At 69.2% G+C, this 57,214-nt stretch carries 50 protein-coding genes, 1 tRNA gene, 2 pseudogenes and 1 riboswitch (1 of these 54 cut by a window edge); of the genes and pseudogenes, 29 read left to right on the top strand and 24 right to left on the bottom strand.

Translation table 11 applies throughout. The features are described from left to right. Positions 1-951: the final stretch of an FG-GAP repeat domain-containing protein gene (locus GFD30_RS08950; protein WP_153024848.1), read on the top strand. Its footprint begins 2,619 nt before the window's first position; 951 of the gene's 3,570 nt are visible here — the last part of the coding sequence; the start codon falls outside the window, past its left edge; the stop codon is at positions 949-951. 55 nt (positions 952-1,006) lie between these two features. Here GFD30_RS08950 and GFD30_RS08945 read toward each other — a convergent pair whose 3' ends face one another. From GFD30_RS08945 to GFD30_RS08925, 5 genes are all read right to left on the bottom strand, one after another. Continuing rightward, positions 1,007-2,086, bottom strand: a complete 1,080-nt coding sequence (locus GFD30_RS08945) for a LacI family DNA-binding transcriptional regulator (RefSeq protein WP_153024847.1) — start codon at positions 2,084-2,086, stop codon at positions 1,007-1,009. A 31-nt stretch (positions 2,087-2,117) separates the two neighbouring features. After that, positions 2,118-3,542 (bottom strand): GH1 family beta-glucosidase, encoded by a 1,425-nt coding sequence (locus tag GFD30_RS08940; protein ID WP_153024846.1) that lies wholly within the window; start codon positions 3,540-3,542, stop codon positions 2,118-2,120. After that, positions 3,542-4,474 (bottom strand): carbohydrate ABC transporter permease, encoded by a 933-nt coding sequence (locus tag GFD30_RS08935; RefSeq protein ID WP_153024845.1) that lies wholly within the window; start codon positions 4,472-4,474, stop codon positions 3,542-3,544. The genes GFD30_RS08940 and GFD30_RS08935 overlap by 1 nt, the downstream gene beginning before the upstream one ends. Next, a complete protein-coding gene (locus tag GFD30_RS08930; RefSeq protein WP_153024844.1) occupies positions 4,471-5,406 on the bottom strand; it encodes a carbohydrate ABC transporter permease in 936 nt (311 codons plus the stop codon). Before GFD30_RS08930 ends, GFD30_RS08935 begins: the two co-directional genes overlap by 4 nt. Before the next feature lie 308 nt (positions 5,407-5,714). Then, positions 5,715-7,058: an extracellular solute-binding protein gene (locus GFD30_RS08925; protein WP_153024843.1), complete on the bottom strand. Its 1,344-nt coding sequence runs from the start codon at positions 7,056-7,058 to the stop codon at positions 5,715-5,717. Positions 7,059-7,580: 522 nt separating this feature from the next. On the opposite strand from GFD30_RS08925, the gene GFD30_RS08920 reads away from it, so the two are divergent. Then, a complete protein-coding gene (locus GFD30_RS08920) occupies positions 7,581-10,193 on the top strand; it encodes a glycoside hydrolase family 48 protein (protein ID WP_153024842.1) in 2,613 nt (870 codons plus the stop codon). Positions 10,194-10,379: 186 nt separating this feature from the next. Here the strand turns inward: GFD30_RS08920 and GFD30_RS08915 are convergent, their stop codons facing one another. Further along, complete coding sequence (locus tag GFD30_RS08915) at positions 10,380-10,871, bottom strand: DUF1349 domain-containing protein (RefSeq protein ID WP_194201900.1); 492 nt, start codon at positions 10,869-10,871, stop codon at positions 10,380-10,382. Between the two features lie 529 nt (positions 10,872-11,400). Here GFD30_RS08915 and GFD30_RS08910 point away from each other — a divergent pair. The 10 genes from GFD30_RS08910 to GFD30_RS08865 all read left to right on the top strand — a co-directional run bounded on the left by GFD30_RS08910 (position 11,401) and on the right by GFD30_RS08865 (position 23,191). Further along, positions 11,401-11,835 (top strand): hypothetical protein, encoded by a 435-nt coding sequence (locus GFD30_RS08910; RefSeq protein WP_153024840.1) that lies wholly within the window; start codon positions 11,401-11,403, stop codon positions 11,833-11,835. 189 nt (positions 11,836-12,024) lie between these two features. Next, positions 12,025-13,869 (top strand): molecular chaperone DnaK, encoded by a 1,845-nt coding sequence (dnaK, locus tag GFD30_RS08905; RefSeq protein WP_153024839.1) that lies wholly within the window; start codon positions 12,025-12,027, stop codon positions 13,867-13,869. Next, entirely contained in the window at positions 13,869-14,681 is an 813-nt protein-coding gene (locus GFD30_RS08900; RefSeq protein ID WP_322633086.1) for a nucleotide exchange factor GrpE, read from the top strand. Before dnaK ends, GFD30_RS08900 begins: the two co-directional genes overlap by 1 nt. A gap of 102 nt (positions 14,682-14,783) precedes the next feature. After that, positions 14,784-15,908: a molecular chaperone DnaJ gene (gene dnaJ / locus GFD30_RS08895; protein WP_322633085.1), complete on the top strand. Its 1,125-nt coding sequence runs from the start codon at positions 14,784-14,786 to the stop codon at positions 15,906-15,908. A gap of 122 nt (positions 15,909-16,030) precedes the next feature. Beyond that, complete coding sequence (locus GFD30_RS08890; RefSeq protein WP_153024838.1) at positions 16,031-16,705, top strand: hypothetical protein; 675 nt, start codon at positions 16,031-16,033, stop codon at positions 16,703-16,705. Positions 16,706-16,776: 71 nt separating this feature from the next. After that, positions 16,777-17,184: a heat shock protein transcriptional repressor HspR gene (locus GFD30_RS27850; protein WP_407649004.1), complete on the top strand. Its 408-nt coding sequence runs from the start codon at positions 16,777-16,779 to the stop codon at positions 17,182-17,184. A 127-nt stretch (positions 17,185-17,311) separates the two neighbouring features. After that, complete coding sequence (locus GFD30_RS08880; protein ID WP_322633083.1) at positions 17,312-18,715, top strand: hemolysin family protein; 1,404 nt, start codon at positions 17,312-17,314, stop codon at positions 18,713-18,715. Further along, positions 18,712-19,746: a hemolysin family protein gene (locus GFD30_RS08875; protein WP_322633082.1), complete on the top strand. Its 1,035-nt coding sequence runs from the start codon at positions 18,712-18,714 to the stop codon at positions 19,744-19,746. The genes GFD30_RS08880 and GFD30_RS08875 overlap by 4 nt, the downstream gene beginning before the upstream one ends. Before the next feature lie 160 nt (positions 19,747-19,906). Next, positions 19,907-21,322 (top strand): coiled-coil domain-containing protein, encoded by a 1,416-nt coding sequence (locus GFD30_RS08870; protein WP_153024837.1) that lies wholly within the window; start codon positions 19,907-19,909, stop codon positions 21,320-21,322. A 222-nt stretch (positions 21,323-21,544) separates the two neighbouring features. Beyond that, entirely contained in the window at positions 21,545-23,191 is a 1,647-nt protein-coding gene (locus GFD30_RS08865) for a beta-N-acetylhexosaminidase (RefSeq protein WP_153024836.1), read from the top strand. Positions 23,192-23,378: 187 nt separating this feature from the next. Here the strand turns inward: GFD30_RS08865 and GFD30_RS27845 are convergent, their stop codons facing one another. Then, positions 23,379-24,314 carry a C40 family peptidase gene (locus GFD30_RS27845; RefSeq protein WP_153024835.1) on the bottom strand — a complete coding sequence of 312 codons (936 nt, stop codon included), beginning with the start codon at positions 24,312-24,314 and terminating at the stop codon, positions 23,379-23,381. A 9-nt stretch (positions 24,315-24,323) separates the two neighbouring features. Further along, a riboswitch (cyclic di-AMP (ydaO/yuaA leader) is annotated at positions 24,324-24,494 on the bottom strand. Between the two features lie 189 nt (positions 24,495-24,683). On the opposite strand from GFD30_RS27845, the gene GFD30_RS27840 reads away from it, so the two are divergent. The 4 genes and pseudogenes from GFD30_RS27840 to GFD30_RS08840 all read left to right on the top strand — a co-directional run bounded on the left by GFD30_RS27840 (position 24,684) and on the right by GFD30_RS08840 (position 25,979). Then, on the top strand, positions 24,684-25,037 hold the full coding sequence (locus GFD30_RS27840) for a metal-sensitive transcriptional regulator (protein ID WP_153024834.1): 354 nt from the start codon (positions 24,684-24,686) through the stop codon (positions 25,035-25,037). A 17-nt stretch (positions 25,038-25,054) separates the two neighbouring features. After that, positions 25,055-25,276: pseudogene (locus GFD30_RS08850) on the top strand (heavy-metal-associated domain-containing protein); the annotation flags it as partial. Positions 25,277-25,384: 108 nt separating this feature from the next. Continuing rightward, on the top strand, positions 25,385-25,567 hold the full coding sequence (locus tag GFD30_RS08845) for a hypothetical protein (protein WP_153024832.1): 183 nt from the start codon (positions 25,385-25,387) through the stop codon (positions 25,565-25,567). A gap of 13 nt (positions 25,568-25,580) precedes the next feature. Then, complete coding sequence (locus GFD30_RS08840) at positions 25,581-25,979, top strand: hypothetical protein (RefSeq protein ID WP_153024831.1); 399 nt, start codon at positions 25,581-25,583, stop codon at positions 25,977-25,979. Between the two features lie 41 nt (positions 25,980-26,020). Here GFD30_RS08840 and GFD30_RS08835 read toward each other — a convergent pair whose 3' ends face one another. From GFD30_RS08835 to GFD30_RS08815, 5 genes are all read right to left on the bottom strand, one after another. Next, positions 26,021-28,324: a hypothetical protein gene (locus GFD30_RS08835; RefSeq protein WP_153024830.1), complete on the bottom strand. Its 2,304-nt coding sequence runs from the start codon at positions 28,322-28,324 to the stop codon at positions 26,021-26,023. Between the two features lie 5 nt (positions 28,325-28,329). Further along, a complete protein-coding gene (locus tag GFD30_RS08830) occupies positions 28,330-28,668 on the bottom strand; it encodes a hypothetical protein (RefSeq protein WP_153024829.1) in 339 nt (112 codons plus the stop codon). A gap of 186 nt (positions 28,669-28,854) precedes the next feature. Further along, positions 28,855-29,751 carry a sugar ABC transporter permease gene (locus GFD30_RS08825; RefSeq protein ID WP_153024828.1) on the bottom strand — a complete coding sequence of 299 codons (897 nt, stop codon included), beginning with the start codon at positions 29,749-29,751 and terminating at the stop codon, positions 28,855-28,857. Further along, positions 29,748-31,289 carry an ABC transporter permease subunit gene (locus tag GFD30_RS08820; RefSeq protein ID WP_322633081.1) on the bottom strand — a complete coding sequence of 514 codons (1,542 nt, stop codon included), beginning with the start codon at positions 31,287-31,289 and terminating at the stop codon, positions 29,748-29,750. Before GFD30_RS08820 ends, GFD30_RS08825 begins: the two co-directional genes overlap by 4 nt. Positions 31,290-31,342: 53 nt before the next feature. Then, on the bottom strand, positions 31,343-32,578 hold the full coding sequence (locus tag GFD30_RS08815; RefSeq protein WP_153024827.1) for a sugar ABC transporter substrate-binding protein: 1,236 nt from the start codon (positions 32,576-32,578) through the stop codon (positions 31,343-31,345). A gap of 152 nt (positions 32,579-32,730) precedes the next feature. Between GFD30_RS08815 and GFD30_RS08810 the strand changes: the two genes are divergently transcribed. Both GFD30_RS08810 and GFD30_RS08805 read left to right on the top strand, forming a co-directional pair. Beyond that, a complete protein-coding gene (locus GFD30_RS08810; RefSeq protein ID WP_153024826.1) occupies positions 32,731-33,732 on the top strand; it encodes a LacI family DNA-binding transcriptional regulator in 1,002 nt (333 codons plus the stop codon). Between the two features lie 13 nt (positions 33,733-33,745). After that, positions 33,746-35,308, top strand: coding sequence for a glycoside hydrolase family 13 protein (locus tag GFD30_RS08805; RefSeq protein WP_153024825.1), 1,563 nt, complete (start codon positions 33,746-33,748; stop codon positions 35,306-35,308). Positions 35,309-35,568: 260 nt separating this feature from the next. On the opposite strand, the gene fbaA is transcribed toward GFD30_RS08805, so the two are convergent. Further along, the gene (gene fbaA, locus GFD30_RS08800) at positions 35,569-36,591 is read right to left on the bottom strand and encodes a class II fructose-bisphosphate aldolase (protein ID WP_153024824.1); all 1,023 of its coding nucleotides are present in this window, start codon (positions 36,589-36,591) and stop codon (positions 35,569-35,571) included. Positions 36,592-36,777: 186 nt separating this feature from the next. Here fbaA and GFD30_RS08795 point away from each other — a divergent pair, with 186 nt between their 5' ends. Beyond that, positions 36,778-36,978: a hypothetical protein gene (locus tag GFD30_RS08795; RefSeq protein ID WP_153024823.1), complete on the top strand. Its 201-nt coding sequence runs from the start codon at positions 36,778-36,780 to the stop codon at positions 36,976-36,978. 62 nt (positions 36,979-37,040) lie between these two features. On the opposite strand, the gene GFD30_RS08790 is transcribed toward GFD30_RS08795, so the two are convergent. Continuing rightward, positions 37,041-39,125: a S9 family peptidase gene (locus GFD30_RS08790; RefSeq protein ID WP_153024822.1), complete on the bottom strand. Its 2,085-nt coding sequence runs from the start codon at positions 39,123-39,125 to the stop codon at positions 37,041-37,043. A 150-nt stretch (positions 39,126-39,275) separates the two neighbouring features. Between GFD30_RS08790 and GFD30_RS27520 the strand changes: the two genes are divergently transcribed. Both GFD30_RS27520 and GFD30_RS08780 read left to right on the top strand, forming a co-directional pair. Further along, positions 39,276-40,301 carry an ATP-binding cassette domain-containing protein gene (locus GFD30_RS27520; protein WP_153024821.1) on the top strand — a complete coding sequence of 342 codons (1,026 nt, stop codon included), beginning with the start codon at positions 39,276-39,278 and terminating at the stop codon, positions 40,299-40,301. Then, positions 40,298-42,172 (top strand): YhgE/Pip family protein, encoded by a 1,875-nt coding sequence (locus GFD30_RS08780; RefSeq protein WP_153024820.1) that lies wholly within the window; start codon positions 40,298-40,300, stop codon positions 42,170-42,172. The genes GFD30_RS27520 and GFD30_RS08780 overlap by 4 nt, the downstream gene beginning before the upstream one ends. Before the next feature lie 64 nt (positions 42,173-42,236). Here the strand turns inward: GFD30_RS08780 and GFD30_RS08775 are convergent, their stop codons facing one another. After that, complete coding sequence (locus tag GFD30_RS08775; protein ID WP_322633080.1) at positions 42,237-42,986, bottom strand: TetR/AcrR family transcriptional regulator C-terminal domain-containing protein; 750 nt, start codon at positions 42,984-42,986, stop codon at positions 42,237-42,239. 90 nt (positions 42,987-43,076) lie between these two features. On the opposite strand from GFD30_RS08775, the pseudogene GFD30_RS08770 reads away from it, so the two are divergent. After that, positions 43,077-43,448 (top strand): annotated as a pseudogene (locus GFD30_RS08770) (VOC family protein); the annotation flags it as partial. A 463-nt stretch (positions 43,449-43,911) separates the two neighbouring features. Here GFD30_RS08770 and GFD30_RS08765 read toward each other — a convergent pair. After that, a complete protein-coding gene (locus GFD30_RS08765) occupies positions 43,912-45,159 on the bottom strand; it encodes a glycoside hydrolase family 27 protein (RefSeq protein WP_322633079.1) in 1,248 nt (415 codons plus the stop codon). A gap of 271 nt (positions 45,160-45,430) precedes the next feature. Here GFD30_RS08765 and GFD30_RS08760 point away from each other — a divergent pair. Further along, positions 45,431-45,504, top strand: a tRNA-Phe gene (locus tag GFD30_RS08760). 168 nt (positions 45,505-45,672) lie between these two features. Here the strand turns inward: GFD30_RS08760 and GFD30_RS08755 are convergent. The 3 genes from GFD30_RS08755 to GFD30_RS08745 form a co-directional block, all read right to left on the bottom strand. Continuing rightward, positions 45,673-47,181: a hypothetical protein gene (locus GFD30_RS08755; protein WP_153024818.1), complete on the bottom strand. Its 1,509-nt coding sequence runs from the start codon at positions 47,179-47,181 to the stop codon at positions 45,673-45,675. A 129-nt stretch (positions 47,182-47,310) separates the two neighbouring features. Next, positions 47,311-48,564, bottom strand: coding sequence for a hypothetical protein (locus tag GFD30_RS08750; RefSeq protein ID WP_153024817.1), 1,254 nt, complete (start codon positions 48,562-48,564; stop codon positions 47,311-47,313). Positions 48,565-48,884: 320 nt separating this feature from the next. Further along, positions 48,885-49,097: a hypothetical protein gene (locus GFD30_RS08745; RefSeq protein ID WP_153024816.1), complete on the bottom strand. Its 213-nt coding sequence runs from the start codon at positions 49,095-49,097 to the stop codon at positions 48,885-48,887. A gap of 106 nt (positions 49,098-49,203) precedes the next feature. Between GFD30_RS08745 and GFD30_RS08740 the strand changes: the two genes are divergently transcribed. The 3 genes from GFD30_RS08740 to GFD30_RS08730 are packed head-to-tail and all read left to right on the top strand — an operon-like array spanning position 49,204 to position 52,429. Beyond that, complete coding sequence (locus GFD30_RS08740) at positions 49,204-50,421, top strand: AlbA family DNA-binding domain-containing protein (RefSeq protein WP_153024815.1); 1,218 nt, start codon at positions 49,204-49,206, stop codon at positions 50,419-50,421. Positions 50,422-50,471: 50 nt separating this feature from the next. Continuing rightward, positions 50,472-51,467 (top strand): hypothetical protein, encoded by a 996-nt coding sequence (locus GFD30_RS08735; RefSeq protein ID WP_153024814.1) that lies wholly within the window; start codon positions 50,472-50,474, stop codon positions 51,465-51,467. After that, the gene (locus GFD30_RS08730) at positions 51,467-52,429 is read left to right on the top strand and encodes a fatty acid desaturase family protein (protein ID WP_153024813.1); all 963 of its coding nucleotides are present in this window, start codon (positions 51,467-51,469) and stop codon (positions 52,427-52,429) included. The genes GFD30_RS08735 and GFD30_RS08730 overlap by 1 nt, the downstream gene beginning before the upstream one ends. Positions 52,430-52,453: 24 nt before the next feature. On the opposite strand, the gene GFD30_RS08725 is transcribed toward GFD30_RS08730, so the two are convergent. The 4 genes from GFD30_RS08725 to GFD30_RS26220 form a co-directional block, all read right to left on the bottom strand. Next, entirely contained in the window at positions 52,454-53,260 is an 807-nt protein-coding gene (locus GFD30_RS08725) for a SigB/SigF/SigG family RNA polymerase sigma factor (RefSeq protein ID WP_153024812.1), read from the bottom strand. Positions 53,261-53,503: 243 nt separating this feature from the next. Continuing rightward, on the bottom strand, positions 53,504-53,923 hold the full coding sequence (locus GFD30_RS08720; RefSeq protein WP_153024811.1) for a hypothetical protein: 420 nt from the start codon (positions 53,921-53,923) through the stop codon (positions 53,504-53,506). Further along, complete coding sequence (locus GFD30_RS08715; RefSeq protein WP_153024810.1) at positions 53,865-54,188, bottom strand: hypothetical protein; 324 nt, start codon at positions 54,186-54,188, stop codon at positions 53,865-53,867. Before GFD30_RS08715 ends, GFD30_RS08720 begins: the two co-directional genes overlap by 59 nt. Positions 54,189-54,272: 84 nt before the next feature. Continuing rightward, the gene (locus GFD30_RS26220; protein WP_181245995.1) at positions 54,273-54,437 is read right to left on the bottom strand and encodes a hypothetical protein; all 165 of its coding nucleotides are present in this window, start codon (positions 54,435-54,437) and stop codon (positions 54,273-54,275) included. Between the two features lie 214 nt (positions 54,438-54,651). Here GFD30_RS26220 and GFD30_RS08710 point away from each other — a divergent pair, with 214 nt between their 5' ends. Next, positions 54,652-55,365 carry a transposase family protein gene (locus GFD30_RS08710; protein ID WP_153024809.1) on the top strand — a complete coding sequence of 238 codons (714 nt, stop codon included), beginning with the start codon at positions 54,652-54,654 and terminating at the stop codon, positions 55,363-55,365. Here the strand turns inward: GFD30_RS08710 and GFD30_RS08705 are convergent. Next, a complete protein-coding gene (locus tag GFD30_RS08705) occupies positions 55,345-56,178 on the bottom strand; it encodes a transposase family protein (protein ID WP_153024808.1) in 834 nt (277 codons plus the stop codon). The two genes, GFD30_RS08710 and GFD30_RS08705, sit on opposite strands and share 21 nt — an antisense overlap. 193 nt (positions 56,179-56,371) lie before the next feature. Between GFD30_RS08705 and GFD30_RS08700 the strand changes: the two genes are divergently transcribed. Together GFD30_RS08700 and GFD30_RS08695 are read left to right on the top strand one after the other, a co-directional pair. Continuing rightward, positions 56,372-57,016: a tetratricopeptide repeat protein gene (locus tag GFD30_RS08700; protein WP_153024807.1), complete on the top strand. Its 645-nt coding sequence runs from the start codon at positions 56,372-56,374 to the stop codon at positions 57,014-57,016. A gap of 18 nt (positions 57,017-57,034) precedes the next feature. Then, the coding region (locus GFD30_RS08695; RefSeq protein ID WP_153024806.1) for a transposase at positions 57,035-57,214 on the top strand (180 nt) is incomplete at its 3' end.

The raw sequence follows: 57,214 nt of genomic DNA, 5'->3' as shown, positions 1-57,214 counted from the left end.
TACAACGAGCTCACCGCCGCGGACGACTACGACGGGGACGGCACCGGCGAGGTCGTCGGGATCGACGCGTTCACCGGCGAACTCGTCATGCACTCCTTCAACGACTTCGGCGACCATGTCGGCAGGCGTGTCGTCGACGACGGGTGGGAGGGCCTGCGCCTCCCCGGCACCGCGGTCGACCGCGCCTACGACTTCGACGCCAGCGGCTTCACCGACGTGCTCGCCCGGCACACGACCGGGACCGTGTACTTCTACCCCGGCAACGGCTCCAGCGGTTTCGGCCAGAGCTCGCAGTGGGGCACCGGCATGGGCGGCATGAACTTGCTCGAGACCGCGGGCGACCTCACCGGCGACGGCATCCCCGACCTGCTGGCGAGGGTCGCGTCGAACGGCGCGCTCTACGTCATCCCGGGAACCGCGTACGGCGACTTCTCGTACGAGCACCGGATCCAGGTCGGGACCGGCTGGAACGCCATGAGCGCCATCGTCTCCGGCCAGGATTTCAACGGCGACGGCAAGGTCGACATCGTCGCCCGCGAGCGGTCCACCGGGTACCTGTGGTTCTATCCGGGCAGAGGCGACGGGAAAGTCGGCACCCGCGTGAACATCGGGACCGGCTGGAACGCGCTCGGCGGCCCCACCGCCGTGGGCGACCTCGACCACGACGGCCACGCCGATCTGGTCGCCGTCCGCGGATCGGACGGCTGCCTCTACCGCTACAGCGGCCGCGGCGACGGGACGCTCAAGGCAGCGGTGAAGCTCGGCTGCGGCTGGAGCGGCATGAACGGCCTCGCCTCGGTCGGCGACTTCAACCTCGACGGCCATGCCGACTGGGTCGCCCGGAGCACCGCCAACGGAAACCTCTACCTGTACCGGGGCACCAGCGCCGGCTCGTACTCGCCGCCGCTCCTGGTCGGCGCCGGCTGGAACACGATGAACATCGTCATCTGATGTGAGGACGTCGAGGGCCCGGCTCCATTGCTGGAGCCGGGCCCGTTCGGTCGTCTCAGGCGGACTGGCGGACCACGATCCTCGTGCCGAGGATCGTCACCAGGGGGCCGGCCTCCTCGCCGCGGATGCGGCCGCACAGGAGGCGGGCCATCTCGCGGCCCATCGTCTCGGTCGGCTGGTGGACCGTGGTCAGGGGCGGGTCGGCGACCTCGGCGAGCGGGGAGTCGTCGAAGCCGACGAGCGCGAGGTCGTCGGGGACGCGGATGCCGCGCTCGCGGGCGACGCGGAGCGTCGCGATGGCGAGCGGGTCGGAGTTCGCGAAGACCGCGTCGAGGTGCCCGGCGGTGTCGAACAGGCGGCGGGCCGCCTTGATGCCGCTGGCCTCGTCGAAGCCCTCGGCGACCGCGACCAGGCCCTCCTCGACCGGGAGGCGGTGGCCGCGGAGGCCGTCGCGGTAGCCGTTGAGGCGGTCGACGCCGACGGCCATGTCCTGGGGGCCGGCGATGATGCCGATGCGCTTGTGGCCGCGCTCGGCGAGGTACTCGACGGCCTGGCGGGCGCCGGAGCGGTTGTCGCAGTCGACGTACGCCACCGGCCGGAAGCCGACGGGCGTACCGCAGAGGACGATCGGGATGCCGGCGTCCTCGAGGCGCTCGGGGAGCGGGTCGCCCGAGTGGCTCGAGACCATCATGACCCCGTCGACGTGCTGCCCCATCAGGTAGGACTCGAGGTCGGTGCGGTTGCCGTCGCGCGGGGCGAACGTGAGCATGAGCCGCATGTTCTCCTCGGCGAGCTGCTCGGTGATCCCGCGCAGCACCCCCGCGAAGAACGGCTCCGACCACAGCCACTCCTGGGACTCGGTGACCACGAGCGCGACGGTGTCCGTCCGCTGGGTCACGAGGGTCCTGGCCGCCTGGTTGGGGACGTACCCCAGCTCCTTGATCGCGGCCAGGACCGCCGCACGCGTGTCCTCGGCGACTTTGGGGGAGCCGTTGATGACACGGGAGACCGTGCCCCGGCCGACGCCCGCATGGCGCGCAACCGTGTCGAGCGTCGGCCGGCCGCCGCTGCGCCTGCGGCCGGTGCGCTCGGCAGGCAGTGGTTCGCCTGGAGCCTCAAGTCGGGTCTCGGTCATCGTGCATCACCTCGGGCTATGTCGCGTGGAACTATTCTGCCTCACGGTTCGAACGAGCGCGTCGCACCAGGTCGCCGTACCAGCGCCCGGAGTCCTTGACGGTGCGCTCGCCGGTCTCGAAATCGACGTACACGAGACCGAACCGCTTGGTGTAGCCCCAGGCCCACTCGAAGTTGTCGGCGAGCGACCAGGCGAAATACCCGACGAGCGGGACTCCCGCGTCGAGCGCGTCCGCGCAGGCCGACAGGTGCTGCTGCACGTAGTCGAGCCGCTCGGGGTCGCGGACGCGGCCTTCGTCGAGCTTGTCGGGGAACGCCGCGCCGTTCTCGGTCACCGCGAGGGCGACCTCCGGGTAGGCGGCGTGCAGGCGCGTGAGCATCTCGGTGAGCCCGGCCGGCTCGATCTCCCAGCCCATGTCGGTGACGGGGAGCCCGGCGGGCACGAACCCGATGTGTTCGTTGGCCGGCCACGCGGAGCCCGCGCCGGTCGGGGCGGCGGAGGCGGAGGCCGAGCCGCCGTTGCCGGTGACGGTGAAGCGGCTGTAGTAGTTCACCGACAGCACGTCGATCGGCGCGTTGATGGTCTCCAGGTCGCCGTCGCGGTTGAAGTCGAAGTCGGTGATCGCCTTGAAGTCCTCGACGACGTCCTCGGGGTAGGTCCCGCGCAGGGCCGCGTCGGTGAACCAGCGGTTCTGGACGCCGTCGACGCGGCGGGCCGCGTCCACGTCGCCGGGGGCGTCGCTGGCGGCGTGCACCGGGTAGAAGTTGATCCCGATGCTGACGGTGGCCTCGGGGTCGGCGCTCTTGATGGCGCGCGCGGCGAGGCCGTGCCCGAGCATCAGGTGGTGCGCCGCGGCGATCGACTCCGCGGGCTCGCGCCGGCCCGGCGCGTGCTCGCCGGAGGCGTAGCCGAGGAACGCCGCGCACCACGGCTCGTTGACCGTGATCCAGTGCTTGACCCGGTCGCCGAGCGCCGTGTGCGCGATGAGCGCGAAGTCGCCGAAGCGCAGCGCGGTGTCCCGCACCGGCCAGCCGCCCTTGTCCTCCAGGGCCTGCGGCAGGTCCCAGTGGTAGAGCGTCACCCAGGGGGTGATGCCCTCGGCGAGGAGGGCGTCCACCAGGTCGGAGTAGTAGCGCAGCCCGGCCGGGTTGATCCGCCCGTCCCCGTCGGGGCAGATCCGGGGCCACGACAGGGAGAACCGGTAGCTGTTGAGCCCGAGGGACTTGACGGTGGCGACGTCGCCGGCGATGTTGCGGTAGGAGTCGATCGCGGTGTCGCCGTTCGAGCCGTCGACCACCCGTCCCGGCTCGTTCACGAACGAGTCCCAGATGGACCTGCCTCGCCCGTCCGCGTCGGTCGCGCCCTCCACCTGGTACGAGGACGTCGCCGCTCCCCAGGTGAAGCCGGTTGGAAATCGGGCGGCGAGGGCCGCCGCCCCTTCGAATTCGTTGGTCATTATTTGCCGGAGCCTTCCATGATGCCGTGGACGATCTGCCGCCCGAAGACGACGAACAGGATCGCGATGGGAATGATCGAGATCAAGGTGCCCGTGAAGATCATCGAGAGGTCCGCCGCCCAGGTGGCGGTGGAGATCTGACGGATCGCGAGCTGGATCGTGGGGTTCTGCTCGCTCAGGACCATGAACGGCCACAGGAACTCGTTCCAGTTGAGCATGAACGTGAGCAGTCCGAGGACGACCATGGCCGGGCGCAGGGCCGGGAGCACGATCCGCCACCAGATGCCGAAGGTGGTCGCGCCGTCGATGCGGGCGGCTTCGATGATCTCGTCGGGGATCGCCTGGTCGACGTACTGGCGCATCATGAAGATCCCGAACCCGTTGATGAGGAACGGCAGGATCACGGCTTGGAGGGTGTCGAGCCATTCGAGCTCGACCATGACCATGTACAGCGGGACGACGCCGAGCTGCTGGAGCGGGACCATCATGGAGAACAGGACGGTGGCCATGAGGATCTTGGATCCGCGGAACCGGAGCTTGGCGAACGCGAATCCGGCGAGGGTCGAGAGCAGGACCACCGAGAAGGTCACGGTGCCGGTGATGATGAGCGAGTTCCGCAGGCCGAGGAGGAGGTTGGCCTCCGGGTTGGTCAGCGCCTCCTGGATGTGCTCGCCGAGGTTGCCGCCGGGCAGGAGCGCCGGCGGGAAGCCCGAGGCGTCGGAGCTCACCCGGGAGGCGATGACGATCATCCAGTACAGCGGGAAGATCGACAGGACCGCCACGAACGCGAGGCCGATGCGGGTCATGACCGTGGGCGCGAAGACCCCGTCGGACTCGATCGGGCGCTTCGCGCGCTTGCGGCGCGGGGGCTTCGGCGGCTTGGGCGGTTCGGCGACCGGGGCCGCGGGGCGCGGGGCGGTGGCGGTGCTCATTTGTTCCCCTGGATGCGGTTGACGACGAGGAAGTTGATCGCGGCGACGATCCCGATGACGGCGAACAGGAGCCAGCCGGCCGCGGCCGAGATGCCGTAGTTGCCGTGGGTGCGGAGGATGTCGACCAGGACCATCGCGGTGGTCTGGAACTGGCCATCGGCGCCGCCGTTGAGCCGTCCGGAGCCGAACATCATCGGCTCGACGAACAGGGTCATGCCGCCCACGGAGGAGACGAACACGGTGAAGATCAGGACCGGCTTGAGCTGCGGGATGGTGATCTTCCAGAACTGCTGCCGGGGGGTGGCGCCGTCGACCGTCGCGGCCTCGTACAGGTTCCTGGGGATGGTCTGCATGGCGGCGAGGAAGATCAGCGAGTTGTAGCCCATCCAGCGCCAGTCGACCATGGACGAGATCGCGAGCCAGGAGGAGAGCCGGCCGGTCTGCCAGTCGATGCCGTCGATGCCGATGAGCTCGAGCGCGCCGTTGACCATGCCGTACTCGGCGCCCCAGATGCGGGCGAAGATGACGCCGACGGCGACGACCGAGGTGACGATGGGCGCGAGGATGAGCATGCGCCACATCATGGGGCGGCGCAGCCGCTTGTTCAGGGCGTTGGCGACCATCATGGCGCAGACGATCTGCGGGACGGTGGCCATGATGAACATGCCGAGGGTGTTGACCACGGACCAGTTGAAGCGGTCGTACGTGGTGAGCAGGAACTCGTAGTTGTCGAGGCCCACGAAGGTGCGTTCGGCGTTGCCGAGCTTCCACTCGTGGAGCGACGCGTAGAGCGTGTACGCCATCGGGAAGACGCCGAAGAGGGCGAAGAGGATGAAGTACGGGGACACCAGCGCGTACGGCGTGATCTTCACGTCTGCTCGGTTGAGCCGCTCGCGCAAGGTCAGGCGCGGTGCGGCGTTGCGGGTGGTCATGTGGGCCTTCCTTGGGACGGTCGCGGTGACGCCTGCCGCGCCGCCCGCCTGCGGATCTCCTGCGTGCCGTGGTGCCGCACGGCCGTATCGGGCGGGCGGCGCCTCCGCTGGGGGCGGTGTGCAGTGGGGGGGCGCCGCCCCGCGGGGGGTGGGGGGGGGGGGGGCCGACACGGTGCCGCCGGGGTGCGGGCCGGTCCTGGGGGTCGCGGCGAACGGATGCTGGGAACCGTTCGCCGCCGGCCCGATGGGGCGGCGGCACGTGGTCCGGCCCGGCGGAGGCAGGTTCCGCCGGGCCGGACCCGGCGGGGCTAGAGCCCCGAGCCGGCCAGTTCGACCGCTTCCTCAGCGGCCGCCTGGATCTCTTCATGCGCCTGGTCGATGGTGAACGTGCCGTCGGCGACGCCGTTCAGCACGCCTTCGACCGCGCCCTTGACCGGCGGGTGGTAGTACGAGTACTCGAGCGGCTCGAACGACTGGATCGAGGCGCCGATGATCTCGCCGACCGGGGCGCCCGAGAAGTAGTCGCTGGTGTAGCCGGCGACCTTCGGGTCGGCCTGCGCCGCAGGCGAGGACGGGAAGTTGCCGACGGCCTCGAAGACCTTGATCTGCTGCTCGGGGGCGGTCAGCCAGGAGGCCAGTGCAGCGGCCTCCTCCGGGTGCTCGGACTGCGCGGGGACCGCGAGGAACGAGCCGCCCCAGTTGCCGGCGACACCGGGCGCGGGGGCCATGTCCCACTTGCCGGCGTTCTCCTCGCCGGAGGTCGGCTGGATCACGCCGCCGGCCATCCAGGCCGGGCAGGGCATGACGGCGAAGCCGCCTTCGGCCATGCCGGCGTTCCACTCCTCGGACCACGAGGCGAAGTTGCCGATCGCGCCCATCTCGTGCAGCTCCAGGACGGTGTTGACCGACTCGGTCGCCGCGGCGGAGTCGAGGGTCAGGTTGCCGTCGTTGTCGACGTACATCTTGCCGTCGCCCTGGCCGGCGAGCTGGCCCAGCAGCAGGTTCTGGAGCTGGGTCGGGCTGTCGAGGAAGGCGGCGTCGACGCCGGAGTCGACGAAGGTCTGGGCGACGGACTTGAAGCCGTCCCAGGTCGACCACAGCGCGGCGACCTCGTTGCGGTCGGTCGGCAGGCCGGCCTCGGCGAACAGGTCGTTCCGGTAGCACATGGCCATGCCGCCGATGTCGGTGGCGAGGCCGACGAGGCCGCCGTCCGGGGTGTGCCCGAGGTTCCAGGTGCGCGCGGTGTAGTCGCCCTCGCGGTCCTCGTAGTCGGAGAGCTCGTACCACAGGTCCGGGTTGTTGAACAGCTGCGGCGAGGCCTGCTCGTCGATGCCCACGACGTCGCCGGCGCCGGAGCCGGTCTCGAGGGCGGTCTCGAGGTTGGGGCGGTACTCGGCGTCGAAGTTGACGCCGTCGCCCTCGAAGACCACGTCGATGTCGGGGTTGGCGGCTTCGTACTCGGCTTCGAGGGCGGCCTCGGTGTAGCCGAAGGTGCCGAAGAGCGAGACGGTGAGGACGATCTGGCCGTCGGCGTTGGTGCCGGCTTCCTCGGCGTCGTCGCCGTCGCCGCTGCATGCGGAGGTGAGCGCCAGCGCGCCCGCGGCGGCGGCCGCCAGGGCGACCTTGCCGTTCCTGCGATTGAGGAGATGCATCTTTGCGGTTTCCTTCCGGGCGCCTCGGCGGCGCCTTTGTGTTCAAGAGGGGTTTGAGGGACTCTTCGCGTTGGCGCACAAGGCGGGGGTGGTGCGGGCCGCCGCGCGTGGACGGCGGCCCGCGGACTGAAACCGCCGAGGCGATCGCCCTTGGGAGCGATACCAGGATCGTACGGGAGCGTGTTCCATGGCGCAAGCCCGGGTGTGAGGGTCGTTACGACATCGTTGCCCTCGTGATCACGACGTGCGAATCGAAGGTCGCGAATCCATAACTATGAACCAGGAATACCAGCTTAATTAGCAGGGAAAATACCTGGCAAATGGCAACGGTTTGCCTCGCCCGAGGAGAAATTTAGAGATGTCAATGTATTGACATCAAGGGTGCGCGCTTGGGAGCATGGCCTGGGAGCGCTTCCGCATCTCGGTCCGATTCGTTCCACTCGTGCGATTCAAGGACCACGAACCCGGCATGAGCGCTCCCATGAAAACGGACATACCACCCACGCTCAGGGAGTAGCCACAATGGATTCCGACAACCTGGCCCCGCCGCGCCGGCGGGGCCGCCGATGGCGTCGGACGGCGGCGGTCACGCTGCCGATCGCGCTCGTCGGCACCTTCGCCGCGGTGGCCGCGCCGTCGGCCTTCGCCGCCCAGTACTGCGGCGGCGTCCAGTACAACGTCGTCTCGAGCTGGGGCTCGGGCTTCCAGGCCAACGTGGTCCTCACCGCGGGGACCGCCGGGCTCAACGGCTGGGACATCGAATGGGAGTTCCCGGCCGGCACCAGGGTCTCCAATGCGTGGAACGTGGACTGGAGCCAGAGCGGCACCACCTTCTCCGGTTCGGACGTCGGCTGGAACGGCTCGATCGCGTCCGGCCAGAGCCGCGAGGTCTTCGGCTTCATCGGCTCGGGCGCCTCGACCGCGCCGACGGGCATCACCGTCAACGGCGAGTCCTGCGACGGCGAGGAGCCGGTCGAGCCCGAGCTCGAGGTCGACCGGGCCAACGTGGTCGTCGACGCCGGCTCCACCTCCTCGATCGAGGTCGGCTTCTCGGCCGCGACCGAGGCGGCCGCGACCGTGACCACCACCCGCACCTCCGGCTCGACCGACATCTCGGTGTCCTCGGGTGCCTCGCTGTCCTTCGCGGCCGGCGACACCAACCCCAAGCCGGTCGTCTTCAGCGCCGCCGCCGGCGCCGAGGCGGGCGAGTCGGCCACGTTCACCGTGGCGTCCCCCGGGTACGACTCGCTCCAGGTCACCGTCACCGTCGCCGACCTGGGCGAGGTGACGGAGAACGAGCAGCGCTTCCTCGAGATGTACGACCAGCTCACCGGTGCCGACTCGCCGTACCTGCACGAGACGGGCGTCCCCTACCACTCGGTGGAGGAGCTCATCGTCGAGGCGCCGGACTACGGCCACGAGACGACCTCCGAGGCCCTGAGCTACCTCCAGTGGCTGGAGGCGGCCTACGGCCAGGTCACCGGCGACTGGTCGGGCTACAACGAGTCGTGGGAGATCACCGAGCAGTACGCGATCCCGGACCTGAACCCGACCTCGTACAACCCGGCCTCGCCGGCGTCGTACGCGCCGGAGTCGGGCGACGTCACGGACTACCCGACGCAGCTCGACTTCAACGCTTCGGTCGGGTCGGACCCGCTGGGCCAGGAGCTGCGGAACACCTACGGCTCCAACCAGATCTACGGCATGCACTGGATCCTGGACGTGGACAACGCCTACGGCTTCGGCGAGTGCGGCGACGGGACCACCGAGCCCGCGTACATGAACACGTTCCAGCGCGGCTCCTCGGAGTCGACGTGGGAGACCGTCGCGCACCCCTCGTGCGAGACGTTCGACTTCGGCGGCCCCAACGGCTTCCTGGACCTGTTCGTGGGCGACTCGCAGTACTCGCGCCAGGAGCGGTACACGGCCGCTCCCGACGCCGACGCGCGCGCCATCCAGGTCGCGTGGATGGCCCAGCAGTGGGCCGAGGCGCAGGGCCAGGAGACGGCGATCTCCGGTTCGCTCGACAACGCCTCCAAGATGGGCGACTTCCTGCGGTACGCGTTCGCGGACAAGTACTTCAAGCAGATCGCCGGCGACTGCATCGGGATCAACAACTGCCCCGACGGCAGCGGCAAGAACTCGTTCCACTACCTGCTCTCCTGGTACTACTCCTGGGGCGCGGGCATGAACGGCGACTGGTCGTTCCGCATCGGCGGTTCCGGTGTCCACCAGGGCTACCAGAACGTCATGGCCGCGTACGCGCTCTCCGAGGGCGGCCTCGCCCCGGCCTCGCCGACCGCGGACGACGACTGGGCGGCCAGCCTGGACCAGCAGCTCGAGTTCCTCGAGTGGCTCCAGGTGCCGCAGGGCTCCCCGGGCGCCGGCGCGATCGCGGGCGGTGCGACCAACAACTGGGGTGGCAACTACGGCACGCCGACCACGAACGCCGAGTTCGAGGGCCTGTACTACGACGAGCAGCCCGTGTGGCACGACCCGCCGTCGAACCGCTGGTTCGGCTTCCAGGTCTGGGGCATGGACCGCGTCGCGCAGTACTGCCACGCCACCGGCGACGCCCGCGCCTGCGACCTGCTCGACGAGTGGGTGGCCTGGGCGCTGTCGGAGAGCGAGATCAGCGCGACCGACTACAGCCTGCCGGGCGACCTGGAATGGAACGGCGAGCCGGGAGCGGGCCTGTCCGCCTCGGTGATCAACATGTCGAAGGACCCGGGTGTGGCCGGGGCGTTCGCGAAGATCCTGTCGTACCACGCCGCCGCCAGCGGTGACACGGCCTCGCAGACCGCGGCCGCGAACCTGCTGGACTCCCTGTGGGCCGCGAACGACGGCATCGGCGTGACCCAGACCGAGGCCCGGGCGGACTACTGCCGCTTCGGCGACGAGGTCTACATCCCGCCGGGCTGGACCGGCACCATGCCGAACGGCGACGTGCTCGAGAACGGCGTCACCTTCATCGAGACCCGGTCGTTCATGACCGAGTTCGAGGGCTGGGACCAGGTCCAGGCGTACATCGACGGTGGTTGCACCGGCCCCGCGCCGGAGTTCAACTACCACCGCTACTGGCACCAGGTGGAGGTCGCGACGGCCTTCCAGACCTACGCCTCGCTCTTCGAGTAGGAGCGGCGTCAGGAGCAGTGAACGGCGCGGCCGGCCGCAGTGATGCGGCCGGCCGCGCCTCGCGCTGCTCGCGTTCGGTGCTGAGCACACAGGTCGGGCCCGGTGGACCGGTTCGGGGCGGACCCGACCTCTATGCTCAGCGGCGTCCGGCACCCCACTGCCGGGCCGCTGAACGCTTCGCGGGGGTCAGTCGAGGTCGATGTCGAGGTCCAGGGCCGCGTCCCAGAAGGTCTCGGCGACGGGCCGGGTGCTGGCGATGCCGGCCATGGCGGGGACGCCGCCGGGCAGGTAGGTGGAGGCGATGGTCGTGTAGTCCACGCCGTCGTCGGCGTGGGCGACGGTGACGGTGTCGCCGGACCTGATGAGCCGCAGCCAGATCTCGTCGGACTCGGTGTCCACGGGGAACAGCGACCAGTCGGTGCGCCCGCGGGTGGTGACGGTGCTGATGAGGTGCTGCCCGCCGAGGTACTCCGCGCCGGTGCGGACCCAGTTGGACTCGTCGACGCGGATGGCGAGCGAGGCCTCGGCGTGCTGGTGGCGGTGCTCGGGACGCAGGCGCAGTGCGATCTCGCCGTCGCCTTTGAGCTCCAGGCCGTAGAGGTAGACGTGGTCGCGCTGGGGTTCGCTCCCCGCGCTTCGGACGAGGGTGGTCTTGCTCTCGAAGTAGGGAGTGATCAATCCACCGTCAACCGTCCATTGTACTTCTTCTGAAGGAGACTGCATATTCCAATGATGCCATACGCGAAAAGGTCGTTTCTAGACATAACGGACGTGGTAACCCAAAGTTAATCCGCCGTTGGGTTCGGTTACAAGGCCGAAATGCCAGCTCAACGTCCGTATGCCGACCGCGAATGCGGCACGCGTTACGTTTCTTGGAGAACGGTGGCCGATTCACGGGAGTCCATTCCCGAATCCCTTGTCCCGCAAGGCTTTCCATTGCGCAATGGCCGCCACGGTTCCCTTGCGCCGCGGGCGTTTGGACACGACCGCTCCAGGCTACTCCCGATGCGCCGCGGCCGCCTCCGAAACGGGAGCGGCATTCCCGTTCCATGTGATGCGCGATCGATTGCGAGTTCGACTCGAATTCCGAAAGGCGCGGGAGGACTAGAGTGCCGAGTGCTCATCCCGTGTCCTCTCGGGCTGCTCGACCGTTAATCCGGATAGAGGAGTACGCAGGCACGGAAGCGAAGGCGAATGAGGAGATAGCGTGAGCATGCAGCATTCAGCGAGGCCGGCGGCGCAGGAGGCGGAAGCGCCCGAGGGGCGCGGCCTGCCGCGACAGGAACGCACCGCTCCGCCTCGCCGCTCGCGCCACACCGCCGAACCCCCGGCCCCCGCCTCCGGGCAGGGGTCGATGGTCGTCCCGATCCCGGCGCGTTCGCGCCGCGCCCGCCGCGAGCAGCCCTCGAAGCTCTTCTCCCTCGAATCCCCGCCGCCGCTCGAGGCGCCGGCCGGGATCCCCGAGATCACCGGCTGGAACCTGGCCGCCGCGATGTGGCGCGACCACCTGCCCGAGCAGCTCCTCGGCATCGACTGCGCCTCCTGCAACCAGGCGTGGCCCTGCGACACCTGGAAGATCGCCGACGACCTGCTCACCGAGTGCTGCGAGGCCGCCGGAGGCGCGCCCGCCACGGCCCGCTAGTGCGCCCGTGACGCAAAGTTGAGTCGGACCGACTCAACTTTAGTGCATTTCATCACAATCCAAGTGATCGCCTTGACAGTCGATACCGACCGGATGAACATTGAGTCTATCCGGCTCAACTTGGTTCGGGGTTCCCGCCCGGCCGCTTGAGACAGAGACATTTCTGTTCGACTACATCAGGAGATCAACATGGCACGTGCGGTCGGTATCGACCTCGGCACGACGAACTCCGTGGTCAGCGTCCTCGAAGGCGGGGAGGCCACGGTCATCACGAATGCTGAGGGCGCCAGGACCACCCCGTCCATCGTGGCGTTCGCCAAGAACGGGGAAGTGCTCGTCGGCGAGGTGGCCAAGCGGCAGGCGGTCACGAACCCGGACCGCACCATCCGCTCGGTGAAGCGCCACATGGGCACGGACTGGACCGTCGACATCGACGGCAAGTCCTACACCTCGCAGGAGATCAGCGCCCGGATCCTCATGAAGCTCAAGCGCGACGCCGAGGCGTACCTGGGCGAGAACGTCACCGACGCGGTCGTCACCGTTCCGGCGTACTTCTCCGACGCCCAGCGCACCGCCACGAAGGAGGCGGGCGAGATCGCCGGCCTCAACGTCCTGCGCATCATCAACGAGCCGACCTCCGCCGCCCTGGCCTACGGCCTCGACAAGGGCGAGGAGGAGCAGACCATCCTCGTCTTCGACCTCGGCGGCGGCACCTTCGACGTCTCGCTGCTGGAGATCGCCGACGGCGTCATCCAGGTCAAGGCCACCTCCGGCGACAACCACCTCGGCGGCGACGACTGGGACGACCGGGTCATCCAGCACCTGGTCAAGACCTTCAACGGCCAGTACGGCGTGGACCTGTCCAAGGACAAGATGGCCATGCAGCGTCTCAAGGAGGCCGCGGAGAAGGCGAAGATCGAGCTGTCCTCGGCGACGCAGACCTCGATCAACCTGCCGTACATCACCGCCGGCCCCGACGGCCCGCTGCACCTCGACGTCTCGCTCTCGCGCGCCGAGTTCGAGCAGATGACCTCCGACCTCCTCGACCGCTGCAAGAAGCCGTTCGAGCAGGCCGTCAAGGACGCCGGGATCAACGTGTCCGAGATCGACCACGTCATCCTCGTGGGCGGCTCGACCCGCATGCCGGCCGTCTCGGAGCTGGTCAAGCGCCTCATCGGCCGCGACGCGCACAAGGGCGTCAACCCCGACGAGGTCGTCGCCATCGGCGCGACCCTCCAGGCCGGCGTCCTCAAGGGCGAGGTCAAGGACGTGCTGCTCCTCGACGTCACCCCGCTGTCCCTCGGCATCGAGACCAAGGGCGGGATCTTCACCAAGCTCATCGAGCGCAACACCACGATCCCGACCAAGCGCTCGGAGGTCTTCACGACCGCCGACGACAACCAGCCGTCGGTGCTCATCCAGGTCTTCCAGGGCGAGCGCGAGATCGCGGCCTACAACAAGAAGCTCGGCACCTTCGAGCTGACCGGCCTCCCGCCGGCCCCGCGCGGGGTCCCGCAGATCGAGGTCACCTTCGACATCGACGCCAACGGCATCGTGAACGTGTCCGCGAAGGACTCCGCCACGGGCAAGGCGCAGTCGATGACGATCTCCGGCGGCTCGAGCCTGGCCCAGGACGACATCCAGCGGATGATGGCCGAGGCCCAGGAGCACGCCGAAGAGGACCGGCAGCGCAAGGAGGAGGCCGAGGCCCGCAACATGGGCGAGTCGCTGGTCTACCAGACCGAGAAGCTCCTGGCCGAGTCCGGCGACAAGATCCCCGAGGACCTCAAGGGCAAGATCAACGAGGCCACGGCGTCCCTCAAGGGCGCCCTCGGCGGCACCGACATCGAGGCGATCAAGCGCGGCACCGAGGAGCTCTCCAAGGTCAGCCAGGAGGCCGGGCAGGCCATGTACGCGGCCGCCCAGGCCGAGCAGGCCGGCGGCCCGCAGCAGGCGGCCGGCGGTGCGGGCGCTCCCGGCGCCGACGACGTCGTGGACGCCGAGATCGTCGACGACGACAAGGACCAGAAGTAGTGGCAGAGGACAAGAAGGACGCCGAAGACGCGCAGCCGCCCGAGCAGCCCGACGAGGGCGACTCGAGCGACGGCGAGCTGACGGTCGACGACATCCTGGCCGCCGCCTCCGACGACGGCCAGGCCGCCGACGACGCGGTCCTGGTCCTCCAGGCGACGCTGGAGGAGCGCACCCGCGACCTCCAGCGGGTCACCGCGGAGTTCCAGAACTACCGCAAGCGCGTCGAGCGGGACAAGGCCCGCGCGGGCGAGCTGGCGACCGCCGGGGTGCTGCAGAGCCTGCTGCCGGTGCTCGACGACCTCGACCGGGCCCGCAACCACGGGGACCTCAACGGCCCCTTCGCGTCCGTCGCGGACCAGCTCTCCAACGCGCTCGCCAAGCACGGCCTGGAGTCGTTCGGGCTCAAGGGCGATCCGTTCGACCCGCAGATCCACGAAGCGGTCGCGCACATGCAGATGCCGGACGTGGACGGCCCGACCTGCATCGACGTGATGCGCTCGGGCTACCGCCTCGGCGACAAGCTGCTGCGTCCGGCCCTGGTCGCGGTCGCGGAGCCGTCGGACGAGGAGCCGTTCCAGGAACCGGAGCCCGAGACCGAGCCGCAGGCCCCCGAGGCCGAGGCCGTGGAGGGCGAGTCGGTCGAGGCCGACGCGGAGGCCGGGACCGAGCCGGACGGGGCGGACGGCGAATCCGAACCGGTCGAGCCCGCCGGCGCCGCGGAGTCCGGTGAGGACGCCGGGGCCGAAGCGGCCGAGGAGCCGGAGGCGTCCGAGGACGCCGAACCCGAAGGCAAGAAAAAGAAGAAGAAGTAGCCGCCGGCCCGGGCCCCGCGCATCGCGGGGTCCGGGCGGTCGGCGGCAGGACGAGGGCGAGGACCGGGTCCGGACCCGTTACAGGAATGAAGGAGGCGTCCCGTGGCATCGCAGGAGTGGCTCGAGAAGGACTTCTACGCCGTGCTCGGCGTACCGCAGGACGCTTCCAAGAAGGACATCGAGAAGGCGTATCGGAAGCTGGCGCGGGAGTGGCACCCCGACCACAACGCGCACGCCGACGCCGAGGAGAAGTTCAAGGGCATCTCCGAGGCGTACTCGGTGCTGCACGACGACAAGTCGCGCCGGGAGTACGACCAGATCCAGCTGATGAAGTCGGGCCGGGGCGGCTTCGGGGGCGCGCACGCCGCGGGCGGCATCAACCTCGAAGACCTGTTCGGCAACGCCGGGTCCGCGTCCGGGGGGTTCTCCGACCTCTTCGGGGGCCTGTTCGGCGGCGGCGCGGGCCAGCGGCGCCGCGGCGGCGCCGCGCGCGGCAACGACCTGCGCACCAACGTGACCCTGGCCTTCGCCGACGCCGTGAAGGGCTCGACCACGGAGCTGCGGATGCGCGCCCCCGGCGAGTGCGAGACCTGCCGCGGTTCGGGCGCCAGGCCCGGCACGGCCCCCACGACCTGCCCGCGCTGCTCCGGCCGCGGCCTCGTCACCGAGAACCAGGGCGCGTTCAGCTTCGCGCAGCCGTGTCCCGAATGCGACGGCACCGGCACCGTCGTGACCGACCCGTGCGCCGACTGCGGCGGCACCGGTGCGACCACGAAGGACCGCGTCATCACCGTCCGGATCCCCGCCGGGATCGGCGACGGCCAGACGATCCGCCTCGCCGGGCGCGGTGCTCCGGGCGAGCGCGGCGGACCGGCCGGGGACCTCCTGGTCCGCGTGACCGTCCGCTCGCACCCGCTGTTCGCCCGCGACGGCGACAACGTGACGCTGCGGCTGCCGGTGTCCTTCCCCGAGGCCGCCATGGGCGCCAAGGTGAAGGTGCCCACGCTCGACGGCCCGGTGACCCTCCGGGTCCCGCCGGGCACGCCGACCGGCCGGGTGCTGCGCGTCAAGGGCCGCGGCGTCCCCGGCAAGGGCGACCTGCTCGTCACCGTCGACGTCGAGGTGCCCGCCGAGCTGACCACCGAGGCCCTCGAGGCGCTCGAGAAGTACGCGGCGGCCGCCCCGCCGGCCGACCGCTCGAAGCTGGAACAGCTGACAGGCCAATGATGTTGCACCAGGAGCACCACGCCGACGCGCCCGCGCCGCGGGAGCGGAGCGGAGGCGCGCCCGCCGGGAGCGCCGACCCGTCCGCATGCGCGCTGCGGCGGGGCGCACCTGGAGGAACCGACATGACCGCACCGCGACCGCTGCCCGGCCCCGCCGACCGCCGCGGCGAGACCGCCGCACCGCAGCAGCGAGGCGGAGCCGCTCACGTCGAGCGCACGCCCGTCACCGTCGCCGATGCGCCGGCGTCGGGCGGCGCGGCGCGCACTGCGGTGCCGACCCGGTCGGTGAGCGACGCGTCCGGTTTCGGCGGCGCATCGGCGGGCACCGCGATGCTCGCGGTGACGGACACCGGTGCCGATGCGACCGCATCGGGCGGTACGGCGACGCCCACTGCGATTCCGGCGGCGACCGGTGCGACCGCGTCCGACGGCACCGCTCTGCGCACGCTGCGGCGGCGGACCGCATCCGGTGCCGCCGCAGCGACGGGCACGCCGGGGGCGCGGCCGGGCGGACCCGCCCGCGACCGGAGCCGCCCCGCGATCATCGCCGCGGCCTCCGCGATCCGGGCCAAGGCCCGCGGCGCGCTGTGGCGGCGGGTGATGTGGGACGGTGCTGTCAATGAGCCCACCGTCAATGAGCGCGCCGCCAACGAGAACGCAGCCGACGAGCGCACCGCGAACGAGGACGCGGTCGGCAACGGCGCCTTCGGATCCGGCGCGGCCGAGGGCCGTGCGTTCCGCAACACCGACTTCATTCCTGCGAACGGCAGCGACACCGACCAAGGGAGGGAACCGTGACCGCCTCGGACCGCACCGGTCCGCCCGACCGGCCCGCCGACATGGCCGCGCACCGGCAGCTGCGCGTCGAGATCTCCTACCGCCAGCGGGGACTGGACGACGAGATCGACTTCGACGCCAAGATCCTCGCGATCTCCGCGGCCGCCGAACTCGCCGGCATGCACCCGCAGACGCTCCGCCAGTACGACCGGCTCGGCCTCGTCGAGGCCGCCCGCACGCCCGGCGGCGGCCGGCGCTACTCCGCCCGCGACGTCACGCGCCTGCGCGAGATCCAGCGCCTGAGCCAGGACGAGGGCGTCAACCTCGCCGGCATCAAGCGGATCATGGACCTCGAACGCGAAGTCCAGGCCGTCCGCGCCGAGGCCCAGGCGGTCCTCGAAGAGCTCCAGCGGGCCCGAGTGCAACTCGCGGAGCTGCGCGCCATGGCCGGCCCGTTCGGCCGCTCCACCGACATCGTGCTGTGGCGGGGCGAACAATGACGACCGCTTGCCCGCCCGAACGACACCGTTAAGATCGGCCCATGCGACGCAAACGACGACGATATCGAAGTCCGCGGCCCCGCGGCCGCGGCCCTGTGGCATCGGAGCCTCCCAGGAGGCGTGAGCCGTGCTCATAGCGATCGGACTGGGCATCATCCTGGCCGTCACCGCAGCCACGGGCTTCTTCGTGGCGCTCGAGTTCGCCTACACCGCCGTCGACCGGTCCAAACTGGAGGAGCTCGCCGCCGGCCGCGACGCCAAGCGCGCCGCCAAGGCCCGGCGGGCCCTCAAGATCTGCACCCAGCTGTCGTTCGCCCTCTCGGGCGCGCAGCTCGGCATCACCGTCACCGCCCTCTTCGTCGGCTTCTTCGCCGAGCCCTACCTCGGTGAAGGGCTCGCGCAGCTCCTCGGCGTGGCCGGCGTCCCCGCGGCCGTCTCGGTCACCGCCGGCACGGTCGTCGCGTTCGTGATCGCGAACGTCGTCCAGATGATCCTCGGCGAGCTCGGCCCCAAGAACCTCGCGATCGCCCGCACCGAGGGCCTCGCCCTCGCCCTCGCGGCACCCACCAGCACCTACCTGACGGTGTGCGGGCCGATCATCCGCTTCTTCGACGCGGCCTCCACCAAGCTCCTCGAGCTCCTCGGCATCCAGCCCGTCGAGGAGCTCGAGCGCAACGCCACCGCCGAGGACCTGCACCGGATCATCGACGTCTCCCGCGACGAGGGCGCGCTCGACGAAGAGCTGTCGGTCCTCCTCGACCGCGGCCTCGACTTCTCCGACACCGTGGCCGAGCAGGCCATGACCCCGCGCGTCGGGGTCCAGACCCTCCCGGCCGACGCCACCGTCGCCGACGCGGTCGCCGCGCTCTCCGGCGGCCACTCCCGCTTCCCGGTCGTCGGCGACGACGTCGACGACCTGCGCGGCGTGGTCGGCATCGGCCAGATCATCGCCGTCCCCCGCGGCGACCGGTCCACGGTCACCGTCGCCGACATCGCCGACCCGGCGATGCTCGTCCCCGCCTCGCTCCCGCTGCCGCAGCTCCTCGACCAGATGCGCGGCCGGCACCGCCAGCTCGCGTGCGTGGTCGACGAGTTCGGCGGCTTCGCGGGCATCGTCACCCTCGAGGACCTCGCCGAAGAGCTCGTCGGGGAGATCCGCGACGAGCAGGACCGGTTCGAGGCCGTCCCCGTCGCCCTCGCCGGCGGCGGCTGGCTCATCCCCGGCCGCTGGCGCGTCGACGAGGTCGCCGACGCCACCGGTATCCAGCTGCCCGAAGGCGAGCACTACGAGACCATCGCCGGCCTGGTGATGTCCGAGCTCGGCCGCGTCGCCCACCCGGGCGACACCGTCGTGGTCGCGACCTCGGCGGCCGGCGAGTTCTACGACGAGGACGGCGACGGCGAGGAGGACCCGGTCCCGCGCAGCGTCAAGCTCGTCGTGGTGTCCTCGGCCCGGCATGTGCCGCAGGCGATCGAACTGCGCCCCACCACGCCCGCGAACGGCGGCGACGGGAAGGAGGCGTCGCGGTGAGCACCGGTCCCGCCCTCCTGATCTCCCTGCTCCTGCTGGCCGCCAACGCGTTCTTCGTGGCCGCCGAGTTCGCGCTCGTCGCCTCGCGGCAGCACCGGCTCGAGCAGGACGGCTCCGCGGCCGCCCGCGCCGCCCTGCGCGGGACCAAGAACCTGTCGCTCATGCTCGCGGGCGCGCAGCTCGGCATCACCGCGTGCACCGTCGGCCTCGGCGCGCTCGCCGAGCCGGCCCTCGCGCACACCATCGAGGTCCCGCTCGAGCACCTCGGGCTCGAGGCGGCGGCGCACCCGATCGCGTTCGCGATCGCGCTCGTCATCGTCGTGTTCCTCCACATGGTCGTCGGCGAGATGATGCCGAAGTCGTGGGCGATCACCCACCCGGAGTCGTCGGCGATGGCGCTCATCTGGCCGTTCACCGGGTACGTGTGGCTGACCAGGCCGATCCTGCTGGGGCTCAACCACGGCGCGAACGCGATGCTGAAGCTGTTCAAGGTCGAGCCGGCCGACGAGAAGGCGCAGGCGCACTCGCCCGAGGAGCTGCGGTACCTGCTGCGGTCCTCGGCCGCCGCGGGCGTCCTCGGCGAGGAGGAGCACCAGATGCTCTCCCACGCCATCGAGGTGCAGCGCCGCGGTGTCGGCGAGGTCCAGATCCCGTGGGCCGAGGTCGTGACCATCCCCGCGTCGGCGACCGCCGTCGCCGCCGAGGAGCGCAGCCGGGCGACCGGCCGCTCCCGCCTGGTCGTCGTCGACGCCGACGAGCGCCCGGTCGGGCTCGTGCACGTCCGCGAGGCCGTGCAGGCCGAACCGGACGCGTCCGTCGCCGACCTCGCCGCCGCGCCGCTGCTCATCGCCGCCGACACCACCGTGGCCGGCGCGGTCACGCTCATGCGGCGCCAGCGGGCCCAGCTCGCCCTCGTCATCGCCTCCGCGAAGGCCGGCGGCGACCGCGACGTGACCGGCCTGGTCGCCATGGAGGACCTCCTCGAGGAGATCATGGGCGACTTCTTCGACGAGACCGACAAGACCGCGTAACCCGGCGAATCGGAGCGGGCCTCGGCTTCGGCTGGGGCCCTTCGCCTTCCCATCTGGACGTTTTCGGAGCGACACGCCCGGGAGCGCGTGTTCGTCGCCGGATTTCCACCCTTCAGGCGTGATCATGATTCATCAACCGTTTCCTGGACTCTGGAAGATCATGTCGAAATTCTTCGAGGAAACCGGGCCCGAATTCGCCGTCTCCATGCGCGGCTACGACCGCCACCAGGTCGACGAGTTCACCTCCCGGCTGTATCAGAACATCCTGACCCACGAGCAGCACCGCGATGAGGCGGCGCGGGCATTGGAGGCCGCCGAGCAGCAACTGCGCCGCGCCGAGGAGCGCATCGGCGCCCTGGAGCGGCGCGTCTCCGAGCGCGCGACGCAGATCGCCGAGGCCGAGCAGCCCACCCTCGCCGGCCTCGGCGCGCGCGTCGAGAAGATCCTCCGGGCCGCCGAGCAGGACGCCGGCGTCCAGAAGGCGGACGCGAAGCGCCAGGCCGCGGCCCTCCTCGCCGAGGCCCGCACCGAGGCGGAGGCGATGATGCGGACCGCGCACACCGAGGCCGCCGAGATCACCGCCACCACCGAGCAGGACGTCACCGAGATCCGCTCGCGTGCGGTCAACGAGACGACCGAGCTGCGCGAGAACGCCCGCCGCAGCCACGACCTCGCCATCGCCGACGCCCACCGCGAGGCCCAGACCGCGCAGAGCCAGTCCCGCGCCGAGGCCGAGAAGACCCGCTCCCAGGCCGAGCGGGAGATCGCCGTCATGCGCGCCACCGCCGAGCGCGAGATGACCGAGCTGAGGGCCCTGGCCGCGCGCGAGTCCGACCAGCAGCGCAGCGCCGCCCACCAGCTCCTGGCCGAGGCCGCCGAGTACCGCAAGAAGAAGACGCAGGAGCTCACGCTCGCCGAGGCCGACCGGCGCGAGCGGGCGCAGAAGGAGGAGGCCGACCGTCACCAGCAGGCCATCGCGACCGCGCAGCGGATCGTCTCGGAGGCCGAGGACCGGCTGGCGCTGGCCGAGGAGCGGGCCCGCTCGGCCGAGAACCGGGCGATCGAGCGCCGCGAGGAGGCCGACCAGCAGGCGAAGGACGCGCTGCAGCGGGCCGTCGAGCAGGTCAAGTCGATCAAAGCCGATTCCGCGACGGAGGCCGCGCGGCTGCGCCGCAGCGCCGAGGAGCGGGCCGCCGAGCGGATCCACCCGCTCGCCGAGGAGGTCGCGGCCCTGGAGCGCCAGCGCGACAGCGCCGGATCGAACCTGACGGACCTGCGCCGCCAGCTCGGCCTGGTCTCGGGGGAGGACGACCGGCCGGGCGCGTCCTCGCCCGCGCCCGTGTCCGCGCTGCCGAGTGCGCTGTCGGCCGCGTTCGACTCGCCGTCGGCGGGTTCGGGCTTCGATTCGCCGGTGGCGAGCAGCGTGTTCGACTCGCCGTCGACGGGTTCGGGGTACGACCTCTCGTCATCGAGCGGGGTGTTCGCGTCCGAGTCGGCGCCGCTGATGCCGATCAACCGGCAGCGGGAGCCCGCCGAGGACATGGACGCCACCCAGCACCTGCCGGTCGTCCGGTAGCGATCCGCCGCGCGCCGCGGTCGCCCGTGCCGAGCAAATCCGCTCCGCGCACTGGCCGACCGCGGCGCGGTCCTATATTATAAATAAACTGAACTAATTCGGTGGGAGCGGCGTCCCGGCCCGGGACCGGCTCCTGCGAACCGGTTCTGCCTCGGCGCGGCAGCACCCTCGTGACGCGCGCGAGCCGGACAACTGCACCACTACCACAGGAGCCCCCGCACTATGCAGCGCCGCATCTCGCTGATCCCCCAGCCGCAGCAGCTCACGGCCGCCGACGGCGACCTCGACCTGAGCACCCTCGACGCCATCGCCGCCGATCCCGAGCTGCACCCCCTCGCCTGGCTCCTGTCCGACCTCCTCAACCGGGGCACCGGCCTGCGCCTCACCGTCGCCGGCCCCGACGCCGGCGGCCGCGTCCTGCGCCTGCGCCTCGACACCGCTGCAGACGGCGGCGACCGGCCCGACGACCTCACGACCGCCGCCGAGGCCTACCGCCTCGACGTCACCGGCGCCGGGGTCGACCTCGCCGCCGCCCACCCGGCCGGCGTCTCCCGCGGCATCGCGACCCTCCGCCAGCTCCTCCCCGCCGACGCCCTCCGCGAGGCCCCGGCCGCCGCGCCGGTCGTCCCGCACGTGTCCATCACGGACGAGCCGCGGCTGCGCTGGCGCGGCGTCATGCTCGACGTCGCCCGGCACTTCCAGCCGAAGGACTTCGTGCTCAAGATGATCGACCGGGCCTGGCTGCACCGGCTCAACGTCGTCCACCTGCACCTGACCGACGACCAGGGCTGGCGCTTCGAGATCCCCTCCCGCCCGAGGATCGCCGAGGTCGCCACCTGGCGGGCCGAGACGAAGATCGGGCACGCCGTCGACGAGTCCCACGGGTACGACGGGACCCCGCACGGCGGGCACTTCTCCGTCTCCGACCTGCGCGAGATCGCCTCGTACGCGCGCGAGCGGCACATCATGATCGTCCCGGAGGTCAACCTGCCCGGGCACGCCCGCGCGGTCCTCGCCGCCTACCCCGAACTCGGTGCGGGCGAAGCCAAGCCGGTCTCGCCGACGTTCGGCGTGTTCGAGGAGGTGCTGGAGCCGACGCCGGAGGCGCTCGACTTCGCGCTCGAGGCGTACACGGCCGTCGCCGAGGTCTTCGAGGGCCCGTTCGTCCACATCGGCGGCGACGAGGTCCCGACGACCCAGTGGGAGTCCTCGCCGGTGGCCCGCGAGCTCATGGAGCGCGAGGGCATGGAGGACGTGCGCGGCGTCCAGGCGTGGTTCACGAAGGCGTTCTGCGACCGCCTCGCGGCCATGGGCAAGCGCGTCATCGGCTGGGACGAGATCCTCGACGGCGGCGCGCCGGCCGAGGCCGCGGTCTCGGTGTGGCGCAACGAGGCGTACGTGAAGAAGGCCATCGCGGCCGGGCACGAGGTCGTCTCCTGCCCCGAGCCGTTCGTCTACTACGACCACTACGAGAGCGCCGACCCCGACGAGCCGCTGCGCATCCACGGGCTCACCACGGTCGAGAAGGTCGCCGGCTGGGACCCGGTCCCGCCGGGCGTCGACGAGTCGAAGGTCCTCGGCGTGCAGTGCCAGCTCTGGTCGGAGTACCTGCCGTCCCCGAAGGACGTCGAGTACGCCGCGTTCCCGCGCCTGTCGGTCCTCGCCGAGGTCGCCTGGACCGACCCCGCCGTGCGCGAGGCGAACCCGGTCCTGGAGCGCCTCGACGACCACCTGGAGCGCCTGCACGCCATGGGGATCTGGTACCGGCCGCTCGAGGGACCGGCGCCGTGGCAGCGCGGCGGCACCGGCCGGCGCGCCCGCTACGACCGCGCCTTCACCGAGCACGCGGTCGCCGAGCACGCCGAATAGGCGCGCAGGACCCGAGAAGCCCTTGCGGGCCGCTGAAGCGGTTCGCAAGGGCTTCTTTACGATGAGGTGTCCCCGGCGGCGGCGGGGGCCATTGCGGGGTCAGCAGCAGGGTCAGCAATGGAACCGCCCCCGCCGCCGCCGGGGAGTCGCGCCCGGGGCCGGGCCCCGGGCCGTCTCGCGGCGGCGGTTACGGCCGGCCGTACCCGTCGATGCCCATGACGTCGAGGTCGGCGATCTTCACCACGGTCGTCGAGTTCGGGGCGTGGATGATCTCGCCGCCGCCGATGTAGATCGCGACGTGGCTCAGTCCGTTGTAGAACACGAGGTCGCCGGGCTGGAGCTCGTCGCGGGAGATCCGCGCCGTCTCGTTCCACTGCATCTCGGTGTTGTGCGACAGGGAGACCCCGGCCGCGCCCCACGCGCCCTGCGTCAGGCCCGAACAGTCCCACTCATCGGGGCCGTCGGCGCCGTACACGTAGTCGTCGCCGAGCTGGTCGTACGCGAAGGCGACGACCGCGGAGTCGCCGGAGTAGTCGCCCCACTCCTCCTGGTGCTCCTCCTGGACCGCGTCGTCGTACTCCTCCTCCAGCGCGTCGATCTCGTCTTCGATCTCCTGCTGCTGGGTCTCGATCTCCGCGAGGATCTCGTCGGCGCTGGCCTGGAGGGCCGCGAGCTCCGCCTGGCGGGTCTCGAGCGTCTCGATCTGCTCGAGCGAGTCCTGGAGGGCCGCGTTCTCGGCGTCGGTGAGGTTCGACAGGTACATGAGCCGGTCGGCGAAGTCGGCCGGGTCGCCGGCGAGCACGGAGTTGACCATCGCGAAGTCGCCGCCGGTGTAGGCGGTCGAGGCGATCTCGGCCATCCGGTCCTGCGCCGCGAGGCTCGCGGCCTCGAGCTCGGGGAGCTGGGCCTCGATGTCGGCGATGAGCTGGTTGGCGTCCTCGAGCTCTTCGCGCTTGGCGTTGTAGTCCTCGATGACCTTCTCGAGGTCCGAGTGGCGCGCGTCGATCTCCGCCTGGATCTCTTCGCTGGTCTGAGCGGACGCCTGCGATGAGGTGAGCACCGCCCCCGCCACGGGGAGCAGTGCCGCGGCCAGCGCTGCGGCCGCGATTCGCCGGGTACGCACCAAGGGATGCGCTCCTTCCTTTGGCCGCCTACCGGGTTAGCTGTCGGGTTCGGGCGGAAGGAAGGGTCGCCCTACGCGTCCTGCAACGCGATTCACCCCGTCGGCCGGGGATGCGGCCGACTGCTGGTTCCCCGGCTCGGTCCTGTCAGGACACAGGTACCGACTCGGCGGTGCCGCGCGGCGGATGCGGGGTGCACCCGAGTTTCCGACGCGACGGCTTCACGTTAGAGGGCCGTATGGGCGGTGACAAGGCCGGGGGGAGAATTTCTCGCACAATGGCACGGAATACTACGGGCCGCTGCACGGGCATGACGAGCAGTTGCCGAGATACCCCGACGGGGTATAGACTGACGACTGGAGGGAAGCGACATGGCTAGCGAAGAGACCCCGCACGGCGCGCACGCGCCGGGCCCCGACGGCGGCGACCACGGGAGCGACCACTACTGGTACCACGGCGACAAGGCCGCGCTCACGCGCCGCCTCAAGCGCATCGAAGGCCAGATCCGTGGCATCCAGCGGATGGTCGACGACGACCAGTACTGCATCGACATCCTGACCCAGATCTCCGCCTCCACCAAGGGCCTCCAGGCCGTCGCGCTCAACCTCCTCGAAGGCCACCTGGCCCACTGCGTCGCCGAGGCGCAGACCTCCGGTGACCCGACCGCCGCCGAAGCCAAGGTGAAGGAAGCCTCGGACGCGGTGGCCCGCCTGCTCAGAACCTAGAACACTCGCCAGCCAAGGATGGAGTCGCCATGGAAACCGTGTACGTCGTCAAGGGCATGACCTGCGGCCACTGCGCCGGGAGCGTCACCCAGGAGATCTCCGCGCTCCCGGGCGTCGAGAACGTCGACGTCGCCCTCGAGACCGGCAAGGTCACCGTCAGGAGCGAGGCCGCCCTCACCGAGGAGCAGGTCCGCGAAGCGGTCGACGAGGCCGGATACGAGCTCGTCGGGGTGGCATAGGCCGCACGGCCGCAGCGCAGCCCCGGTAGAGGCCCTGACCGCCGGTTCACCTGGTGTTCAGGGCCTCGCCGTTGCACCGGCCGCGACCGCCTGACGTACAGTCGAAGCATGGCAGTCTCCGATGACGACCGTTCCGTCGAGCTCGACGAGGACTTCTCGGTGCTCCCGGACCAGACCTCCGACGACACCGACCGCGGCTGGGGCGAAGCCCCCCGCCCGCGCCCGACCAGGCGCGAACTCTCGGTCAGGGACCTCGACCTCCTCGCCGAGCGCCCTCCCCACTGGTCCTGAACGGGGAACGGCGATGGCAGACGCATTCCCTCCCGGCGAGCGGGTCGAGCTCGTCGCCCGCACCATCCTCCTGCGGGCCGGCATCGCCCGCTTCCAGGAGGAGCGCCGCGCGAACTGGGACCGGCTCGCGAAGCTGTGGCAGCCGGCGTCCGACGACGCCGACGACCTCGCGTCCCCGGCGGCCGGCGGCTACACGACCGCGCGGATCCAGAACGCCGAGGACCTCGCGACCCTCGACGACGCCCTGCGACTGATCGACCGCGCCATCGAGCTCCTCGAGTCCCCGGCCGACGACCGCGTCGCCGTCGTCGCGTACAGCCTCGAGCAGCTCCAGCACCGCGTCATCGAACTCGAGGAGTACGCCGACCTGCGCGAGCCCCTCGACGTGCTCCGCGAACTCATCGAGGACTGAGCGGAGGGGCCGCCCGCCCGGCTGCCCCGTCCCCGCGGAGGTCAGGATCCCTCCTTCTCCTCGGCCTCCTCTTCCTCGGCGGTGTCCGTGTAGCCGCGCACGACCCACTGGATGCTGTCGTTGAAGCGCTGCGTGAAGTTCTCGAGGGTCGTGCTCTTGGTGATGTCGTTCATGGAGCGTTCGTTCGCCAGGAGCCTCTCGATCGAGGCGTTCGGGCTGCTGTAGTCGGCGAGGGCTTTCTGGTACGCGGTGGTGGTCTTGTCCGCGACCGTCCGGGCCGCTTCCGCTTCGGTGATCTCGAACTGCTTGCCCACGCGGTCGGCGATGGCCGAGGTGACCTGTCCGGCCGCCTCGCCGCCCCACGGGCCGGTGGCGTAGCCGAACGCGACTCCGGCGCCGCCTTCGACGACCTTCTTGACGGCGTCGACCACGTCGTTGTGGTCCTCCGCCTGCTGGTGGACGCCGTCGGCGATGGCGTCGAGCGTGCCGTCGGTGACCGCCGCGGTGACGTTGCCGTGCATTTCGAACGCCTCGTTGTAGGCGGTGCCGGGCTCCAGATCGGTCGTGGTCCGGGCGGTCTGGATCTGGTCGTACATCAGGCGCTCGCTGGCGGCCTGGACGGTGGCGGAGGCGATCTCGTCGCTGCCCATGAGCTTGAGCCACTTGCCGGCCTGCGTGGCGTCCGAACCGAGGTCCAGGCTCGGGCCGCGGTCGACCGCCCAGCCCTGGGTGGTGGGGGAGGCGATCGAGCGGTGGAAGTCGTCCATGTACGCCGCGGTGATGTTCCCGAAGTTGTCCACCATGTCGTTCATCGGCTCTTTGGTGAACTTGTGGCGGTTCTCGGTGGCGTAGTCGATGACCTTGTCGGCGACCTTCCCCGCGTTCGAGTCGACCACCGGCCGGTCCTTGTAGTCGGGGTCGGTGGAGACGCCGGTGGCGGCCGATTCGAGCGCGTTCCCGACCAGGTTCGGGTCGAGCGGGTCGCGGCGGTCGCCGTCGGTGCCGCCGGTGAACAGGTTGCCGCCGGCCTTCGAGTCCTCGGCGCGGTCCATCAGGTACTTCACCGGGTCCTCGACGGCCGGTGTGCCGGAGAGGTCGACGCCTTCGATGTCCTCCATGCCCTTGCCGTTGCCGGTGAACAGGTTCTGGGCGGCCTTCGGGTTGTGGTCGACCGCTTCGAGCGCGTAGTTGAGCGGGTTGGCATTGGGGTTCTTCGGCCCGCCCAGGTTGTCGAGTTCGGAGCCGTCGGGCCAAGGGCCCTGCTTGTCGATCGCCATCATGTGCTCGGCGACCGGCGTCAGGAAGTCCTCGTGGTACTTCCCGTGCTTGAGCAGCGGGGCGACCGTCTGGTAGCCGTTCGGGGCGTTGGAGTTGTCGCCTGTGGCGCCGCGGTTCATGAACTCCGCGGTCCACCGCTCGTCGACGTGCGGCTGCTTCGTCGGGTCCGTCGCGGTCGCGAGGGTCTTCCCCAGCGACTCGTGCATCGCCGAGAGCTGCTCCTTGCTGTACGTCGACTTGTCGTCTCCGAACACGTCGTTCGAAACCTTGTCGAGGTGCTCGACGAGGCCGTCCGGGCCGAGCTTGTTCATGAGCGCGGTCGAGAACTCCGGCTGGCCGCTGCGCTCCTCGACGAGCTTGTTGAACTCGTCGAGCTCGGCGGGGCTCATCTTCCCGTCGGCGCCGCCGTTCAACAGGTCGACGGCCTTGGACGCCCAGTACTCGGCGACGTCCTTGTTCTCGTCCGAGCCCACGGGCGGGGGCATGTCGACGTGCTTGTCCCGCAGCGCGTTCAGTTTCGTCGTGATGTCGTCGTCGTGGGCGCGCGCCGCCTCGACGATCCCCTTCACCTGCGCGGTCATGGGGTCGCACGCCTGCTGCTGCCACCGGGCGATCTCGGTCTCCGCCAGGGTCTGCCACGGCTTTCCGGCCCGCTCGGCATTGGCCTGCGCCCACCGCACGATGTTCCCCAGGACCGTGTCGGTCAGGTACACCTCGCCGTCGGGCTTGATCGCGAGCTGCGCGTCGAGGACCCGCTCGACCGCCGCGTTCATCGCCTGCTTGTCCCGCGACAGGACTTCGTGCGCGTCCTCGAGGAGCACCGCGAGCGGCTTCGCGAACTCGTCGACGTGCTGCTCGAACTCGGTCGCGATCTTCTGGAGCTGCCCGCGGCTCGCGTCGGCCACGTCCCCGCCGAAGTGCTCGTCGCCGATGGTCTTCGCGACATCGCTTCCGACCGTCTCGGCGGACTCCACGACCTTCCCGCGGTACGTCGTCCAGTAGTCCGCGGCGCTCTTGACCGCGTCCACGGGGAGCTGGTTCACCTGCTGCCAGTTCAACTCGCTCACGGCGGTCACATCACATTCGAGCTGGAGCGGCGCTGCACGAGTCCCTTGTGCTTCTCGAACTCGTTCCCGGTGAACTCGTCGAGGTCCACCATCTCCTGCGAGTACACCGTCAGGAACTCCGCCAGGTTCACCACGAGCTCGCCCGTCGGCTTCATCCGCTTCCCGGCCCACGCCTCCGCGGCACCGCCGAGCGCCTCGCCCATCGACAGCCCGCCCGACGCGAGGGCGCCTGAGGTCTCCGCCATCGCAGCGGCCAGCGACGCCGCGCCCGCGTGCGCGTCGCTCTCGATCTGGAACAGCTCGTTCGCAGCCTTGATGAGCTGCTCCGCTTCCATATGGGGCATGGGGTCGCATCCGTTCGGACATGGGGGTCCTGCGGCCACCATATCAATCCCGCGCCGCCGACTCCAGATCCGAACGGGCCCAGCGAAAGCGGAAAGGCCCGGCCCGGGGAGAGGGAGGCCCTCCCCGGCCCGGGCCCGCGCCGCTCCTCCTGGGGAAGGGCGGCGGGTCGAGCAGCGGTCTGCGGCTCAGCCCTTCACGGCGCCGCCGGTCAGGCCGGAGACGATGTAGCGCTGCAGGCTCATGAAGACCGCGACCGTCAGGATCGACGTCAGGAGCGTGCCGGCCGCGAAGATGCCGAAGTAGGACGCGGGCGAGTTCTCGGCGGTGAGGGTCTTGAGCCCCACCGCGAGCGTCATCTCGGGCCGGTCGGTCAGGAACAGCGACGCGAGGATGAAGTCGTTCATCGTCCCCACGAACGCGAGGATCCCCGAGATCGCGATGATCGGCGCCGCCAGCGGCAGGATCATCCCGAAGAAGATCTGCGCGTGCGAGGCCCCGTCGATCGTCGCCGCCTCGTCGAGCTCCTTCGGGATCGTGTCGAAGAAGCCCTTCATCAGCCACGTCGACACCCCGAGCGCCCCGCCCATGTACACCAGCATCAGGCCCAGCTTCGTGTTCAGGCCCGCGATCGGGTAGAACTCGCCGATCGAGCCGAAGATCAGGTAGAGCGCGACGACCGCGAGGAACGCCGGGAACATCTGGATCAGCAGCAGGAACAGCAGCATCGGCCGCCGCCCCCGGAACCGGAACCGGCTGAACGCGTACGCCGCCAGCGACGAGATGAAGATGGAGATGAACGCCGCCGGGACCGCGATCATCAGCGAGTTCGCGAACCACGATGCGAACGGCACGTTGTCGTCGGTGAACAGCTTCTGGAAGTTGCCGAGGCCGAACGAGGTCGGCAGGAGGTTCGTCGACGACAGGGTCCCGTTCGGGTTGAACGCCGCCGACACCACGTACACGATCGGGACGAGCCCGAACAGCAGCGCGGCCAGTGCGACCGCATGCCGCCAGCCGGTGTCCGCGGCCCATTTGAGGAACGACTTGCGGCCCTTGCGCTTCGTCGCGACGGCAGTGGTCATGAGTACACGTCCTCCTGGTTGCGGGTGAAGCGGAACATGACCGCCGAGATCGTGGCGACGATGAGGAAGATGAACACGCTGATCGCGCTCGCGAAGCCGTAGTCGGCGCTGGAGGAGCCGAACGCCTGCCGGAACGCGTACGTGATGAGCAGGTCGGTGCCGCCGACGGCGTCGCCGGCCTCGAACGGGTGGCCGCCGCTGAGCAGCTCGATCGCGTTGAAGTTGTTGAAGTTGAACGCGAACGACGAGATCAGCAGCGGCGTCAGCGCGATCAGCAGCAGCGGCAGCGTGATCTTGCGGAACGCGGTGACGCCGGTGGCCCCGTCGATCTTCGCCGCTTCGAGCGAGTCGGACGGGAGCGCCTGGAGCGCGCCGAGCGAGATCAGGAACATGTACGGCCAGCCGAGCCAGGTGTTCGCGATGAGGACCATCGCGCGGGCCGGCCAGGTGCCGCCGTACCAGTTCACGTTCAGGCCGAACAGCTCGTTGACGAGGCCGAAGTCGCGGTTGAACATCTGCGCCCACACCAGCAGCATCGCGAACGACGGCATCGCGTACGGCAGGATCATGAAGGCCCGGTAGACCTTCGTGCCGCGCATGCCGGGCCGGTTGAGGGCCATGGCGGTGCCGAGGCCGATCGCGAAGGTGAACAGGACCGACCCGGCCGCGAACGCGACGTTCCAGGTGAAGACGCCCAGGAACGGGCCGCGGATGTCCGGGTCGGTGAGGACGTCGAGGTAGTTCCCGAAGCCGATGTTCACCCGCCAGCCGACGAGCGCGGCCTGGCCGTCCTCGGTGACGAAGGTCCCGGTCTCGTCGTCGGCGTACCAGACGGTGCCGGTCGCCGAGTCGGTGATGCAGTCGCACGCCTCGTCGTACGAGCGCGTCGACTCGCCTTCGAAGGCCGAGAGGCCCTGGACCTTGATGCCGGTGGTGTCCCCGGTCGGGACGGCGAGGTCGGCGAGTTCGGCCTGGCGCTCGTTGAGGTCGGCGAGGGTCCACACGGTGTAGCCGGGCGCGGCGGTGACGCGCCCGGTCGGGTCGACCGTGGCGCCGTCGAGCTCGGCGAGGCCCGCCTCCGTCCCCGCCCAGGTGGACCCGTCGGCGGTGTCGGTGAGCAGGAGCGTCAGCTCACCGGACGCGGACTCCCCGACGGCGAGCAGGTAGGTCGCGCCGCCGGGGGTCTGCTGCACGCCCGCGGCGATGATCGACTCGGTCGCCTGCTCCTTGTCGACCCGGTGCCCGTCCCCGTAGTTGGAGAACGAGGTGCCGACGGTGAGCACGACCGGGAGGATCTGGAAGGCGATGAGCAGCAGCGTGCCGGGAACCAGGTACTTGAGCTGGACCGCCCGGCGCTGGAGGTACACGTAGAAGAGCACGGCCGCCACGGCCGCCTCCAGCGCCAGGCCCCACCAGGCCCCGGCGGCGATGAGCGGCACCGCCGCCCAGACGGCCAGCGCGGCGACCACCGCGAGTACCGCGATCTTGGCGATCAGGCCCGCGGCGGTCGTGGAGCCTTGGGCACGTTGGTCGAGCACAGTGCGATCCTTCGCTCGTCGGGGTGTCGTTCGTCGGTGTCCTGCCCGGGTGATCAGCCGGCGACGGCGTCGCGGATGGACTGCGCGGCGGTGGTCGCGGCGGCCTCGCCGGTGGAGACGCCGTCGATGGCGTCGGCCTCGGCGCGGCCGAAGGGCTCCCAGACGGCGTTCATCGCGGGGATGTTCGGCATCGGGACGGCGTTCTCGCCGGCGGCGGCGAAGCCCTGGACGTCGGCGTTGTCGGCGGAGAAGGCCTCGGCGGCGGCGGTGAGCGCCGGGAGGCGGCCGCCGGCTTCGGCGAGCTTGAGCTGGAGGTCCTCGGTCAGGACGTAGTTGGTGACGAACTCCTGGGCGAACACCGCGTTCTGCGCCGCCGAGGAGATGTAGAAGCCCTGGACGCCGAGGAACGGCGAGGCCGGGCCCTGGCCCTCGAAGCCGGGGATGGCGGTGACCTCGTAGTTGAGGCCCGCGCCCTGGACGTCGGTGAGCGCCCACGGCCCGGAGATCATGAAGGCGGTCTTGCCGTCGACGAAGAACGGGATGGTGTTCGTGGCGTCGATGGTGGTCTTGAGGACGCCCGCGGCGCCGAGTTCGGCGAACTTCTCGAACGCGGCGATGCCGCCGGGGGAGTCCACGCCGACGTCGTTCGGGTCGAGGTTGCCGGCGCCGTCGTCCTTGAACAGGTAGCCGCCCATGGACGCGAACAGCGGGTAGGCGGAGTAGGCGTTGCCGTCGACGCCGACCTCCATGGTGAGGACCTCGTCGGTGCCGGCGGCCTGGCCGGCGGTGACGAGCTCCTCGAAGGTGGCGGGGGCGTCGGGGGCGAGGTCGGTGTTGCGGATCAGGCCCAGGTTCTCGACCGCGTAGGGGACGCCGTACAGGTTGCCGTCCACGGTGAACGCCTTGACGGCGGTCTCGTTCAGGGCGCCGGACTGGTCGGCGCTGAGGGCGATGGGCGTGATGACGCCGTCGGCGGCGAACTGGCCGGACCAGTCGTGCGCGCCCACGACGATGTCGGGGCCCTGGCCCTGCTGGGCGGCGGTGACGAAGTCCTCGCGAAGGGTCTCCACGTGCTCTTCGACGGTGACCTTCACGCCGACGGTCGACTCGAAGTCCTTGACGAACTCCTTGAGGACGGGCGTGCGGGTCTCGTCGGCCCAGATCACGAGCTCCCCGGAGAACTCCGGGGTCTCCTCGGCGCCGTTGTCGCCGTCGTCGGAGCCGCAGGCGGCGGCCGCGCCGAGGGCGGCGGCGGAGACGGCGGTGATTCCCAGGGTCCTTCTGCGCATGTCTTCTTCTCCTCATTGAGGGGCCCCGGGGCGGGGGCCGCTGGTCCGGGGACTCGCGTCCCGACTACCGAGAACATTAGCAAGATGTTTCAGAACCAGGAAAGCCTTGCAACCAAACTGTTGCCAAGTTTCAGATACGCTAGGCTGTCATCATGCGGCTTCGACTCTCCGACATCGCCCGGCAGGCCGGGGTCAGTGAGGCAACGGTGTCCCGGGTGCTCAACGACAAGCCCGGCGTGGGTCAGCAGACCCGACAGTCCGTCCTCACCGCCCTCGACGTGCTGGGCTACGAACGCCCCCAGGCGCTCCGCAAGCACGCCATCGGCCTCATCGGCCTCGTCGTGCCCGAGCTCGAGAACCCGATCTTCCCGCTCTACGCGCAGACGATCTCGAACGTCCTGGCCGGTTCGGGCTACACTCCGGTGCTCTGCACCCAGACCCCCGGCGGCGTCTCCGAGGACGAGTTCGTCGAGATGCTCCGCGAGAGGGCGGTTGCCGGCATCATCTTCGTCTCAGGGCTCCACGCGGACACCACCGCGAGCACCGCACGGTACCAAGAGCTCAAGGACAAGCGCCTCCCGGTGGCCTTCGTCACCGGCCACCCGGAGGGCGTCGAAGCCGCGTCGTTCTCCTGCGACGACACCGTCGCCGCCCGCATCGCCGTCGAGCACCTCGCCGGGCTCGGCCACACCCGGATCGGCCTCGTCTCCGGCCCCGACCGGTACTGGCCCGTGCGCCGCAAGATCTCCGGCTACCGCGCCGCCATGCAGGGCGTCGGACCCGAGCTCATCGAACTCACCCTCTTCGGCGAGCAGGGCGGCCACGCCGCCGCCTCCCGCCTCATCGACCGCGGCGCCACCAGCGTCGTCTGCGGCTCCGACATGATGGCCCTCGGCGCGATCCGCGCCGCCGAAGAGCGCGGCCTCACCGTCCCGCAAGACTTTTCAGTCGTCGGCTACGACGACTCGCCCCTCATCGCCCACACCAACCCCCCGCTCACGACCGTGCGGCAGCCGGTGCGCGACATCGCCACCGCCGCCGCACGCGCCCTGCTCGACGAGATCGCCGGGCAGCCCACGCCGTCGTCGGAATACCTGTTCCGGCCCGAACTCGTCGTACGCGGTTCCACCGGTGCGGCACCCCGAGAAGACTGAAGGGAACTCACCGATGAGCGAACACTGGTGGCGCGACGCGGTCATCTACCAGGTGTACCCGCGTTCGTTCGCCGACGCGAACGGCGACGGCATGGGCGATCTGGAGGGCATCCGCTCCCGCATCCCCTACCTCGCGCGGCTCGGCGTCGACGCCATCTGGCTGTCGCCGTTCTACGCCTCGCCGCAGAAGGACGCCGGCTACGACGTGTCGGACTACCGAATGATCGACCCGCGCTTCGGCGACCTCGGCGACTTCGACCGGATGCTCGCCGACGCCCACGCCGCCGGCATCCGCCTCATCGTCGACCTCGTCCCGAACCACACCTCCTCGGCGCACGAGTGGTTCCAGGCCGCGCTGGCCGCGGCCCCCGGCTCGCCGGAGCGGGCGCGCTACCACTTCCGCGACGTCGACCCGGCCGACCCGGACACGCCGCCGAACAACTGGCAGTCGATCTTCGGCGGCCCCGCGTGGACGAAGACCGCGGACGGCGCCCAGTGGTACCTGCACCTGTTCGACTCCTCGCAGCCGGACCTGAACTGGGACAACCCCGAGGTCCACGCCGAGTTCCAGTCGGTCCTGCGGTTCTGGCTCGACCGGGGCGTCGACGGGTTCCGCATCGACGTCGCGCACGGCATGGTCAAGGCCGAGGGCCTCCCGGACACCGGCGGCGACGGCACGATCGAGATGATCGGCACCACGCAGGCCCCGTTCTTCGACCAGGACGGCGTCCACGACATCTACCGCACGTGGCGCCCGATCATCGAGGAGTACGACGGGGACCGCATCTTCGTCGCCGAGGCGTGGACAGACTCGGCCGAGCGCCGCTCGCTCTACCTGCGGCCCGACGAGCTGCACCAGGCGTTCAACTTCGACCTCGTGCTCGCGCCGTTCCAGGCCGCGGACTTCCGCAAGGCCATCGACTCCGAGATCGCGAACAACGCCGGCGTCGGGGCCCCGTGCACGTGGGTCCTGTCGAACCACGACGTGCAGCGCCACGTCACCCGCTACGGCGGCGGCGAGCGCGGCCTGGCCCGCGCGAAGGCCGCCACCCAGCTCCTGCTCTCGCTCCCCGGGGTCGTGTACGTCTACCAGGGCGAGGAGCTGGGCCTGAACGAGGTCCTCGACCTCCCCGCGGAGGTCCGCGAGGACCCGGCGTTCTTCCGCACGAACGGCGAGCAGATCGGCCGCGACGGCTGCCGCGTCCCGCTCCCGTGGCGGCGCGAGGGCGTCTCGCTCGGCTTCGGCCCGGCGGGCGAGCCGTGGCTGCCGCAGCCGGCCGACTGGTCCGGGCTGTCGGCCGAGGCCCAGGACGGCGCCGCCGGCTCGACCCTCGAGTTCTACCGGGCCGCGATCAGCCTGCGCAAGGAGCTGCGCGCCGGCGTCACCGGCCTGACCTGGCTCGACGACCCGGGCGACAACGCCTTCGCCTTCGACAACGGCGCCCTCGTCACGGTCGTGAACTTCAGCGACGACCCGGTCCCGGTGGCCGGCTACGGCACCGAGGTGCTCCTGGCGAGCGCCGACCTCGTCGACGGCAACCTTCCCGGCGGCGCGGCGGTCTGGTTCAAGAAGTAACGCAAGCGAAAGCAAGGGGCGGCGGGCCGAAGGCCCGCCGCCCCTCTCGTCTCTGAGGCAGCGGAGGGCCTGCCGGTCCTGCATCTCTACCGGCTCGAGGCGGGCGAATACCATCTGGTGAGTGAGCAATACGGCCGCGTGGTCCTCGACGAACCGATCAGGGTCAACGCCAAGCTCGAAGGCAACTGGTAATCGAAGTAAAACCGAAGGGCCCGGCCGCAACGCGGCCGGGCCCTCTCGTTTCGCCTTGCGGCGCAGTCTTACTTGATCTTGTTGCCCGCGGAGCGGAGCTGCTGGCAGGCCTCGATGATGCGGGCGGCCATGCCGGCCTCGGCGAGCTTGCCGTAGGCGCGCGGGTCGTACGCCTTCTTGTTGCCGACCTCGCCCTCGACCTTGAGCACGCCGTCGTAGTTCTTGAAGATGTGGTCGACGATCGGACGCGTGAACGCGTACTGGGTGTCGGTGTCGATGTTCATCTTGATGACGCCGTAGTCGACGGCGTCGGAGATCTCCTGCGCGGTCGAGCCGGAGCCGCCGTGGAAGACCAGGTCGAACGGCTTGTCCTTGCCGGTGTCCTTGCCGATCTCGTCCTGGATCTCCTTGAGGATCTCCGGGCGCAGGTGCACGTTGCCGGGCTTGTAGACGCCGTGCACGTTGCCGAAGGTCAGGGCCGTCATGTAGCGGCCGTTCTCGCCGGAGCCGAGGGCCTCGACGGTGGCGCGCGCGTCGGCGACGGTGGTGTAGAGCTTCTCGTTGATCTCGGCTTCGACGCCGTCCTCTTCGCCGCCGACCACGCCGATCTCGACCTCGAGGACCACGCGGGCCTTGGAGGTGCGGGCCAGGAGCTCCTGGGCGATCTGGAGGTTCTCGTCGAGCGGCACGGCCGAGCCGTCCCACATGTGCGACTGGAAGAGGGGTTCCTCGCCGCGGGCGACGCGCTCTTCGCTGATGGCCAGCAGCGGGCGGACGAAGCCGTCGAGGTGGTTCTTCGGGCAGTGGTCGGTGTGGAGGGCGACCTTGACCGGGTAGTTCTTGGCGATCTCGTGCGCGGCGGCGGCGAGCGCGACGGCGCCGGTGACCTTGTTCTTGATCGTCGGGCCGGAGAGGTACTCGGCGCCGCCGGTCGAGACCTGGACGATGCCGTCGGACTCGGCCTCGGCGAACGCGGCCAGGGCGGCGTTGAGCGTCTGGGTCGAGGTGACGTTGATGGCCGGGTAGGCGAAGGAGCCGGCCTTCGCCCGATCGAGCATCTCGTTGTATTCCTCGGGTGTTGCGATAGGCATGCTGCCTGCTCCTTAGACAAGTCGTTGATTGCTCCCCGACCGGGGGCCAGACCCAGACGCCGCTGTCTGATGGCCTCGAGACTATTGCTTCGAGGTGAAGTATTGCCCACGAACATGTGAAGGCGTAACTCAGGCTACCTGGTGGTTCGCTGGCCGGACCGGGCCCTCGCCACTACGGTGGAGTATATGAATTATCAGCAGGAATGGGCGGACGACTTCGAGGAGTTGTCCGAGTTCGACCTGGCCGACTCCGCCGAACCCGAAGGCGAGGGCGATCCGGAGGCGCCGGTCTCGGACCCGGACGTGCCCGACGAAGCCGATCCCGCGGACGCGGCCGAGCAGCTGCAGGAGATCCCGATCGACGAGGACGACGAGTCCCCGGTCTGACGGGTGGGACGAGACGGGGCCCGGCCGGTTCGTACCGGCCGGGCCCCTGTGCATCTCCGTCCTTACGCCGTACCCAGACGGTCGAGGATCCATGCGAGGTTGAACGCCTCTTCCTCCCAGGCGTCGTACCGCCCGGACCGGCCGCCGTGGCCGGCCTCCATCTCGGTCTTGAGCAGCACGTCGGACTGCGGGCTCTCGTGACGGAGCTTCGCGATCCACTTCGCGGGCTCGTGGAAGCCGACGCGGGTGTCGTTGAGGCTGGTGACCGCCAGGATCGGCGGGTAGGTGTCGCCGGTGACGTTCTCGTACGGCGAGTACGACTTCATGTAGGCGTACACCTCGGGCGACTCGAGCGGGTTGCCCCACTCCTCCCATTCGATCACCGTGAGCGGCATGGTCGGGTCGAGGATCGTGTTGAGCGCGTCGACGAACGGGACGTCGGCGAGGATGCCGGCGAACCGCTCGGGGGCGAGGTTCGCGACGGCGCCCATGAGGAGGCCGCCGGCGGAGCCGCCGCGGGCGACGATCCGGTCGGCCCAGCCGACGTCGACGAGGTGGTTCGCGCAGTCCACGAAGTCGGTGAACGTGTGCTTCTTCTGGAGCAGCTTGCCCTGCTCGTACCACTGCCGGCCCATCTCGCCGCCGCCGCGGACGTGCGCGATCGCGAAGACCACGCCGCGGTCGAGGAGGCTCAGGCGCGCGATGGAGAAGTACGGGTCGATGGAGTGCTCGTAGGAGCCGTACCCGTACAGCAGGCACGGCGCGGTCCCGTCGGCTTCGACGCCGGCCTTGGCGACGATGGAGATCGGGACCTTCGTGCCGTCGGCGGCGGTGGCCCATTCGCGGTACTGGACGTAGTCGGCGGGGTCGAAGTCGCCGAGCACCGGGGTGCGCTTGCGCAGGTGCAGCTCGGCGTCGTCGATGTCGTAGTCGTAGACCGACGACGGCGTCACCAGCGAGGTGTAGCTGAGGCGGATCTGCCGCGACTCGTAGTCGGGGTTCTCGCCCAGGCCGACGGAGTAGATCGGCTCGTCGAACTGGATCTCGGTGAGGTTCGCGTCGCCGCCGGCTCCGCCTTCCAAGATGGCGACCTGCGAGAGCCCGGCCCGGCGCATGGAGACGACGACGTGGTCCCGGAACGCGTCGGCCGACTCGAGTCGGACGGCCTCGTCGTGGGGGATGACCTCGTGGAACCGGGTGGTGTCCTCGACGGGCGTCCACCCGAGCGTGAAGTTCTCGGCGTTGCGGTTGTGCAGCACCCAGAACCGGTCGCCCTGGTGGTCGACGGAGAGCTCGACGCCCTGCTCGCGGCCGTTGCCGAACACGGTGAACTCGCCGGTCGGGTCGGCGGCGTCGAGGTAGCGGACCTCGGTGGTGATCTTCGAGCCGGAGACGATGAACAGGTACCGCTCGGAGCGGGTCAGGTCGATCCCGGTCCAGAACCGCTCGTCGACCTCCTGGTAGACCAGCACGTCCTTGTCCTCGTGCTCGCCGAGGACGTGCCGCCACACCTGGTACGGCCGCCACGCGTCGTCCACTTTGGTGTAGAAGAACACGGAGCCGTCGAGGGACCACGAGCCGCCGTAGAAGACGTTCGGGATGTCGTCGGGGAAGTCCTCGCCGGTGCGCAGGTCCCTGAAGCGCAGCGTGAAGCGCTCGTCGCCGGAGTAGTTGACCGCGTAGGCGAGCAGGTTCCCGTCGGGGGAGACGTCGCAGGTCCCCAGGGAGAAGAAGTCGTGGCCCTCGGCGAGCTCGTTGCCGTCGACGAGGATCTCCTCGCCCTCGACGGCCACGCCGGCCTCGACCTGGGGCGGGGTGTCGCCGGCGGCCTTGACGCGGCACTGGATGCCGTACTGCTTGCCCTCTTCGGTGCGCCCGTAGTACCACCAGCCGCGCTTGCGGACGGGGACGGAGAGGTCGGTCTCCTGGGTGCGGCCCTTGATCTCGCCGAAGATCGCCTTGCGGAGCCCGGCGAGGTGCGCGGTGCGCGATTCGGTGTAGGCGTTCTCGGCCCGGAGGTAGTCGAGCGTCTCGGGGTCCTCGGGGTTCTTCAGCCAGGCGTACGGGTCGTCGACGGTGTCGCCGTGGTGGGTTCGCGCGTGTTCGCGGCGGGGTGCCGCGGGTTTCGCGGGTTGCGTTTCCGACATGCCTCAACTGTAAGGGCCCGGCGCGGGCAGCGCCGGTCACAGCGCGCCCGCCTCCAGTCGATCATAAGTTACCCGTGAGTAACATATCTGGAGTCTGAATCCCATGAAAACGCCCGAACCAGGGCGCACCGGCCTGTGAGGATAGTGTCCATGAGCGACAGGAGCGACGACGGCGGAGCCGTGCCCGAAACGTCCGTGCGCGGCGGCGAGCCCGAGATCACCGAACCCGCAACCGAATCGACCACCACCCGAGCCGTCCCGGCCCCCGCACCCGGGCCCGCGCCGATCGCACATCCGCGCGAAGGCGCCCCCGCCCCCAGGCCGCTCCCCGACGCCGAGCGCACCGCCCCGCCCCGCGAGACCGGACCGGCCCCGGCCCCGCCCGAGCCCGAACCGGCCATGCCGGGGACCGGACCCGACCTGCCGCCCCTGGCAGAGACCGACCCGACCGCCGCCCTGCCCCCGCTCCCCGACGCCGAACGCGCCGCCCTGCTCGAACACCCCAACTGCCGGCCCTTCCTCGAAGCCCAGGGCCTCACCGCCACCGGCCGCCAAGGCCCCGTCTTCACCGACGTCACCCTCACCGCCCAACTCGGCCAGGTCGTCGCCGTCACCGGCGACGGCGGCGACGGCCGCTCCTCCCTCCTCCTCGCCCTCACCGGCCGCTTCCGGCCCGTCTCCGGCACCCTCCGCGTCGACGGGCAGACCCGCCCCTCCCAGATCCGCCGCCGCTTCACCATCGCCCAAGCCGGACCCCACATCCGCTTCGCCGACTACCACACCGTCGCCGCCTGCATCAAAGAGACGATCACCGTCACCGGCGGCGCCGCCACCGCCGCCAACATCCACGCCTGGCTCGACCGCCTCGCCGTCGGCGTCGACACCGGCGACACCTTCGGATTCCTCCCCCGCATCGACCAGATCCGCTTCACCATCGCCTGCGCCGCCGCGAGCCGCGCCCCCGCCATCGCCGTCGACGACGCCGACACCGGCCTCGACATCAGCGGCGCCGAACGCGTCTTCGAAGCCCTCCGCACCGTCGCCGACGCCGGCCAGCTCGTCATCGCCGCCTGCACCCGCACCGGACCGCCCGCCGACACCGTCATCGACCTCCGCGGCCACGACACCCACCAGCACACCAACCCCCAACTCGAGCACGCCGGAGGCCACCAGTGAGCACCATCATCCTGAGCCCGTTCAGACTCGCCGCCGCCGAACTCCGACGCTTCCGCGGCCACCCCCTCCGCAGCCTCGCGCTCGCCGCCATCGTCCTCATCCCGCTCGTCTACGGCGGCCTCTACCTCTGGTTCGCCTGGAACCCCTACGGCAGGCTCGACCACATGCCCGTCGCCGTCGTCAACGAAGACCAGGGCGCCACCGTCACCACCGACGGCGAGACCACCGCCATCAACGGCGGCGACCAGCTCGTCGACCAGCTCAAAGCCGACCGCATCTTCGACTGGCGGTTCACCACCGCCGCCGAAGCCGCCCGCGGCCTCGACGACGGCGACTACTACATGGTCATCACCGTCCCCGAGGACTTCTCCGCCCGCCTCGCCAGCCTCTCCGGCACCGACCCCGAACAGGCCACCGTCGAATTCGACCTCAACGACGCCAACGGCTACGTCGCCGGCATCATGGCCTCCACCGCCGAAGCCGAACTCCGCAACCAGATCAACACCGCCGTCTACGTCACCTTCGCCACCACCATCTTCGGCGACCTCACCGACCTCAACCAGGGCCTCACCGACGCCGCCGGCGGCGCCGGCGACCTCACCGACGGCCTCGCCACCGCCCAGGCCGGCGCCGCCGGCCTCGAAACCGGACTCGGCGACCTCACCACCGGCGCCCAGCAGGTCGCCGACGGCGCCGACCAGGTCAGCGACGGCGTCGACCAGGCCGTCGGCACCGCCCAGCCCGTCGTCCAGACCCTCGCCGACAACTGGGACCGGATCCAGACCGGCGCCTCCAGCGCCGCCGACCTCGCCGACCGCGCCGACACCGACCTCGCCGCCGCCTACGACGCCCTCTGCACCGCCGACCCCGACGCCGACCCCGCCGCCTGCACCGCGCTCCAAAGCTTCATCACCGACGCCGACCAGGCCAACAGCGACATCCAAGCCGCCGACGACCGGATCCAGGCCACCACCACCGACACCCTCGACCAGGCCTCCGCCGACCTCACCGCCCTCCAGACCGGCGCCGCCGACGTCGCCGACGGCGCCTCCCAGGTCGCCGCCGCGGCCGCCACCGCCGAAACCGGCGCCGCCGACCTCCACGACGGCCTCACCGACCTCCACGACGGCGCCGGCACCCTCGCCGCGAGCCTCGCCACCGCCGCCGAATCCGTCCCCAGCACCAACCCCGCCGAAGACGCCGACAACGCCGAGGCCTACGGCAGTCCCGTCGCCATCAGCGAGGACAACCTCAACCCCGCCGACACCTACGGACGCGGCCTCGCCCCGTTCTTCATCGCGATCGCTCTGTGGGTCTTCGGACTCATGGCCTACCTCGTCCTCTCCACGGCCAACCAGCGCGCCCTCGCCGGACCCCTCCGCTCCGTCCCGATCGCCCTCGGCGGCTGGCTCCCCGCCGCCTTCCTCGGCGTCCTGTCCGCGGCCGCCCTCTACCTCGCGATCGACCTCGGCCTCGGCCTCGACCCCGCGAACGCCCTCGACACGATCGGATTCTCGATCCTCGTCATCCTCACGTTCTCCGCCATGGCGCACCTGTGCAAACTCGCCTTCGGCACCGCCGGCAGCCTCCTCCTCGTGGTCCTCCTCATGCTCCAGCTCACCAGCGCCGGCGGACTGTACCCGGTCGAGACCACGCCCGGGTTCTTCCAGGCCCTCCATCCGCTGCTCCCGATGAGCTACGTCGTCGACGCCCTCCGCGTCACCATCAGCGGCGGCGACACCGCGGCCCTCACCCGGGCCCTGATCGTCCTCGCCGCCTACCTGGTGGGCGCGCTCGCGCTCTCGTCGCTGGTCGTCGCCGGCAGGCGACGGTGGAAGCCCGACAGCCTGAACGAACCGCTGCGGGTCTGAACCGGCGCCCGCGGACAGGCCGACGCCGGGGCTCCCCGGGACACGCTCCGGGAGCGCGTCCCGGTCACCGCTCGATGAGCGGCGCCAACCCGTCCAGCGTCCGCTCCAACCCGAACGCGAACGCATGGTCCGCGTCGTACGCCGCGTCGTGCGCCTCCCCGGCGGCCTGCCCGACCCGCACCGCGGTCGGGAACCGCTCGGGGTCGAGCACCTTCGCGAGCAGCGGCCCGTTGGCCTCCCACCACTCCTGGTCACTCATCGCGCTGGCGGCGCGCTCGGCGTCGGCCTGGGCCGCGTCTTGGGCGGCGATGCGCACGAACCCCAGCAGGTGCGCGAGGACGTCGTCCATTTCGACGTCGCCGAGTCCCAGCCCTTCGAGCGCTTGCAGCTCGTGCTCGTACTTCGCGCACTGCCCGGGCCCGAGCGGCGGCCGGCTCGGCGATGCGGCGGCCGCCCACGGGTGGGCCCGGTAGAGCGCGTAGTTGTCCTGGGCGACCGCGGCCAGCCGCTCGCGCCAGGGCCGCCCTCCGACCTCGGTGCGCTCCATGGAGATGAACAGGAAGTCGAGCATGAGCGCGACGAGCTCGGTCTTGCCGGGCACGTAGGTGTACAGCGTCATCGGCGCCTTCCCCAGCTCCTGCGCCAACCGCCGCACGGTGAGGGCTTCGAGCCCTTCGCGATCGGCGAGTTCGACCGCGGCGGCGACCACCGCATCGACGGTCAACCCCTTCCGCGGCCCGCGGCCGGCCTCTGGGGCGGCCCTCCACAGCAGTTCGAGCAGATTCGGCTTCGGAGTCTCAGTGGCACTAGTCACGCGTAAATCCTATCCAGAAAACTTGTACATCGTACGACGTACTAAGTACAATATACAGCGTACGAAGAAACGACCTCGCTAGGAGCGCTCATGCGAATCACCTCGTCCGCCGTCTCGCTCAACGTCGCCGACCCGACCGCCTCCGCCGAGTTCCTCAAGCGCCACTACGGCTTCACCGAGGACATGGCCGCTGACGGGTTCATCTCCCTTTCCCGCCCCGACGCGGGCTTCAACGTCATCTTCCTGCGAACGGGCCTGCCGACTTTCAAGCCCGAAAGCGCGAAAGGCCATGCCGACGGCCTCCTCCTCGCCTTCGTCGTCGACGACATCGACGCCGAGTACGAACGCATCCAGGCCGAGGGCGTCGAGATCACCACTCCCATCGAGACCGAGGAATGGGGCGAGCGCTACTTCCAGACCGCCGACCCCAACGGCGTCATCATCCAGCTCGTCCAGTGGATGACCGACCCCGAAACTCCTGCCGCGTTATCCACACCCACGCCACCAGGCAAAATAATCGATACTCACGAAGTTATCCACAGGCGTGGAATCGCTCCTGTACACGGGTTGTCTGATCTGTGATCGTTAGTAGCAAAAACGCCTTCCTCCTGGTGGTGGTTGGAGGAGGAGGGAGGTGGTGCCGGTTCTGGCAGGACTGGCGGCGAATGTGGGATACCCCGGGGGCCGCCCCCGAAGACCGCGCGGGAGTGCACTCCCGCGCGGCTCCTGCCAGAACACCTCGCGAGGAACAAGACGCGGGCGCGTCGGCGACCAGCCGACGCGCCCGCACCGACAAACCGAGACCACCGATAACCCAAGCCCGATTCACGAGACAGAACTGACCAACGACGCGGCCTGGCCGCAGCACCGGCCCACGGCGCCGAGCCGGCGCCCGATCGAAACGGGACAACCCCGCGGGGCGAACCTAGGAAAGCCGGAACAACGCCGAGCTGTGCGGTTGGAGCTTCACCCGCAGGTGGTCGCCGGGCACGATGTCCGAGCGGTTCCAGCAGTCCCGCACCTCCGCGGGCTGGGACACGCCCAGAGCTGACCAGGGAAGTTCCAGCTCGGCGGCTTCTTGGCCACGGTTGAAGACGGCGGCGAAGGCGCCGTCTTCGGAGGCCCATGCGAGGTGCTTGCCCTCGCGCCAGACTTCGCGGGCGCCGACGGGGTGGCGCTGCGCAGCCAGGACTTCGGGGTTGGTCAGGAGTTCGATCGTTTCAGCGCTGGATCCCGGCAGGTCGGCGCCGACCATGAGCGGGGAGCGGGCGATGCACCAGAGGGTGAGCATCGTGCGCTGCTCGTCGGGCGACAAGAGACTCTCGCGGGGTTCGCCGACTTCGGCCCGGATGCCCATGCGGCCCAAAGGGAGCATGTCGGCGTCCGGCCAGTGGCCGGGTCCGGCGTGCGGGGCCCATTCGCGGAGGAGGTCGAACTGGGCGTTGATGTCGCGCCAGCGGTCCCAGAGGTCGGCGGAGATCCGCCACAGGTGCGAGTGGGCCTTGAGGTGCTCGGCGCGCGCGGTGGAGAGGTTCATGCCGGGGGAGAGGCTCAGGAGGATGTCGCGGTCGGCGCGGTCGATCGCGTGCCAGAACGCCTCGACCTCATCCTCCCAGTAGGGGGCGATCATGTCGTCGGCCTTGACGTAGTCCACGCCCCAGTCGGCGAACTGGCGGATCAGGGAGTCGTAGTACGCCTGGCCGCCCGGGTGCGAGTGGTCGATGCCCCAGTTGTCGTCCACCCAGGAGGAGAGCCGCTCGCGGTCGGGGATCTGCGCCGCCGAGTACTCGCTGCCCTTGATCGGGGTGTCGGCCGCGACCGCCTGGCGGGGGACGCCGCGGAGGATGTGGACGCCGAACTTGAGGCCGAGCGAGTGCACGTGGTCGGCGAGGGGCTTGAACCCCGCGCCGCCCGCGGCCGAGGGGAACCGGTTCGGGGCCGGCTGCGGCAGGCCGTACTCGTTGAGGACCAGCTTGGTACCCGAGTTGTAACCGCCCGCCCGAGCCGCCGGGTCGTACCACTGGATGTCCACGACGACGTACTCCCAGCCGTACTGGGCCATGTGCTCGGCCATGAACTCGGCGTTCGCACGGGTCTCGGCCTCGGTGACCGAGGTCCCGAACACATCCCACGAATTCCAGCCCATCGGCGGGGTGGCAGCGAGTCGGGTCACGAAAACCTCCTCGGGGGTAGGGTGCCCTGTACGCTACTCGCGCCCGCCGACGGCTTCCACTGCCCCTTCGGAAGGGTTGCGGCGCTTCGACTTGGTTCAACGGGGCTCGCGCCGACCCGTCGAGGGGAGGCCCCCGGCGGGCAAGTGCCTGATCGGGCGCCGCGCCCGGTGTGCCGAGGGGGCGGGCGTCACGTTCTCCGCAATACCAGTTCGGTGGCCCGACCGGGGATGTTGTACAGTGTTCACGGCAACGCGCGCGTTGTGTACGTCTGGCCAGGTAGCTCAGTTGGTACGAGCGTCCGCCTGAAAAGCGGAAGGTCGCCGGTTCGACCCCGGCCCTGGCCACCCTCATCACCAGGCGAAACACCCCGTCTACCAGGAACAACACTGGAAGGCGGGGTTTCCTCTTGTCCGGCTCCGATCGGCTGTACCCGGTGAAATCCGGCCCGTTTCCGGCCCCACAGCGGCCCAGGCATTTCGGTCAAATCATATTAATCGGTCAAAACGGTCATTTCAAACGTGAGGGTGCCACCTGCTGAAGGATGATTTTTCGGCCTGAAGCTGAAGCATCATCATCAGAGCGGGATCCAGGTACTCGGACTGAGCAGAACGGAGCTGATTTCTTTGCCGCACAGAGGAATCGGACTCTTCCGGATGGGGTGCCAGTTGCTCGGCGGTGAACACGGGGGCAGCGGGCATGGTCGGCAGGGCCCGGAGCGGATCGATCTCGGCGGCATGGCTCCGGGCCCATTCGAGCCACTCAGCGGCTGATTCCAGCTCCGGGGCGGCGGGATCGGCCGCCGCGATCTGCTCCTCGAAAGCATCGCAGTATGCCGAAATCGCCCGCATACGCTCGAATGCTGACACCTGCTGGTACAACGTCTCGGCGTAGAAGTGCCGCAACGCCTTCGAATGAGCGTCCGTTTCGGCCTTCTCGCGGGCGCGCTGCCGCTCGGCGGCCTCCTGTTCCTCGATCGCAGCGCGCTCACGGTCTTCAGCCGCACGAGTAGCGAGGCCATCGATGACTTCGGGCAGGCGATCCTCCAGCGTGCCCGTCTTGCGGTCAGCCCAACGGCATCTACTGCCCGACCTTGTATGGGGCAGCTCGATCTTGAGCGACTGCGATTTGACCGCATCGAGCGTCTGCGGAAACTCCTGATCGATCGTGACCCGGTAGGAGTACCCCTCGACGACCACCCAGATCCAGCCTTCACGGTGCTCTGACTGTCGGCGGATGCCGCTGTAGTGCAGCTCGGCCCCGGCCGAGCGATCCCGGACTTGCCAGCCGCGTTCTTCGGCGGCCGCGGCGAGCGCCTGCAACAGCAGTAGGGCCCGGTGCCGGAGCTGCTTCGGCATGGCGAGCTTCCCGGCATCGTCGCGGAGCCGGGCTACGGCCAGGTGCAGGCGGTCCAGCCGCTGCGGCACCGGCACCGGCGCCAGGGCCGCAGCGCTCTTGCGGGCGGCATTGGGATGGACGCTGGCCACGAGCGCGATGACCAAGCCGCCGCGTCCGGCCTTGGTGCACTCGATGAACTCGCCCTCAGGCACCAGCTCGTACCGCTTTGCATAGTGGATGGTCTTGCGCCAATGTTCGCGCTCGGACTCATTCGGACTCGGGACGACGATCCTGCGCTCCCGGACCAGCTGCTCGACCAGCGACAGCGCCTCCTGGCGGCGAGCCCCTGGGACGGCAGGACGCATTCTCGCGCTTGGTCCCGGATTCGACTCCGCATCCGCGTCGAGCACACGCCGCTGCTGCCTCGGCGGCGACCCGAGTTCAGATGCCCGCGTCGTGTCCCCAGGTTGGGCGCCGTCCCGATCGAGGAAGTCCCGGCCGGCCTCAGTGATCGTCGCCTGCCACTTCCCGCCAGTCCTGCGAACCGTCACCAGGCCACGGGAAGCAAGCGAGCGAGCCGAGATCCGCAGACCCACCCGATCATCCCCGCTGAGATCATCACCATCCCCGATCAACCGCAACGACGCGCGCTGGCGCTCGTTCAGCGGGGGTGACGTTCGCGCCATCGAGACTCCTCAAACTCGCCGGAAGCAGAAGAGCCCAGGCTCGCAGCTCGCTCAGCCTGCGGGCGTCTTTCATTGCCCGCGTGTCGAGAAGCCCTGCAGCAACCTCTAAACCTCGCGTGTTCCGCTGCGCTAGTTGTCGGCAGAGAAGAATTGTCTCGGCGTCCACAGCGTGACGTACCAGTCGGTGTCAGGAGTACCGGGCACGCTGATGGTGCCGTGCGCATCATGGTTGCTGAACCGGATGCGCAGGAGTCCGTCGTCGCCGTTCACCGCTGCCGCAGCTTCGGCGTCGGCGCAGTACGGGCGGTTGTAGTCGACCGAAGTGAGCGCCCAGTGGTTGAGGACAAGGTCCTCGCTGAGCGTGTCCTTGATCATCTGAATGGCCAGTCTCGTACCCATTCTCTGGACGTCTTTAGGGGGAAGAAATGCCATGACCTTGCCCCACTGGCGACGTTCCCAGGCTTCGAGCAGTGCGCGGGCCCGAGAGGTGACGGGGTCCTGGTCGAAGGTCGGGGCATCCGCAGTCAGGCGCCGTGCCGCAAATCCCTCCTTGTATCGGGAGCGCCGTCCAAGCTCCTGGAGTCCCTGGATTGCTTCAGGCCATCCGGCTTGGGGCTCAGGGGGTTCTGCTGCTTTCGTTGTGGCGGTGGCCCAGTCGGCGACGGCGAAGAGCATGTTCCATGTCTTTGTCGCAACTACGACGTTGTTGAAGTTCACAACGGTGCCGTGGACGATCCCGTGCCGGAACACTTCGAAGACCTCTTCGTCGACCCGTCGCTTCTTCGAGGTGTTGAAGGTCTTCAGCACATGGGTCAGGCCCATGTGGTGTCCCACCACGCTGTCCCAGGCCGTCATGTCCTCCGCGTCCCGAGCATGGAGCCCCTTGCGCACCGCTGGTTGGAAGTCGTTGACGAATCCGTCCATGACCGCGATCAAGTGCAGGGTGCAGCTGTCGAACTGTCTGTCCTCGTAATGATTGAGCGCCTGCCTGAGTTGTCGCATCCGGACCTGGAATCCCGGCTGCCGATTCAGTGTCGAGATCCACCATCTGAGTGTCCGGTGGTCCTGATACAGCGCGATAAAGCGCTCCTCCGCCTCGGCCGCATCCGCGGATTCGTCCAGCAGCAAGCGAACTTTCTTGGTGCTCAGCAGGGCATGGAAGATCCAGTTCCGCGCGCCGAGCTGTTCGTAGAAGTCGTCAACGGTACTGACGAGATGGTCCAGAAGTTGCTGATGCTCGGCGGCTTTGGCTCTCAGCTCGGAAGAGAACAGCGAGAGGGCCTTCATACCAAGCAGCTGCTGCGAGAGCTGTTGAAACGTCGGCAGATCCCGGACCGAACCGTACGGTGTCGGTGAGGGGCTCATGGGATGAGAGGTGGCCATAGACCATGCTAGTTCTTCTGGTTGTGTTCGTGCGGAGTCGATTCCTGCGGATGTCAGCGCTCAGGTGAGGACTGGGTTGAGATCGTGAGCGAATGAGGGTACTGGGGCCCGGGCTGTGGGGGCAAGGCGAGCAGCCACCCTGGGAACTGGCCTCCCCACGTGGTGCTCGATCGACCTCAACATTGACTCTCAGTCGGTCAGTGAGTCTTTCCAGGCGACCCCACGCAGTACGGCATCAGTCTGTCGAGCGTGAAGACGAACCTGCGAGAAGCCGGAGCGAAGAAGTACTCGGTACGATCTAGATGACCGGCGGCGGGCGCTCACGACCATGGGCGCCCGCCGTCCTCCTCCTGTTCCTGTTCCTGCCAGACTCCTGAGCCGCGGCCCGGACTGCCGGAGCGCTCGGCCTCGGCGGCGAGAGCCTCCACCTGAGCCGGGCCCATCAGATCGAGCAGGATCTGCGCGATCTGATGGGGATCGATTTCCTCGCGCTGGTCGCCGGCGACCCGGACCCGCAACTGCTTCCTCGGCATGTGCATCCCCATTCTCTTTGATCGAGCGAGGGGCACTCCTGACCCAGAACTATCGCCGCAACTTCGCGCCTGTCGGGCTGCGACACGTCGCGGCGAAGGACGAGGCTTGGGTGCTGTCGTACTGCCCTGCTACAACCGTTGGATGGATGGCGTCGCGCGTCCCACGCGCTATCAGCACATGAGCACGGAGGCTGAAGTTTTGCTTGCCGCGGGCGAGTCCGCGGGGATCGAGTACAAGCGCGAAGCCAAAGCGGTCAAGTCAGCGACGTTGGCGGCGTTGGCGAACTGGGTCGCACTCGACCCCTCCCGCGAAGTCGCTCACCTGCTCGTGGGCGTGGAAGAGGTGACTGACCGGGTAACCGGTTTGACCTCTGGCGTCGTGTACGGCTTGTCGAACGGACTCGACCAGTCGGTGGCGCAGATTCTGGATGCATCAAGCACCATCTGTCCGATTCCGGTGGAGCTGTTCGTCGTGGAGGAGGCCGTGAACGAGGAGCACCCGTTTCTACGAGTCGAGGTGCGGCCCGCCACAGCACCGCACCACGACGGGCAAGGACGACGGCAAACGCGGCAGGGCCGGTCCACGAGAGCCATGACGGACGACGAGCTGCTCCGGGTCTATCTCGACCGCGAAGCCGGCTCGTTCGCCACCAGGTTCCGCCATACCACCACCGAGCTGCGTGAGGCCGTCGGCGCTGTGGGGTCCCAGGTCGACCAGATCGCCGAGGCTATCGAGCGCAACATCGGCGGCCCGCTGGAGGAGCTGACGGCCACGGCGCACCGTGCCGTCTCCGCCGCCGAGGACGCCGAGTCCGCCGCGATGAGCGCCGGATCGGCGGCCAACATGGTGGAGGACGGCGTGACCAAGGTCGAACGGATGGTCCGTGATCTGAGCGAGGTCGTCGACGAACTCCAGGACGACTCACTCGACGCCCTCGTCTCGCGTGTCTTTCACCTCCGGAGGCGAGTGTGGTGGGTGTTCTCCCTCGACACCTCGAAGCGATCCTCGGCCGCTGCCGAGCGCCTGACCATGTGGATGCACCAGCAGCTCTCAGGTGACATCTCACCCGAAGCCGCACGCAACTCGTGGGAACTGCAAGTGTGGGACCAGCTCCTGGCCCAGCGGAAACAGCAGAAGGGCGCGAGAGGCACCCTGAAGTGGTGGACTGCCGCAGCTGCGGAGATCAAGGGCTACCTCAAATCCCCCGCCTTCCAAGGCCCCGAACTCCCCGACCTGCGCGCAGAGCTGAACGGCGACATCAACGAAGCCTTTGGCAACCCCGAGAGCCTCACCCGTGAGTTCTACGACTCGCTGCAGCGCTGACCGGGCCACACGACCATCACCACGACTCACCCGCACAGGAGCACTCAACCGTGACCGCACCCCAGGACCAGCCCCTGACTCCGCCGCGTCTCACCACTGAGTACGTTGAGGCGATCCTCGACCGCGTCCGGGACTACGCTCTCTGCTCGGACCTGCGCATGTACGCCTGGGCCCGGCGCAGGCGCGCCGAAAATGCAGGCGAAGACCCGGCAGCGATCGAATACAAGAAGTCCGTCGAGCGGTACAAGACCGAGGACGCCGAAGACGCCTTCGAAGCGCTGCAGGAGTTCCTGAACAAATTGACCACGGGCCAGCCTCCGGCACTGGCTGATGACAATGAGGAGCCCATCACAGACTCCCTTCGTGAGCAATTCGCGCGCACCGATTCGGCCGTCGCCGAGCGGGGCGTCCCCGACGACGTCCTGGCGCCCCTCGCGGCGGTCGGCGTGGTCGTCTCCGCGTGGCGCAACACGCTCGAGCCCTGGCACTACCTGTTCACCGACGCGCAGATGTCGTGGATGAGCCTGATCGCCACCCGCGACATCGCACCGCACATGAACCCCGCCACCAATACCCCCGACTTCACCGCCATCGAGCAGGTCCTGTGTGACGGCGACCGTCTCGTCCTCCCCGGAATCCCCGCACATGACGTGCTCGGCCCGGCCTGGCCCTCAATTGCCACCCGCATCGCCGCCCACGTCCGGCGTTACCAGGAGGACGAGTACACAACGAGAGTGCTCGCCAACTGGGGAGGCATGGCCGGCTCCCGCTGGTGGGGACGCCCGGAAGCTCATGCAAAAGGCTCTTTCGAGGGCATCGTTGTCGCCGTGTCCTGTGACATAATGAAGGGGATAGGTTTGAGAGCGCGTATCGTCACTGGCGAGGAGATAGTGCCGTGGCTGATGCCTCAGCGCGGGTTTTCAAGGGCTCAGCTCACCTTCCAGCGGGAGGGTCGGGGGCGGCTCCTTCGGAGGACGCGCCGGGTCCGCGGGCGGGCGGCAGCGACTTCGCCGAACTCTCGCGCAGGGTTCGAGTGGCAGGTCTGATGCGCCGTCGCCCCGGCTACTACACGCTCCGGTTCGCACTCGTCGGTGCCGTGTTCGCCGCCGCCTGGACGGCTTTCACCCTCATCGGCGACACCTGGTTCCAGATGTTCACGGCGGTGTTCTTGGCCCTGGTCAGTGCCCAGGTGGCGCTGCTGGGCCACGACCTGGCACACCGCCAGATCATCCGCAGCCGCGCCGCCACCGAGCGCGTCGGCTGGCTTACCGGGAACCTCGCCAACGGCATGGGCTACGGCTGGTGGACCGACAAGCACAACCGCCACCACGCCAACCCCAACCACGAGGAGCTCGACCCCGACGTCTCCCCGGGCCTGTTCGTGTGGTCGAAGCGCCAGGCGCGCGCGGCCCAGGGCCTGAGCCGGTTCGTCGTCAAGTACGAGGCGCAGCTGTTTTTCCCGGCCCTGCTGTTCGAGGGCTTCAACCTCAACTGGTCGGGCATCAGATCGATCTTCAAAGCGGGCCTGAAGCACCGCAGCTGGGAGGCCGCGTTCCTTGCAGCGCACTTCGTCGTCTACCTCTCGGCGGTGTTCCTGGTGCTCTCACCTGGCAAGGCGATCGTGTTCATCGTGGTGCACAAAGCGGCCTGGGGCCTGTACATGGGCTCGGTGTTCGCGCCGAATCACAAGGGCATGCCGACCCTCGTCGGTGACACCGAGCTGGACTACCTGCGAAAGCAAGTGCTGACCTCCCGCAACGTCAAGGGCGGCTGGTTCACCGACGTCGCCCTCGGCGGCCTGAACTACCAGATCGAGCACCACCTCTTCCCTGCCATGCCGTCGGTCCACCTGGCACGGGCGCGGCCGATCGTCGAGAAGTTCTGCGCTGAGAAGGGCATCCCCTACAGCGCGACCGGCCTCATCCAGTCCTGGCGCGAGGCCCTGACCCAGCTGCACCGCAACGGCGAACCCCTGCGCCATCCGCACACTCGCGCCACGGCGGGTTGAGCGACTCGGACGACCGGCAGGCGGTCAGACCCTGCGCTCGCGCTCCTGCGGTGCGGCGAGCATGTGCCCGCGAAGCTCCAGGAGTGTGCTCCTGAGCAGCCGGGAGACGTGCATCTGCGAGATGCCGATCTCGGTTCCGATCTGGGATTGCGTCCTGCCGCCGAAGAACCGCAGCGAGAGGATCCGGCGCTCGCGGTCGGGCAGGGCCCGCAGGAGCGGGAGCAGGGACTCGAGGTCGTCGACCGACCCGAGCGCGAGGTCGTCGGCCCCGATGGCCTCGGCTGGCGGAAGGCCGCCGGAGGGCGACGGCTGGTCGAGGGAGACCGACCGGAACGAATGGATCGCCTGCAGCCCTTCGCGTACTGCGGTCTCGGGGATGCCCAGCCGCTCGGCGAGGTCGGCGGGGGTGGCCGGTCGGCCCAGTGTTTGGGAGAGGTGGGCGTCGGCGGTGTTGATCGCCATGCGCAGTTCTTGGAGGCGGCGCGGCAGGCGCACCGGCCAGGCGGTGTCGCGGAAGTAGCGGCGGACCTCTCCCATGACCGTCGGCACGGCAAAGGAGAGGAAGTCGACACCCCGTAAGGGGTCGAAGCGGTCGACGGCGTGGATGAGGCCGACGTTGGCGACCTGGACCAGGTCGTCCATACCCACGCCGCGGCCCGCGTAGCGACGGGCGATGTTGGTGGCGAGCGGCAGGTACCCGGTGATGATCCGGCCGCGCAGGCCCTCCCGCCGGAAGTCGTTGTCGGTGAGCACGGCTATCTGTTCGAACAAGGGCGCGAGTTCCCCGAATGCGTTGTCGCGGCCTTGTCTGCTGGAGTCTTGGGGCGCCATATGAGGCCACCGTCCTGCATCGGTTCGGCTGGCAAACCGGTGTGCCCGGTTTGGGATCGGCCGGGCGTGGAGTCCCGGGCTGGGTGTAGTGGTTTCGGCCCGGTGAGCGGGCGTTACTCACGGGGCAGGTGTCGGAGGGCCCTCATGCTGACATCCGCGGTGCGGTTCGGCGCTCTTCTTGCCGGGGACGGCGAAGGTCCATCACGAGCAACAACGCTGCGTATTCAGACTCTACCGATTCGGTCACGATGCTGCGGAAGTTGCCGTCGGTCGTTCCCCTGCGTTCGCGGACAGCGCAGGTCTCAACAGCCCAGGCGATGCTCGGCTGCCGTCCGCCAGGGTCCACCAGCGGTCGATCACGGCCGACGCGGCGCGGAACGACCGGTGGGAACCGAGGTGCTGGGCGTGAGGCCCGAACGCCTGGTGCGTGTCCTTGAAGGCGGCGACGTACCCGGCGAACTCGCCGTCGATCGTAGCCGCATAGAGGTCGGCAGCCACATGCTTCCAGACGAGCGATGGCAGCGCGGCGCGGACGGGGTTCGGAGGCTCTGGAGTCGCAAGGTTCATCACTTGAGCGGACGCCGACAGGCGCCAAGCGATCGGGTCAGCGCCACAGTCGTCGCGCCGCGGCCTTGCCACGATCGGGCATTCCGGCAGCGGCATGCGCGAGAGCATCCTTGGCGTCCTCGGCCCTGGCCACGACTCGTCCGAGGAACGACTTCGATCTTCGCCTACGGTTGAGCTCCACCCCGATGAGGGCGACCACCGCGATGCCGACCGCGACCGACCCCGCGAGGAAGGGCAGCACCGACCGGAGGAGGCTCCTCTCGCCGTGATCGTCACCGGGTCCGTCATCGCGCCAGTCCTTCTCATGCATTTGCTCGGCAAGGGTTCCCGGGGGCTTCGCCGGTGTGATCGCTGCGTTCATGACCGTGTCCTCCTCTTGATGGTGGTGGAGGCATGCCCGTTCGCGGCGGAGCGAAACCCCACCCTTGCCGAGCGAAGCCGACGATCAGGCCGTGCTGCGGCCAGCGCGTCGTCTGATGAGTCCGAAGACGATGGTGCCGATGAACAGTACGATGCCGACGGCAGCCAGCCAGAGCAGGCCCTCGATGGCGAAGCCGACGATCGCGAGCAGGACCCAGACGACGATGAGAATCCATAGAACTGTACCCATACTTCGATCATACGCCCGAAAAAGATTCAACCGACCAATACATGAGTAAATTCTGTGATAGCGGTGTGTATGGCCTCAAACATCGCGGACCGCGTTCATCAATGGACGGCAGAACCCGCATAGAGCCTGATGCAGACTCGTTCGGGTGATCCCGTGTCCGGGATGGGCTGGTAGGCACCGAAAGCGGCAGCGGGCGTGTGGATCGCTCGAGGTTGTGAGCACTCAAGGAATCAAGGAACGGCCGCTGCCGCGATTCGAGCATAGGACCGGCCTCGACTACGAGCAACTGCTGTACCTCGAACGCGAAGTCGCCGCCCGGATCGGCTCCTGGCAGCCGGCCACCGGACGCCGCAAGGCACTCGACCTGTTCGAAGCGATCATCCTTACCCTGGTCTACCTGCGCCACAACACCATCCAGGCCGCTATAGGCGAACAAGCGCGCGTCTCCCAGGCAACGGTCTCGCGCTACATCGAGACGCTCGAGCCGGTGGTCTCGTGCTGCCTCGACCGCCTCGCGATCGACCTGCAGGCCCGCGCCGCCCGATCGGACCTGGTCGTCGACGGGTTCCTCATCCCCACCCGCGACCTCACCTCGCCGAAGGGACTTTTCTCCGGCAAGCGCGGTGCGCCGGGCCTGAACGCGCAGGTCGTCTGCGACCTGCACGGGCGCCCGGTCGACGCTGGAAGCCTGCTGCCCGGCTCGGCCCACGACGCCCGCGCCTTCCGCGAATCAGGCCTGGCCAAGACCTACGAGCACCACCTGACCGGCAACGGCCCCAGCATGATCGGCGACTGCGGCTATATCGGCGTCGTGCCGCTCACCCCGGTCAAGAAACCGGAGTACCGCGAACTCTCCAGATGTACCGGCGTCACTCGAAAGAGGCTTTTGCATGAACTTTCCGGAAGCTTATGCAAAAGCCGCTTGTGAGTGATGCCGGTACATCTGGAGTTTGAGCACGGTCTGTAGTGTCCGGTCTGCCTTCGACAACGGCCGACGGTAACCGGTGGCGAGTACCCTCCAAGAGCGCAGATGCGCAATCCCCTGCTCGACCACCCAGCGGCGCCGGTTGACCGTCCGGTTGAACAGCAGCTCGGTGGCAGTCAGCTCGCGATACTCCGGCTTGCGGTACGGGGTCAGTGGCACCACGCCGATATAGCCCAGGTCGCCGATCAGGCTCGGGCCTTCCCCGGTCGTGTGAATCTCGTAGGCCTTCGCCAGTCCCGATTCCTTGAACGCCTTCGCATCGTGGACCGAGCCGACCACAATCCGCCCGCCATCGACCACCCGCCCACGCAGATCGGTGATGACCTGCACGTTCAAGCCAGGACACAGCCGCTTTCCGGAGAACAGCCCCGTTGGGGCGGAGAGGTCGCGGGTTGGAATGAGGAATCCATCGACTACAAGGTCGGAGCGGAGGGCCTGCTCACGCAGGTCCAACGCCAACTGATCGAGGCAGGTTGAGACCACCGGCTCCAGCGCCTCCACATAGCGTGAAACCGTTGCCTGCGAGACCCGCGACTGCTCACCGAGTGCGGCTTGGATGGTGTTGTGCCGCAAGTAGGCGAGACAGACCACGATCGCGTCGAACAGCTCCAAGGCCTTACGGCGGCCAGTGTTTGGCTGCCAGGACCCGATCCGGGTGCAGACCTCCCGCTCCAACAACAGTAGTTGCTCGGTATCCAGGCCGGTCCTATGCTCGAAACGCGGCAGCGGTCGCTCTTTGATGCCTTCGGTCGTCACAACCTCAAGGAATCCACGAGCCCACCGCCGCTCACTATCCGTAATCGTGACAAGGACGACACGGCTTCACCCGAATGAGGCTTCACTACCAGGTTCCGCCTTCATCATCGGCCTGGCGACTCGTCACGGCGCACTGGTTTGGGGCTGGAACATCCGCGGGACCGGTCCCGGCCGGAGCATGTGACGATGGGTCATGACGCTTTTCAGGCGAAACGATCCGACCGCCATGTTCCAACGCGCCCACGACCTCTGGGGGCGCGGCAAGATCAGTCGGGCCACCGCGATATACCGACGGGTCATCGACTCTGGTGATCCCGACGCTGCCGCCGAGGCTGGAATCAAACTCGCCATCATGCTCAAGCATGAGGGCGACTTGACGGGAGCCGAAAATGCCTATCGTGCTGTGATGGACCTCGATGTGCCAGAGCGCGCACCGGTGGCAGCGTTTCTGCTTACGGGGGTGCTTCAGGCCACCGGTCGATACCGCGAAGCGATCTCCGTCTATAAGCGCGTGATTGCCTCCAACCACGAAGACATGGCCCCGAAGGCACTACTCGCCTTGGCAGAGCTCTTCCGGTACGACCTGCCTCCTGACGAGCGCAACTTGAAACGAGCTGCGGGTCTCCTTCAACGCGCCATTGATACCGGTCACCCTGACACAACGCCAAAGGCCATGGTCTCCCTGGCGGAGCTCCGCGCAACGGATAACCCGAAAGCCGCTGCCACGTTGTACCAACGCGCCATCAACAGTGAACACGCAGAAGCCGCGCCGGTGGCTCGCCAACAGTTGCGCGAGTTGAGAGTGAGGTGTAACAAGGATGTTGGACACGGATCCTGATTTGAGAGGATCGTGTCCATGCCCGCGAAGCGCCGGAAGTTCAGCCCGCAGTTCAAGGCGGAGGCTGTGCAGATGGTCGTCCAGACCGGTCGAACGGTCGCCGAGGTCGCGCGCGATCTCGGCATCAACTCGACGACCCTGGGCAACTGGGTCAACACCTGGAAAGACGAACACCCCGAAGCACAACCCGAGGAAACA

The sequence above is a fragment of the Glycomyces albidus genome (assembly GCF_009451885.1).
In the GTDB taxonomy this organism is placed as follows: domain Bacteria; phylum Actinomycetota; class Actinomycetes; order Mycobacteriales; family Micromonosporaceae; genus Glycomyces; species Glycomyces albidus.
Note: the sequence above shows the minus strand (reverse complement) of the source record. Positions and strands in the feature narration are given on the sequence as shown.

What these genes read in the sequence shown, in the direction of transcription:
- GFD30_RS08945 (WP_153024847.1), bottom strand. Translation starts at nt 2,086, where the DNA reads ATGACCGAGACCCGACTTGAGGCTCCAGGCGAACCACTGCCTGCCGAG.
- GFD30_RS08940 (WP_153024846.1), bottom strand. Translation starts at nt 3,542, where the DNA reads ATGACCAACGAATTCGAAGGGGCGGCGGCCCTCGCCGCCCGATTTCCA.
- GFD30_RS08935 (WP_153024845.1), bottom strand. Translation starts at nt 4,474, where the DNA reads ATGAGCACCGCCACCGCCCCGCGCCCCGCGGCCCCGGTCGCCGAACCG.
- GFD30_RS08930 (WP_153024844.1), bottom strand. Translation starts at nt 5,406, where the DNA reads ATGACCACCCGCAACGCCGCACCGCGCCTGACCTTGCGCGAGCGGCTC.
- GFD30_RS08925 (WP_153024843.1), bottom strand. Translation starts at nt 7,058, where the DNA reads ATGCATCTCCTCAATCGCAGGAACGGCAAGGTCGCCCTGGCGGCCGCC.
- GFD30_RS08920 (WP_153024842.1), top strand. Translation starts at nt 7,581, where the DNA reads ATGGATTCCGACAACCTGGCCCCGCCGCGCCGGCGGGGCCGCCGATGG.
- dnaK (WP_153024839.1), top strand. Translation starts at nt 12,025, where the DNA reads ATGGCACGTGCGGTCGGTATCGACCTCGGCACGACGAACTCCGTGGTC.
- GFD30_RS08890 (WP_153024838.1), top strand. Translation starts at nt 16,031, where the DNA reads ATGACCGCACCGCGACCGCTGCCCGGCCCCGCCGACCGCCGCGGCGAG.
- GFD30_RS08870 (WP_153024837.1), top strand. Translation starts at nt 19,907, where the DNA reads ATGTCGAAATTCTTCGAGGAAACCGGGCCCGAATTCGCCGTCTCCATG.
- GFD30_RS08865 (WP_153024836.1), top strand. Translation starts at nt 21,545, where the DNA reads ATGCAGCGCCGCATCTCGCTGATCCCCCAGCCGCAGCAGCTCACGGCC.
- GFD30_RS27840 (WP_153024834.1), top strand. Translation starts at nt 24,684, where the DNA reads ATGGCTAGCGAAGAGACCCCGCACGGCGCGCACGCGCCGGGCCCCGAC.
- GFD30_RS08845 (WP_153024832.1), top strand. Translation starts at nt 25,385, where the DNA reads ATGGCAGTCTCCGATGACGACCGTTCCGTCGAGCTCGACGAGGACTTC.
- GFD30_RS08840 (WP_153024831.1), top strand. Translation starts at nt 25,581, where the DNA reads ATGGCAGACGCATTCCCTCCCGGCGAGCGGGTCGAGCTCGTCGCCCGC.
- GFD30_RS08830 (WP_153024829.1), bottom strand. Translation starts at nt 28,668, where the DNA reads ATGCCCCATATGGAAGCGGAGCAGCTCATCAAGGCTGCGAACGAGCTG.
- GFD30_RS08825 (WP_153024828.1), bottom strand. Translation starts at nt 29,751, where the DNA reads ATGACCACTGCCGTCGCGACGAAGCGCAAGGGCCGCAAGTCGTTCCTC.
- GFD30_RS08815 (WP_153024827.1), bottom strand. Translation starts at nt 32,578, where the DNA reads ATGCGCAGAAGGACCCTGGGAATCACCGCCGTCTCCGCCGCCGCCCTC.
- GFD30_RS08810 (WP_153024826.1), top strand. Translation starts at nt 32,731, where the DNA reads ATGCGGCTTCGACTCTCCGACATCGCCCGGCAGGCCGGGGTCAGTGAG.
- GFD30_RS08805 (WP_153024825.1), top strand. Translation starts at nt 33,746, where the DNA reads ATGAGCGAACACTGGTGGCGCGACGCGGTCATCTACCAGGTGTACCCG.
- fbaA (WP_153024824.1), bottom strand. Translation starts at nt 36,591, where the DNA reads ATGCCTATCGCAACACCCGAGGAATACAACGAGATGCTCGATCGGGCG.
- GFD30_RS08795 (WP_153024823.1), top strand. Translation starts at nt 36,778, where the DNA reads ATGAATTATCAGCAGGAATGGGCGGACGACTTCGAGGAGTTGTCCGAG.
- GFD30_RS08790 (WP_153024822.1), bottom strand. Translation starts at nt 39,125, where the DNA reads ATGTCGGAAACGCAACCCGCGAAACCCGCGGCACCCCGCCGCGAACAC.
- GFD30_RS27520 (WP_153024821.1), top strand. Translation starts at nt 39,276, where the DNA reads ATGAGCGACAGGAGCGACGACGGCGGAGCCGTGCCCGAAACGTCCGTG.
- GFD30_RS08755 (WP_153024818.1), bottom strand. Translation starts at nt 47,181, where the DNA reads ATGGCGCGAACGTCACCCCCGCTGAACGAGCGCCAGCGCGCGTCGTTG.
- GFD30_RS08750 (WP_153024817.1), bottom strand. Translation starts at nt 48,564, where the DNA reads ATGGCCACCTCTCATCCCATGAGCCCCTCACCGACACCGTACGGTTCG.
- GFD30_RS08745 (WP_153024816.1), bottom strand. Translation starts at nt 49,097, where the DNA reads ATGCCGAGGAAGCAGTTGCGGGTCCGGGTCGCCGGCGACCAGCGCGAG.
- GFD30_RS08730 (WP_153024813.1), top strand. Translation starts at nt 51,467, where the DNA reads ATGCGCCGTCGCCCCGGCTACTACACGCTCCGGTTCGCACTCGTCGGT.
- GFD30_RS08725 (WP_153024812.1), bottom strand. Translation starts at nt 53,260, where the DNA reads ATGGCGCCCCAAGACTCCAGCAGACAAGGCCGCGACAACGCATTCGGG.
- GFD30_RS08720 (WP_153024811.1), bottom strand. Translation starts at nt 53,923, where the DNA reads ATGCCGCTGCCGGAATGCCCGATCGTGGCAAGGCCGCGGCGCGACGAC.
- GFD30_RS08715 (WP_153024810.1), bottom strand. Translation starts at nt 54,188, where the DNA reads ATGAACGCAGCGATCACACCGGCGAAGCCCCCGGGAACCCTTGCCGAG.
- GFD30_RS26220 (WP_181245995.1), bottom strand. Translation starts at nt 54,437, where the DNA reads ATGGGTACAGTTCTATGGATTCTCATCGTCGTCTGGGTCCTGCTCGCG.
- GFD30_RS08700 (WP_153024807.1), top strand. Translation starts at nt 56,372, where the DNA reads ATGACGCTTTTCAGGCGAAACGATCCGACCGCCATGTTCCAACGCGCC.